Genomic DNA, 57671 nt, shown 5'->3' on the forward strand with positions numbered 1-57671 from the left:
ACGCCGTTGTATTCTGTTGCAACAGTTGGTAAATCAGTAGAAGGCCGAGTTTCTTGAGTTGCCATTTGTTTCTCCAAAATTTAGTAGTTTTTTAGGTGTTTAATTTCTATCTAGTAGCCAATCAGATGTAAAACGTCACGCAGGACGCTATAACCGGCTAAGTCCCACAGTAAATAGGCAAGAAAGCCAATAGCTGCTAAGCGACCATTCCAAATTTCGGCTTGAGGAGTAAAGCCAAACAGAAAAGCATTACGATCTACGCCGTTGTATGATGCTGCAACAGATGGTAAATCAGTAGAAGGACGAGTTTCTTTAGTTGCCATTTGTTTCTCCAAAATTTAGTAGCTTTTCAGGTGTTTAATTTCTATCTAGTAGCCAATCAGATATAAAACGTCACGCAGGACGCTATAGGCGGCTAAATCCCAAAGTAAATAGGCAAGGAAGCCAATGATTCCTAAACGACAGTTCTAGATTTCGGCTTGAGTGTCCAGCCAAACAGAAAATAATTGCGATCGCAACCATTACCTGCTGTTGCAATTACTGACAAATCTCTGTCTGGAAGAACAAGTTGCCATCTCTATTATCCTTAACAATTCGTTTGTTAACTTTAATGTACCTTTTAATTACTAAACTGCTTTCTGCCTGTAGGCACAAACTACAGGCACATAATCAACAACATATTGTAGATAAATCCACCCTAAGAGGGTGATAAAAATCAAAATGTAAAGAAATGTAAAATTTTAGCAATTAAACTATAATTGCAGAAAAATCAATCGTTGTGATTAAGCAATTAAAATTAAAAAGTGGCAGCCAAAAATTAGCCAGCTTTTTAACTTCATATTGAACATTTTCACAGTTAGCTAATAAAATTTATATCTTTTGCTGGATATAATTTTCAGCCTTTGGAGAGATGCTTGAAACAGCTAAAGTCTACGATTCTGAGCTAAACAGAGTTAGGTATTGCAATAGATACAGACATAATCGATACTAAGAGTTGCTTCTCAAGAAAATCTTAATTCCCCAAATTTCAACTTAGTAGAAGGAAATACAATGTTCCAAAGTACGGAAATAATGGTGGGACTCTACAAACCACTATTGTGGTTAGCACAGGTTCCAGTAGAATCCTCAAACGTCACGCCAGCACAGGCATCGGTTCTCACTTCTGGGCCGCGCTTTTTTGTGGCTTTAATCTCCGGCGTGATTTTAGCCTTTGCTTTCCAATTAGTTCTAACTAATCTCTCCCTTGCAGCCGGTATTTCCTACCTGGGGCACTCATCTGACTCGGATTCCGATTCTGGGGAAGTCGGAAGTTTGGGCGGCAGCATTCGCAAAATCGGCACCGCAGTGGGGATTTGGACATTAGTCACTGTGACGATCGCCTTATTAATCGCTTCTTTTCTGGCGGTGAAATTGAGCTTAGTAATCTTAGACCCAGCATTAGGAGCGATTCTCGGCTTGGTAATTTGGGGTGCTTACTTTTTGATCCTGGTTTGGGTAAGTTCCACCACCGTAGGTTCCTTAATTGGCTCAGTCGTCAATACGGCAACTTCTGGTTTTCAGGCGATAATGGGGACTGCTACTGCCGCACTAGGCGCAAAAGCTGTCAATAACCAAGTTGTAGCGACGGCTGAAGCTGCGGCTAGCGCTATCCGTCGGGAACTAGGAAGCGCCATCGACCCTACAAGTATCCGGGAAAACGTTGAAGATTACTTAGACAAGCTGCGTCCCCCAGAGCTAGATTTGTCGAAAATTCGGAGCGACTTTGAAAATTTACTCAACGATCCGCAATTAAAAGCGCTCGCTGGGACTCCAGACATTCGCAACATCAACCGCGATAAGTTTATCGAGTTAGTCAGCAGTCGCACCGACCTTTCCAAAAAAGACGTTAGCCGCATTGCTGATACGTTGTATAAAGTTTGGCAGCAAGTGGTAAGTCAGCAATCACCTACTCCAGACGGTCTGGCTGAGTTAATGGATTATCTCAAATCAGTTCCAGCAGGACAAAGCAAGACAGATGAACTTAACGCCAAACTGGATCGGTTAGTAGCAGAAAAGGGTGATTCCAAACAAGCTGACCAAAAGGCGGCTCCAGGGCTAATTCAAAGTACACTCCAGCAAGGACTATCTGCCTTAAGCGCCACTGTGTTGGGACGGTCAGATTTGCCTGATTTGGATGTGGAGAAAATCTTGCGTAGCCTCACCACTGCTAAAGATAAAGTCACTCAACAAGCAGATAAGCTAGGGTTGCCAACACCTTCAGAACCCTATAGCCCAATTCGGGCTGATGTCGAAAATTACCTGCACAACACTTATGCTTGGCAACTAAGTCAGGAAAAAATTGCCCAAGAATTTCGTGATGTCATCTACGATCCAGCAGCTGACCCAGGAATAGTCCGCAGGGAATTAGAACGACTATCCCGCAACGATTTTGCCAACATCCTGCAACAACGGGGACTACTTACCCAAGCCCAAATTCAGCGGATTGCAAATCAGCTAGAAGCTGTCCGCCAAGAGGTGCTAATAACAGTGAGAGCTGTCGAAGAAAGAGACATAGTTCAAGACTTGCAACGCGCAGTGGAAAGTTATCTGCTCGTTACCCCGAAAGCAGATTTGACAGCCGAAGGCATTGAGCAGAATTTTAAACCACTGTTGCAAGATCCAGAGGCAGATTATGAAACCCTGACATTGCGACTGGCGCTGGTTACACGTCAGGAAATTCGGGAGATATTGCTGCAACGTAATGATGTCCAGCTATATGAAGTAGACAGCATTCTGGATGAGTTTGAAAAACAACGCGATCGCGTCTTGGTAGAATCCAAAGGATTAGCAGAACAGGCACAATATCAAGCAGAAACCCTGTGGCTGAATGTAGAATCATATCTGCGTAATACAGGAAAATCAGAACTCAATCCTGATGCCATCCGCGCGGAGTTCAAAAAGCTACTGGAAGATCCTCAAGCTGGAATTACCTCAATTCGGGCCCGCTTGTCTCGCTTTGACCGCGATACCTTGGTGCAATTGTTGAGTCAGCGGCAAGATTTGAGTGAAGATCAAGTTAATCAAGCCATCAATGCTGCTGAGGAGTCTTGGCATAGTATTCGCCACACACCGCAAGCTGTTGTGGAAAAAGCTAAAGAGCAATACGACTCTGTTACTACCACGATCGCAGATTATCTGCGGAATACTGGTAAACAAGAACTCAACCCTGAAGGTATTGGGCGAGATTTGACCAGATTGTTTGAAAATCCCAAGGAGGGAGCTGTCGCACTGCGCCGTCGGTTGTCGCAGGTAGACCGAGATACATTAGTGAAGTTGCTCAGTCAACGCCAAGATTTAAGTGAAGAACAAGTCAATGAAATCATTGATTCTACACAAAATTCGATTCGCAACTTTGTGCGTGCGCCTCGTCGCCTAGCTACCCGCACACAGCAAAGAATGGAAACATTCAAAGGTAATCTGGAAGACTATCTACGGCAAACTGGCAAAGAAGAACTTAACCCAGAGGGTATCAAGCGCGACTTGCAACTATTGTTGCACGATCCACGAGTTGGGGTGGAAACTTTTAGCGATCGCCTTTCCCATTTTGACCGTTCTACGATCATCGCCCTGCTGAAAATTCGGGAAGATGTTTCCGATGAGGAAGCGGCACGGATTGCAGACAACATTGTGTCTGTAAGGGATCAATTTGTAGAACAAGTGCGGAACATCCAACGAGGCATTCAAGATGCAATTGATGGGGTTTTCGGCCGTATCCGTAACTATCTTAACTCTCTGGATCGCCCGGAACTTAACTATGATAATATCAAGCGCGATGTTCGCACATTTTTTGACGATCCCCAGGCGGGATTTGATGCCCTGCGCGATCGCCTATCTTCTTTCGACCGTGATACCCTAGTGGCAATTATGAGTTCTCGTGACGACATCTCCGAGGAAGATGCCAACGGCATTATCGACCAAATTGAACGGGCCCGTAACACAGTATTGCAACGTGCAGAACGCATACAGCAAGAAGCGCAACGCCGCCTAGAACAGGTGAAGCTTCAAGCGCAGCGGCAAGCAGAAGAAACCCGCAAAGCCGCAGCTACAGCCGCTTGGTGGCTATTTGCCACCGCATCCGTTTCCGCCGTTTTCTCTGCATTAGGAGGAGCGATCGCTGCAAAGCCGTAGTTTAACAAGTTTTCTCCGCTAAATTTTCAGCCTCCCCTATGGGAGGCTTTTTTTATATTTTGCAGACTTACACGCCATGCTCTTTAAACCATGCCAAAAGACGTTTCCAACCTTCCTTAGCTTCTTTCTCGCGGTAGGAGGGGCGATAATCGGCAAAAAAAGCATGGGGTGCATCGGGGTAGACGATAATTTCAGATTTGCTACTGCTGGACTTCAGGCGATCGCGCATCTGCTCTACTGTATCTAAAGAAATACCCGTATCCTTACCACCATAGAGTCCGAGAATAGGGACTGTCAGTTTTGATGCAATATCAATGGGATACTTCGGCTGAAGTTCGGTAGCATCACCCACCAGTCGCCCATACCACGCCACACCTGCCTTCAGCTTCGGATTGTGTGCTGCATACAACCAGGTAATGCGACCGCCCCAGCAGAAGCCTGTAATCGCCAATTTATTGGCATTACCTTTAGCTGATTTCACAGCCCAATTTACCGTGGCATCGAGATCCGATAACACCTGGGCATCTGGCACTTTTGCTACAATTGGGCGAATTTCGTCTGTGCTGCTTAATTTCGAGACATCCCCCTGACGGATGAATAATTCAGGTGCGATCGCCAAATACCCCAACTGAGCAAAGCGACGAGTGATATCCTGAATATGCTCGTGGACTCCAAAGATTTCCTGGATCACCAGGACAATGGGGAAATTTTCACCAGTGGCAGGTTCTGCTCTATAGGCAGGAATTTCCCCATCTTTAACAGGAATTTTCACCGCACCAGCTACCAACCCGTTAGCATCAGTGGTGATGACTTCGGCAGAAATGGGTTGCACAGCCAAGGCAAAACCCGTCGCCACGCTGGCTGTTGTAATAAATTTGCGGCGTGTTATTTCTTTCATCAGAATTGGCGAAAACTTTATTGTTGGTTATCCGTACAGTACTATAATGTAAATACTACGGTTTAGCAATCAGTTTACCGTAATATTGACTTTGTTCGCTACCTCATCGTTTTGTGTAGTTCATTTTATTGCTTTGCCTGTATACAAATAGCGATCGCCTTATTTTTACCGATTTATCCAATCTTCTCCACCGGGTAGCTGAGTTAAAGTTTCAGCCACAATAGTAGGTAACTGCTTAGGTGAATAGGAATAAGTTAGCACCAGAAACTTCAAAGCAGTCTGAATTAGCTGGTTTCTATCCACCATTTCAGCCAGATGAAACTGACTATATTTCCCACTCATCACTTCCTCACTAGCATCAGCGATCGCATCTTCAATAACTTCCTCTTCTATCAAATTTTCCCATTCATCTAAATTAATATAGTAAGATGTTTTATTATCTTTGATATTCAGTTTTTTAATTTCTCTGATGGAATTACGAATAGGATTTGCCCATGAACTAATTAATCGTTGTTCTAGTTGGTTCTTAATCAAATGAATCAGCAGAATCCTTAAATAAGCTTGGATATTCCGCAGAATAGCTTGTTTACTCATGCCTTCTAATTCATCTACAATTGCCAAGGCATCTGCGTAACGTCCTTCCTGAATACAAGTTCTGAGGTCTATTAATTCCTGTGTCATTTTTATTAACCTCAAAATTTCATCATGCTAATTTAAATATAACAATTACCCCTGTTTCATTGATCAGGTAGATATCTTAACCATTAATAAACTCACAACTTGCACTAGTAGGTCACGGCGGAAATAAACCTACCATCTCAAATGGGTAAAAAGCCCGGAATACAATTCTTTTGACTTTTGACTTCCGCCTTGCGGTACTAGTCCCCAAAACCGCCTCAAAATTCATTTTGAGGCTTATAGCTCAAGTTTTCTAGAGAAGATTGGGTAAAGGTTGTAGTCAACTTGAGTAGACTTGCGCTATAAGAGAAGAAATTTATTTATTGACGGAATATGGGGCAGGTGCAAGATATAACTAAAGCGTATCCTTCACTTCTTCGCCTGTATCACTTGCAAACTACCACCAGAATATAAAGTGGGTTCACCCACTTCAAACCCTGTCTCTGCCAATAATCTAGCCAAATCAGTTTTTAACAATTCCCAAGCTGTCTCCGTTTCAAATAACAGCAAAAACACTGACACACCGGGCCAAAATATCGGATTCGTAGGAGCATGAAAATCCACCAGCGTAAACACCCCTCCTGGTTTCAGCACCCGATAAACTTCACTAATAATTTTTCGCAATTGCTGAGGCTGCATCTCGTGTAATGCAACGCTGGTATGCACCACATCAAAGAGATTATCTGCAAATGGCATCTTTTCGGCAAAAGCTTCGATATAGGAAGCTAATGGTACATTTTGCCGCGCCCGTTGCAAAGACTTGGGTGAGGCGTCCAATCCTTTTACATTTTGTGAAAATTTTACCAAAAATTGCGTCGTTTGACCACTGCCGCAACATAAATCTAAGACGTGAGTTTCTGAGTGAATTGTTAAGCCTTGCAAAGCAAGTTGCCGAAAACGGGCTTCACCACCTACACTTAAGGCTGCTAAACGAGAGATACTATCATATAGCCACTGATAGCGGTAACTCCAATCCCTTAAAATTGTTGCCATTGCATATTTCCTTGCTATTAAGCTTTATTATTTAATAAAGATATATATTGTTAACATTAGTAAAAAACCTGAAAAGATTGGGGGAAAGTAACTGCTATGGGTCGTGTAGGCGTCTTATTACTCAATCTCGGTGGCCCTGATAAGCTAGAGGATGTCGGTCCGTTTTTATACAACCTATTTTCCGATCCGGAAATTATTCGCCTACCATTTCGCTGGTTGCAAAAGCCCCTAGCCTGGTTTATTGCCTCGCGGCGACTCAAAACCTCTCAAGAAAATTATAAGCAAATCGGTGGTGGTTCCCCACTGCGGCGAATTACAGAAGCGCAAGGGGAAGCTTTAAAAGAACAGTTGGGTTATTTGGGGCAAGAAGCCAATATCTACGTGGGAATGCGTTATTGGCATCCCTATACAGAAGAGGCGATCGCACAGCTTACCCAAGATAATATAGAAAACCTGGTAATCTTACCACTATATCCGCAGTTTTCTATCAGCACCAGTGGTTCTAGCTTCCGGCTTTTAGAAAAGCTTTGGCAAGAAGACCCAAAGCTTCAACACATTGATTATACCGTCATTCCTTCCTGGTACAAACAACCAGGCTACCTCCAAGCAATGGCGGAACTTATAGCCCAAGAACTCGATCAGTTTCCTAATCCAGACGACGTTCATATATTCTTCAGTGCTCACGGTGTTCCTAAAAGCTACGTTGAGGAGGCTGGCGACCCTTACCAGCAGGAAATTGAGGAATGTAGTGCCCTGATGATGCAGACCCTCAATCGGCCCAATGTCCACACCTTAGCTTACCAAAGTCGCGTCGGCCCAGTAGAATGGCTCCAACCCTATACTGAAGATGCCCTCAAAGAACTAGGTGCACAAGGTGTGAAGGATTTGGTTGTCGTGCCGATCAGTTTTGTCTCAGAACACATCGAGACACTGCAAGAAATTGATATTGAGTATCGGGAAGTAGCAGAAGAATCAGGAATTCATAACTTCCGTCGTGTTCCTGCTCCCAATACCCATCCAGTGTTTATTAATGCACTTGCAGACCTGGTGATTGATGCGCTGAAAAACCCCAGTTTCAAGCTTTCGCAAGCTGCCCAAATGAAAAAAAGGGTGAAAATGTACCCTCAAGAGCGTTGGGAATGGGGTCTGACTACTAGCGCTGAAGTCTGGAATGGTCGGATTGCTATGCTGGGCTTCATTGCCTTAATTATCGAGCTGATTACCGGTCACGGCTTCTTGCATATGATTGGACTTTTGCAGTAAATGAAACGAGTTAGGAGTTAACGCGATGTGCAATTTAATATTTTGACCTCACTTCCATTCCTCTCTCCTAAAAGGAGGAGCCACTGCGCTTTTGCGCTCTGCCGACTTGTTCGCTCTTAGCGTTCCCGCTCTTTAGCACGTGGCGTCAGAGGCTTTGAATTTTCCCCCTTCCCTCATAGGAAAGGGGGCTGGGGGTTAGGTTTGAGTAAAAGTTGCACACGGGCGGAGTTAGGAGTTAAGAGTTTTAAGTTTTTCTCCCTAACTTTTCATTCCTAACTTCTGACTTTGAACTCCTAACTTTTCTGCCAATACCAGTCATACCACTGCTTCGCGCTACGAACTGCAAACCAGAGCAATATTAAAGCAATTAATCCTCCTTGCGAGGGAGCACCAAAGGCAAAAACTACTAGAGCAACACACAAGGTATCTTGAAGAAAGACTGCCCACAAGGGTAAGCCACGTAACCGATAGAACCAACCAACTTGAACTAGCTGGAGTACTAAAGCTAACAAACCCCCAATTAGGGCAATCAGCCAGTTTGGCGTTGCTGTTGCAGAAGCTACTCCTAATCCCATAATTGCTCCCACGAGGGGAGACATGAATAACTCAACCAGTTGTAGCAATCTTTGCCCCCATAGCTTTTTTGAGGCTAATAATTCAATTAAAGACCAACAGCTGAGGCAGCCTAATAAGATTGGTGGAGAAATGTGAGATAAAATTGGAAATTGTGACCATAAGTTACTACCCTGCAACAGTCCCATAATCAGCAGAGGTGTACCTATTCTCATTCCTGCTGCCGCAGAGGCAGAAAGTGTGGCTAGGATTTCAATCATTAGGGCACTCAAAGTGCTAGGTGAGTAAGTATTTGTTGTTTATACTACCCACTGCTAGTAATAATTCCAGCACTGAACTAAAATTTGTAGGACTTACGCAATACGGTAGTGCTCAAGATGTAATGATGGAGAAGTAGAGTTTCTTGGTGTTCTCCTTCCCATGCTGTAGCACTACCAAGTTGTAGACTTTATCAAATTAAAATTCGCTGTATTCCATGCAAAAGCTCCATTTACGAGTATCAAAGACTCATCAGCAAGTCTAATTAATCGCTTTGTAACCCGCGTATTGCTCTGCATAAGCCAAATGCTATGCGGGTAAAGTCTCATGTAGATGAGCCAAGGCTGTGTGTATTTTGTAGGACTTACGCAATAACTCTCTGAAACCTTATTCCTTCGTGTCCTTTGCGTACTTTGCGGTTCGTTTTTTCATGATTTTGCGTAAGTCCTGTTTTGCCTGCTTTGAGGCGACTGGCGTGCGGTTTTTTACCATCAATTTTAAGTAAATAGGAGTTAAACCTCATATATGTTGAGAACCGTAGTTTTTGCCCTCACCCTAAATCCCTCTCCCAAGTAGGGAGAGGGACTTATTTTTGGCTCCGCTTCTGGCAATATTGGGAGAAGGGGCTGGGGGATGAGGGTTTTTTCTTTTCATACCGAAAGAACTACAGTTTTCAAGGTGGACGCAGTTTATACCAATTCGTAATCCCCTATGAACCCATGCCAATTACCAATTAAAGCTAAATACCCAACCTTTGGTAAACCTCTTCTAAATGCAGGAGATGCTGTTGGGGGTCAAAACTCACCTCAATTTCTGCTGGGGACAACTTTTGAGTAACACGAGAGTCTTTGCTAATTAAGTCGTGAAAATTGCCTTCTGGCTTATTCCAAGCAGCATGAGCGTTTTCTTGAACGATCGCATAAGCCTCTTCACGGCTGCTTCCCTTGTCTATTAAGGCAAGTAGCACTTTTTGGCTGAACACAACGCCACCATAGGAGTTGAGATTCCGTTCCATGTTCTCAGGATAGACCAATAGGTTTTTTACCAAGTCGGTTATTTCTATCAACATAAAATGCGTCAAAGTACAAGCATCTGGCAAAATTACCCGTTCTACAGAACTGTGGGAAATATCCCTTTCATGCCAGAGAGCCACGTTTTCCAAGGCTGCACCTGCATGACTTCTGACGAGTCGTGCCATTCCCGTTAGCCGTTCCGAACGGATGGGATTACGCTTGTGTGGCATCGCTGAGGAACCTTTTTGACCTTTGGCGAAGAATTCTTCAACTTCCAGAACGTCTGTTTTTTGCAGATTGCGAATTTCTACAGCAAAACGTTCGATGGATGCCGCTACCAAAGCTAATTGTTGCACATAGTCAGCGTGGCGATCGCGGGAAATAACTTGCGTTGAGGCCGTATCAGGTTTGAGTCCGAGTTTTTGGCAAGCGATCGCTTCTACACGCGGTTCAACGTTAGCATAGGTTCCTACCGCACCAGAAATCTTACCCACAGCAATAGTTTGGTGAAGAATTCTCAAGCGTTCTTGGTGTCGCAACACCTCTGCTAACCAGCCAGCTAGCTTGAAACCAAAAGTAATCGGTTCAGCGTGGATACCATGCGATCGACCAGCCATCACTGTATGACGATGTTCTTGGGCTTTTTGGCGAATTACCTGAATCAAATCTTCCAGACGTTGCAATAATATATCTAGGCTGGCAACTAATTGCAATGCTAAAGCTGTATCTAAAACATCCGAACTGGTTAAACCCAGGTGAATGTAACGTCCGGCATCCCCAACATATTCGTTGACATTTGTCAAGAAAGCGATGACATCGTGGCGGACTACAGCCTCAATTTCCAACACCCGCTTCGGGTCAAAATCTGCCTTGGCCTTAATTTCCTCAACCGCCTGAGATGGAATGTAACCCAGTTCGGCTTGAGCTTCACAAACAGCAATTTCGACTTGCAGCCAAGTTTTTAGCTTATAGGTTTCACTCCACAGATTAGCCATTTCGGGCAAAGTATAGCGCTCAATCACGGTTCGGCACAGAATACAACCGTCATATTTTACAGTCTAATTAATGTACATCACTTTTTAGTGCTGCTTTTTGCTCAGGGACAGAACGAGTTTTTGAATCAAAGGTGATGATACTAATCCTACCGTCAGCCTCTATATATGCAAACTTCACATCTGCTAAAAATTCCACACCTTGCTGACGTAACTTGCTCATCAACTCATCGTCTGTAATTAACTCTCGTTGCAAATGACGCTGAATCATCCGACCATTTTTCACCAGTAGCAGCGGTGGCTGATTCATAAAACGTTGGAACTGGGGTATTTTGTAGCCTAACCAATTCAGCAAATAGCTTCAAAAAATCACAGTTCCTACCAGAATAGCACCCTCGGTAATCGATGTATAATTACTCGCCATAGCGTTTTAGGCAGCTTCAGCAAATAGCACAACTACTAGTAAATCACTTATTCCTAATGTTCCTAGTTGTCGACTAGGAAGAAAACGTAGCACTGAAAATAGCGCTAAATATACCAGCGAACCACGGATAATCAACTCCAAGACGCTAATGCTAGGAACAAAGATTGACTGCCAATTGATAAAAAACTATTTTTCTATTAGCACTGATTTTCTTCCTTTCTCAATAGATTTCTGGAAAAAATCCAGTATCAGGTTATTTATCTGTGGTCTTATTTCATAAACCTGACTTTTATTAAAGGTTAAATCCTTCAATATTTATCAGATTTACAAATATAAAATACCAGTATTTCGACATTAAAATCGCTAATTTTTTCTTTTATTTTTTAAGCGTTTGGGCTTTTTAAAAGATTGGAAGAAGCGATTAATCAAGTTAGAAGATGGCTTTTTATTAGTCGACGATCGCCCCGTTGGATTTGTGCCATTATCTTTGGTGTTATCAGACAGAGGTATGGCATCCTTTGTTGGGGTTATGCCACTTCCGTACCTTTTGGCATAAACTTGGGTAAACTCTGCACCGAAGAAAAGAATCTGTGCGGCATAGTTAACCCAAGCTAAAAGCACTACCAGTGAACCAGCTGCACCGTAGGTTGAACCAAAACTGCCATTACCTAGATATTGTCCTAATAAAAACCTACCAATAGAGAACAAAAATGAGGTAATAACAGATCCAATAAAAACATCATTCCAAGTAATTTTAACATCTGGCAGAACTTTGAAAATTAACCCAAATAGTGCTGTAGTGATCGAAAAAGATAAAACAAAGTTAACTATTCGCCAGAGGAAATCAATACCGGGTAGGATGTTGCCAAAGTATGCTACTACTGCTGCTAACCCCGTACTAATTACCAGAGAAACTAAAAGTAAAAAGCCAATCCCGATCACCATTGCAAAGGACAAAAAGCGTAGGCGAATCATGTTATTTACGCCGCGTCCGGGTTTCGCTTTCACTTCCCAAATCGTGTTGAGGGAATCTTGCAACTCGGTAAATAAACCAGTAGCACCCACTAGCAGAACTACAACACTAATAATGGAAGCCATCGCTCCTGTTTGTGGTTTGTTAGCATTCTGAATGGCTGTTTGGATAAACTGTGCCCCATCTTTACCGACTAAACCTTGAATTTGTCCAACGATTTGACCCCTTGCTGCATCTTCTCCAAATACTACCCCTGCGATCGCAATTACAATAATTAACAACGGTGCGATGGAAAAAATGGTGTAATAAGCTAACGCTGCCGCTAACCGTGAAGCTTTATCCTCACTCCATTCTTTGAATGTCTCTTGTAATAACTTCCAAATCGCCTGTAAATTCATCCAATCAGTCTCCTTAAGGAATGTCGCTTACTTCCTGATATATTTGATACTTATTTCTTAAGTAACGACATCCACCCAAGGGAGTTTGTGCAGCGTCCTGGAGGAGGAATTTAGTAGAGTCGATAATTTCCTTGACGGCAATATCTATAAATAATTTGCTTTTTGGTGACAATAGGTAGTGCGATCGCTTTAGTATATAAAATGCAGTGAAAGCAATCGCATAATTGCTTAATTGATTAGTCATTAGTAAGAGCGCTTTTGAAGTGCATACCCCGCCTCTTGTAGCGCGGAAAAACTTTCTTATATCAGACTAATTCAAACCACGTTCAAGAGTGAGCGTGGTATCTCAAGGACTAATGACCAAGGACTAAGCGCAAAGTTCTGAGCAGAGGAAACCTCTGCTCAGACTTTGTAAGAATTACTAATGACTCCACGCAACGGTTTGATTCCCCTAATATCGTTTCGCTAAAATTCGGGATTTCTTCATCGGTTAGCTATCTATTGCATCGGACTGAAAATTTATACTTACTCATATAACGGTTCCGATTGAATAACCGATTCTCCTGCCTCTTCTAAATTACGTAGGGTGTTTAATGATAGAAAACCAAACCCGACTTTAGAGGCAATATCTAGTAGCGTATAACCCATTGTTTCCCCACCTTGACCAAGAGCGTTAAACCCTTCTGGACTAAGAATCCACACAATTGGATAGAGTGTCCACAGTACCAGATGCACAGTCACCAGCTTACGGAATGCTTGCTTGGATCTGGGATGTTTGCGTTCTGCCTCAATCCGGTAGGGCTTCACTAATAAATAGAAAACCGCGACGTAAGCACCACAACTCACAATATACCAGATGTAGCTGATCGGCTTAGGTGTGACTGTGGCAAGGAAGCCAGTGGCAAGCATATAGGCGTTTGCTCCTAATAAGCTACTTGTAATCAGCAGGCTCGTTCTTCCCAAGAAAGTCAGATCCAACAACAACAGCGGCGTTGAGCAAAACCAAGTGACAAATCGCACCCAATAAGTTGGACGATCATTGATGATGTTAACTCCTTGACCGAATGCCATTGCTAAGTACAGCCCACTGGCAATCAAGCAAATGAAAAAATTAAGTGTATACAGTATTTTCCAGCGTTCATTTTTACCATTGTGTGCGCCTACTCCGAAAAAAGCACAACCTAGTGCCATACTGATGACACCAATCCACAGCCAAGTTTGAACCATAAGTATTTTCCAGCTTTTTGATAACTATTAATAACAAATGGTTAAGTATAACTTTCACTAGTTAACCTTATTTGTTTTTGCTTGCCTATAAACTATTATTTATACTTCTTATTATGCCAGTTTTAATAATAAACAAAATGTTTCTTAATGGGGATTTTAGATTAATAAAAAATCTGTAAAAATCTGATTTAAGTACAATCAAAAATTCAACTTTAGTAGTTTGCACTTTAGTACACCACAAGCAGTCTTCTCTCTAGGGTAAGACTCATATAGAATATGAACTGAAAATTTGGTATTGCTGAATCTAAGTATGAAATTCAAAAATTCTATAGGACTCATAAGGGAGACGCTCTTGCTAGCTAGCTTCTCCGTAGGAGTACAAGTCGGGAAACCCGCTGTTAGCACCTGGCTCAACTTTTCGCTGCGTCTGGAGAGTGAGGCTAATTCATACTTTGATTCAGCAATGCCGAAAATTTTTACTGCATCCTATCTATCGTGCGATATTGAATCGCTTCCGCTACATGATTGGTTTTTAGCTCATCGTCTCCCGCTAAATCTGCAATAGTCCGTCCTACTTTGAGAATGCGATCGCTTGCTCTTGCCGATAAACCTAATTTTCTAATTGCTACTTCTAATAAACTGCGGCTAGCATCATCTAGCTTGCACCATTTCTGAAGATGACGACTTTGCATGTGGGCATTGCAACGCAGATTTGGTTCTTCTTGGAAGCGGGTAATTGCGCGATCGCTTGCTTGTTGAACCCGTTCCCGTACTGATGTTGATGCTTCTCCCGTAAGTTGTTGGGTAATTTCTTCTGGTTTTAAGCGATTCACTGCAACTTGTAAATCAATTCGATCCATCAACGGTCCAGAAAGTTTTGCCCAATATTGCTCGCGCTGGCGGGGAGAACAAGTACATTGTTGGATGGTATCGCCATAATAACCGCATGGACAGGGATTAGTACTCGCTACCAAAGTAAACTGCGCGGGAAACGTTACCGATAGTTTGGTGCGGGAAATCGTGACATAGCCATCTTCCAAAGGTTGACGCAGAAATTCTAAAACATCACGTTTAAACTCCGTAAGTTCATCAAGAAAAAGTACACCTCTGTGAGATAATGAGATTTCCCCAGGACGAGGGAAGCTCCCACCACCCACAAGAGAAGGCCCGGATGCTGAGTGGTGGGGGCTGCGAAAAGGGCGATCGCGTACCAACGAACCGCGATTTTTCAATAAACCAGCCACCGAATGGATGCGAGTCACTTCTAAAGATTCGGCAAAACTCAGGGGTGGCAAAATTCCTGGTAAGCGCCTTGCTAACATAGTTTTCCCACTACCAGGCGGGCCGACAAAGATTAAATTATGCCCGCCAGCAGCAGCAATTTCTAAAGCACGACGCGCATGAGCCTGTCCTTTCACATCATGCAAATCTGCGCCAGGGTAGGATACTGTTGCTATCTCCGTTGTGCCATCTATCTGCACAGGTTTGTAACGCCCCGGATTATTTAAAAAATCCACCACATCAGACAGATGTTTGCAGCCGTAAACAGCCAAATCTTGAACCACTGCGGCTTCTTGGGCATTATCAGCAGGGATAACTAAACCTGCAATTCCCATTTTTTGGGCAGCTGCTGCGATCGGTAAGACACCAGCCACCGGACGCAAACTGCCATCTAGAGAGACTTCGCCCAAGAATAGATAATCCCCCAACAAATCAGCGCTAACTTGCTCAGAAGCCGCCAAAATTCCCACACTAATAGGCAAATCGAAACAGGGGCCTTCTTTCCGTAAATCAGCCGGAGTTAAATTGATTACAATTTTTCGCATGGGAAAGGCGAAACCTGCATTCTTCAACGTTGCTTTGACTCTTTCTCTTGATTCTTGAATCGCTGAATCTGGCAGTCCCAAGACAACAATTCCCGGTAATCCCCCTGACACATCGACTTCCACCCCTACTTTGACGGCATCGATGCCCACAATTGATGCACTCCAGACTCTGGCAAGCATTTATTATATAACAGTAAACCTTTCAAATCTCTAGCAGATGAGTTGCTAGATTGGCATTAGTGAAACTACAGAGACGATTTTCCGATCAAAATAGTTAACATAGCACTTTCTGGCTATTTTCTTGTTAATAAAACATCTTGAAAAGAACCAGCCTAACTAACTGCAACAACAGCACCGTCATTTACTAACTTCCCATCTTCCATGTAGACGATGCGATCGGCAATATCTAGAATCCGATTGTCATGAGTAACTAAGAGAATAGTACAATCCTGTTCTTTAGCTAGTGTTTGCATCAAGTTGACTACATCTCGTCCCGATTTACTGTCAAGGGCGGCGGTGGGTTCATCCGCTAAGACAATTTTAGGACGACCAACTAGAGCACGAGCGATCGCAACTCTTTGTTTTTGTCCCCCAGATAAATCATCAGGATAATAATTGAGGCGCTCTCCTAATCCTACCTCCTCTAACATTAGGGCTGACCGGATTTTCATTTCTGCCGGCGAAATATTATTATGCACTTCCAAGCCCATTCTGACGTTCTGGAGTGCTGTCAGGCTACCGTGCAAATTGTGAGCTTGGAAAATATAACCGTTATTGCGTCGCGCTTGGGTAAGTTGTGTTTTTTTAGCGCCACACAGTTCTTGTTCCAATATCTGCAAACTGCCAGATTGGGCAGAACGCAAGCCGCCGACTAAGGTGAGAAGTGTAGTTTTACCGGAACCAGAAGGGCCAGTCATGATAATAATTTCGCCGGCGTTAATATCCAGGTTGATATCAAAGAGAACTTGCTTGCGAAGTTGACCATGACCAAAATAGTGGTCAAGATTTTTAACAGAGATTACAGGAGGCATAGCAATTTTAGATTTTAGATTTTAAATTTTAGATTTGGAATTATTAATTATCCCTATGCCCCATGCCCATTTTTAAAACATATCTGCGGGGTCGGCGGACTGTAATTTACGAGTAGCGATCGCACCTGAAATTAAACACATAATCATAGTCAGCACTAACACTGTCAAGGCTCGTGCTAAGGTCATATATACAGGTAAATTCGTAGCATTACGAGTCAGATGGTAGAGTCCTAAAGGCACAATTGCTCCTGGGATAAAGCCCAGTACTGCCAGAATTACTGCCTCTTCAAACACCACACTTAGTAGGTAAAGATTGTTATAACCCATTGCTTTGAAGGTGGCATATTCCTTGATATGGGCATTTACATCAGTAGAAAGAACTTGATAGACGATAATTACCCCTACCAAAAACCCCATTGTTACACCTAGACTGAAAATAAACCCGATGGCAGTGTTTTTTTGCCAATAGTCTCTCTCAAAGGCGATAAATTCATCGTGGGTAAAAACTTTGACATCTTTACCCAGGTAAGATTTCAAGGTGTTTGCCACTTGCTTTGGGTCATAGCCTGGTTGTAGCTGAATCAAACCTAAACTTACACTGCTTGCCTGTTGTCTGGGAAATAATCGCAAAAAGTTTTGATCGCTGGTAATCAAGCTACCATCTGCGATAAAAGAAGCTCCAACCTTAAATAAGCCATTAATAGTAATTGTGCGTCGTTCTATTTCGGTTGTAACGGGTTTACCCTGTTCAATTTGGGCGATTACCTCTGTATAGTCTCCTCTAGAAGCACTATCGAACAAGACGCTATCTGGTAACTTAATCACGTCCAAGTTGCGGTTAACTTCTGGTAAGTCAAAAAGTTGCTTGTCAGGATTGAACCCTATAACTAGTACCGCTGTTTCCTGGTGCGTTTGGGGATTTTTCCAATCGATAAAGTTGAGATACATTGCTTCGGTTGACTTCACCCCCGGCATATCCATTGCCTGGTACAGTCGCCGCCGAGGAAATGTAGACATATTTGCCAGGTTACGAGCTTGGGGACTAACTAACATGATGTCTCCCTGCATACTGGCATGTAGCCTGGTGTTACTGTCAAACAGGGCATTCTGAAACCCTAGCTGCATGAACATGAGAACATCGGCAAAGGCAATGCCTGACAATGCCACCAAAAAACGCCCTTTTTCATGACTCAATTGCAGCCATCCTAAAGGCGTCCGCCGCCGCAGTTGCTGGATAAATCCAATCACAGTTCAATCACCGCCTTGACTTGCAGATTAGTTAAGCTAGTAGCTTCTTGGCTGGATAGTCGATTTAGTTGCACATGGACTTCCACTACTCTGGCATCAATATTGCTAGAGGGGTCAGCATTAATGACATTCTGCCGCTTTATCTGCATACCAATCCAATCTACCCTTCCCAATAATTCATGAGGTAGGGAATCGCTACTGATCCGCACTCGTTGCCCCGGACGCACTTTCTTGATATCAGTTTGGTAAACTTCTGCTACTGTATACATTTGGTCGGTTTGACCTAAATCCACAATTCCTTCATTACCAACAGTTTCTCCTGATCGCGTATTAATCTCCAAAATTCGACCAGGTTTAGGAGCCAGAACGTATGCCTGTGCGAGTTCTGCTTTAATTTTCTCAGCGGTGGCTTGAGCGCTGTCTATTTCTGCTTGTGCGGTTGCTACATCTGTTGGACGCACTTCAGCAGTTTGGTTCAGGGTAGCTTTTGCCTCATTAATTTGCTGTTGCAGGGTGGCTGAAGTTTTGTTCTGGTTGGCTTTTGCCTCATTAATTTGCTGTTCTAGAGTGGCGATAGTTGTTCTCTGGGTAGCTTGGCTTTCCAGCAACTGCTGAGTGGAAGTTTCTGCACTCAAGCGTCTCCTGTCAACTTCCTGATTGGAAATTGCTCCTTGTTGGTATAAAGTCTCGTAGCGTTGGGCGTCAGCTTGGGCATTACCTTTCTCGGCTGTTAAGCGAGCCACTGTTGCTTTTAACTGCTGTTTTTGACCCTCTAGTTCCGCTTCTAGGCGATTAATTGTGGCTTGCTGAGTTTTGATATCTCCCTCTAGTTCAGCTTGTATACGGCTCACAGAGGCTTGCCGCGCCCCAATTTCTCCCTGTTTTGCTCCCGCTCTTACTTGGGCAAGACGGAATTTGGCTACTTGGACTTGTTTTTCTGCTTCACGCAAACTTCCTTGTAAGCGATCGCGACTGTCCATAACCGCAATTACCTGCCCAAATCTCACCCTATCCCCTTCTTTAACCAAGACTTGTTCAACGCGATTCCCTTCATTGGAGGTAGGTGCAGAAAGTTTTATTACCTCTCCTTTCGGTTCCAACCGCCCCAGTGCTGTTACTGTTTTTACCACTAACTTTGGTGATACTGATGTCTCTTGCGGCTTCTTAGCTGTATTCTGAAACTTTTGTATCGTATAAACACTTAACATTCCTAGCAAAAAAGATGTCAGCATTGCTAACAAAACAGGCAATCTGAAGATATTTTGGGAAGACCGCGATTCATTTAGCTTTAAGTTTCGCTCCATAGCACCCATCTTAACTAGTGGACAATAAAACTAAACCGTATAGTTTTACTATACTAAACTAAATGGAGTAGTTTAGTCAATATCGCGTAGCTAAAGTTGTTACTAATTTGTCCTACATACCAAATTTATATAAACAATGCATATAATTAGCCTGCAAAGGCAGGCTTGCTAAGTCTAGTCCAAAGCTTCTAGGCTATGGGCATAATATGTAGGCTCACAGAGAATTGGTATAAGCCAATGAAAGGATGAAGCCTAAGGAAAAAAAGACTTATTTTAGAGCAATTCTCTTATTGAGATTGATTGCAAAGGCGAGAGGATTTTGAATTTTAATTTGAATTCTTTTTAAGATGGTTCCACAGCACAGGATGATTAAAAAATGACCCACATAAAAATCAACGAAGTTGAGCGGGAGGGTTCAAGCGATAAAGTCGAAAAAATTTTACAAGGGGCGATGCAAGAGTTTTTGGCACATGGCTATGCTGGTGCAAGCATGGATCGGGTAGCGGTAGGAGCAGGCGTTTCTAAAGCGACAGTTTACAGCCACTTTCACGATAAAGAAGGACTTTTTAAAGTATTAATGGAGCAACTAGCACGAAAGCGGTTTGAGTCAGTTTTTGGCACACAACCTCTTGAGGGAGAACCTCATATCGTCCTGCGGGAGTTGTTAACAAAAGCCTTGACACAGATGCTCAATGATAAGGAATTTCAGGGATTTCAGCGAGTGCTGATTGGGGAGTCTGCTCGTTTTCCGGAGTTATCTCAGGTTTTCCTCAGTTGTATCGCTAAACCTGGGAGCGAGATTATCAGTCAATACCTGGCTTCTCGCCAGGAACTCAATATTCCTGATCCAGAGGCAATGGTATGGATTTTAATGGGGTCAATAGTGCATTTAGTGATTGCTCAGGAGATTATGCATGGCAAAGATATTATTCCGATGGAAAGCGATCGCTTGATTGATGCCTTGACACACTTAATCACTAAATGCGCCGATTGAATTAGCTATCCTCCGGCGCTTATTCGGTCGGAAGGTCAAATTCACCTTGAGTAACAGTTGACTGTTTTGTTCATAAAAGCTACAGTATTGCCTCCGGTTTTTTTCGTTCCTTACCATTGAGCCTAGAATCCCACGGCTTTACGTGAAAACCAGCTAACACCGTGTTTTCATAGCCGTGGGAGTGTTAATTAGAGGCAGGAGGCAGGGGAGAAAGAAGACTGCCCACAAGGGGGCGGGGCAGAACAGCGCTCAAATATCAGAAGATTCCGCCCCTAATGGTGGCGGCTCGTACCGAAAATCCTTTTTCTCCCTTGCCTCTTGTTGTCAAAGGCTAGCTACAAATACATCCTCCAGCCATTGCAAGATTAACTAGGCAGGAATCACTTGAACAATTAATGAGCGTTTATCCAGCGACTGGATTTTACCTACTTGACTGAGATCATTTGCAATTCTGTCTAGCAGTTCTCCAGCTTGGTCACGATATTGATGTTCTCGGCCTCGTAAACGAATGGCAAACTTCACTGAATCGCCTTTACTCAACCACTCAACTGCTTTCTGAATGCGTAAATTGTAATCAGCCACACCCACGTTTAGACCGAACCGAACTTCTTTTACCGTGGGTCTAGCACTCTGGCTTTGACGTTTTTTCTTTTGATATTGAAGCTTGCCATAGTTAAGAATCTTGGCGATTGGAGCCTCTTTGCCTTGAGAGACTACAACCAAGTCAAGCTCTAAGCTCTCGGCTAACTGTAGCGCCTCATTGGTGTCGATCAGACCACGATTGTTATTCTCATGGTCAATCAAGAAGACATGAGGTGACTTGATTTGCGAATTAATCAGTTGCTTTTGGATTGCGATAATGAATTTCTCCCAATTGTTTAACACATTATTTTGCAAGTAATGCTAATTTAACACACCACTGAGTTAGAGCAACTTTAAGGACACAATGGACTGTAATCTGTTAGAATGCACAGCTGCGGCACTCGCTCTCAGTCTTTGCGCTACTGCCCATCCAGCCTTTCAATGATTTTTTATCCGTCCGCCTAAGACTGACGCCGCCATTGGCGACAGGCCGATGTTATTTTTGGAGTTTTATGTCTTTTTCTACTCTCGGCTTGTCCAATGAAATTATCCGTGCCGTTACTGAACGAGGGTACACCGAACCCACGCCAATTCAGATCCAGGCGATTCCTGCCGTCTTGTCGGGTAGCGATTTGCTAGCTGGGGCCCAAACTGGCACTGGAAAGACCGCTAGTTTTACCCTGCCGCTTCTACATCGGTTGTCGTCTGACAAGAGCATCAAAGGTACATCTAATGGCTACCGGCCGATCCGGGCGCTGATTCTCACCCCAACTCGTGAACTCGCCGCACAGGTGGAAGAAAGCGTACGCGAGTACGGCAAATACTTGCAGCTAAACTCGATGGTGATGTTCGGCGGAGTCGGTATTAATCTGCAAAAACAGCGTTTGAAGAACCGAGTGGATATTCTAGTCGCTACTCCAGGGCGACTGCTAGACCACGTACAGCAGGGCACGCTGAACCTGTCGCAGATTGAGGTTTTGGTGCTAGATGAAGCAGATCGGATGCTGGATATGGGCTTTATTCATGATATCCGCCGCATCCTCTCACTCCTGCCCAAACAGCGACAAAATTTGTTATTCTTCGCTACTTTCTCCGACAAAATCAAGACACTGGCCGCCGGACTGCTCAATCATCCAACGATGATTGAGGTCGCACGCCGCAACGTTACTGCCGAAACGATCGCCCAGAAAGTTTACCAGGTAGACCGTGACAAGAAACGCCAATTACTTGCTCACCTGATTCGGCGAGATAATTGGTATCAAGTGTTAGTGTTCACTCGCACTAAGTATGGCGCTGACCGTTTGGTTAAGCAGCTGGCTGAAGACCGCATTCAAGCCTTGGCAATCCACGGTAACAAGAGCCAGCCGGTGCGTACCAATGCTCTGGCAAAGTTCAAGAATGGCAGCTTACAGGTATTGGTGGCGACGGACATTGCTGCTAGGGGTCTTGATATCAGCGAACTGCCCCATGTAGTCAACTTCGATCTGCCCAATGTACCGGAAGATTATGTTCATCGGATTGGGCGCACTGGTCGCGCTGGCGCGTCAGGTGAAGCCGTATCGCTGGTGTGCGTTGATGAATACCCTCTATTGGCAGATATTGAAAAACTGATCGAGCAGCGCTTGCCGAAGGAAGTGGTCGCTGGCTTTGGCCCCAACTCTGATACCAAGCCTGAACCAATCCCAAATGGACGCCAACACAGACCGAAACCCCAAGGTGACAAGCGTCCGGCCCGTACTGCTAAACCGTCACCACAGACATCGGTTAAACGTAAGGTAGCGCCACCTGCTACGAATGGCGATAAGTCTGGTGCTCGTTCGTCTGCATCGCGCCGTTCTGCTAAACGCGATCGCTAATTTTCTTTAGCTGTTCAACTGGAAAACCTCGCTTCCATTCCTCTCTCCTAAGAGGAGAGAGGCTTTGAATTTCCCCCCATTGCCTTGTAGGGAAGGGGACTAGGGGGTTAGGTTTCGCTCTCTTCTTTTCCACATAACGTCAAAAGTCATTTCTAATGCAATACGCTTGGGTTAAGGCTAAAATCCTTTGTGAAAGTCAATTTTTTTAATTTAACCACAGAGGCGCAGAGAAGCCAGTGCGCCCTTGCGGTTCCCCGACTTGTACCCCTACGGGGAAGCTACGCGCAGCGTCTCCCTTAGGAGAAGCAACTGGCGCGACACAGAGAGAAGAAAAATGCTTAACTCAATTGTATTGATTTCTAATCAAAAGTTAGGTTGGGCGTGAGTACAAGGCTACAACAACTCTGTGATGGAAAATAATCGTTGTCGGTCTATTTTTTGAAGCTTGATTTTTTCGGCGTAGAAAGCCTGATAATAAGATTGATACCGCTCTGGTTCAGCTTCTGGATCAGTTTGTTGCCATAGTTCCAAAAAGTGACGGTAGCGTTTTTCAAGCATTACCAGATCCATACAAGCGATCGCAGCTTGAACCACTTGGGGAGTCCGAAGTATTTCTTTCTGGTTTTTTTCATTTACATGAAACAAATGGGAAATTAACCCCATCTCGCTGCCAAATTCTAAGAACTGGTTTTGCAGGCGGGAAATTAAATCTGGTGGAAACGAAAAATTTTTCGTCTCTCCATCACCAGATGAAATTTCTAAAATCTGTTGCCATAAAAATCGGTGGTGGGAAAGACTAAATTGCAAATCTCGTTCTTCTAGTTCGTCACTAATCGCTTGACGCTGTTCAGGACAATGCAAGTAAATCCGCAGTAATAAGGCTTCTGCGTGTTCTAAAAGACTGCGTTCACTAGGAAGTGGGGAGTGGGATTTGCTACCTCCCCATGCTTTCTTCGCTGATACAGGCTTAGTGTATGTAGCCGCAGGGGGAGCAATTTGAGTTAGCAGATTTTCGACTCGTAGAGGTATAAGTCTGGTTTCTCCCAAGCTGAGTATTTCTGCACAGTAAGAAACATAATAGTTACGTGTATCGCTATTAGCTATATTTTTAAGTAATTTGACTAGTTGCTGAGTTACTTGCTGAAAATCAGTAGCCTGTCTCAAGTCGCGGTCTTGAATAATTTGCTGAATCTGCCAGTCTAGCCAAAGTGGCGCATTTTTTAGCAATTCTCCATAATCTTCTGAAGTATGGCTATACAAGTATTCATCAGCATCTTTGCCATCGGGTAGATTGAGAATCTTTAGCTGAACTTCACCTTTGTATGCTAGTTCGGCAATTTCACCGATCGCCCGTTCGGCGGCATTAGTTCCAGCTTTATCAGCATCAAAGTTGAGTACTAATTGTTTTGATTCGGTGTAGCGTAATACTAACCGCACTTGTTCTAAACTTAAGGCAGTACCGAGAGAGGCGACGGCGTTATTAATACCAGCGGCGTGGAGAGCGATCGCATCAAAATATCCCTCTACCACCACCGCTTGATCCTGTTGGGAAATCCCAGCTTTGGCTTGATCGAGGGCAAATAATGTTTTACCTTTACTAAAAAGTTCCGTTTCTGGTGAATTCAGATATTTAGGTTGCTCATCCGTCAGGGTTCTACCACCAAAGGCAATGACGCGCCCTTGGACATCACGAATGGGAATCATCAAGCGATCGCGAAATACATCATAATAACCGCCCCCGGAAGTGCGTGGCTTTATCAATCCCGCTTTTTCCAGTATCTGCGCGGGCAAACGTTTATCTTCTACTAGATAGCGATAGAGAGTTTCCCAACCTGCCGGAGCATAACCTAAACCAAATTGCTGTATTGTTTCTTCTTTAAGTTGACGGTTAGATTGTAAATATTGAATTGCCTTTTGCCCTTGTGATTGTCTAAGGGCGTGTTGATAAAACTGTGCAGACGTTGCCAGAACTTCATACAACTGCTCACGCAAAGAAAGCTGACGCTGTAATTCTTGGCGTTGTTCGGGTAAGAGTGTTTGCACAGGTACTTGGTAACGCCGTGCTAAATCCAGCACCACGTCAGCAAAAGAACGCTTTTCCAACTCCATGACAAACTTAATGGCATTTCCCCCAGCTTGACAGCCGAAGCAATAGTACATTTGCTTGGTCTGGCTGACCGTGAAACTGGGAGATTTCTCATCATGAAAGGGGCACAAACCGACAAAATCTTTTCCACGTTTGCGTAAAACTACGTACTCCGAGACGACATCTACAATATCAGCCCGGAGTTTAACTTCCTCAATTGTGTCTGGGTGCAAGCGGGGAATTTGCATTCTAGTCTATTTATGAAGTCATGGGTTGGTAATTAACACTGCGGTACATTTCCCAACTGATAGCTATTATATTCTTGTTGTTAGACCAAAAATAATGTATAGAATTGTTTACACTTAATTGGATCAGAGGAAATACTGAAAATGGGACGTATTTTTATATCAGCGGCTCATGGAGGCAAAGAAGCTAGAGGAATCGATCCAGGTGCGATCGCAGGTGGTACAACTGAAGCTAAAGAAATGATTCTGCTCCGGGATTTGATTGTCACGGAACTAAGAGCGCGGAATTTGGAAATTTTAGCAGTCCCTGATGACTTGAGTGCCGCCCAAACTATCACCTGGATCAATTCCCGTGGTCGCCGGGGTGATATCGCCCTAGAAATTGAATCTGATGCGGCTAACAGCCCTTCTGTGCGTGGAGCTAGCGTCTTCTACATTGTTAATAATAGCGATCGCAGAAGCAATGCTGAACAGTTGCTAGTGGGGTTATTGCGCCGTGTACCCCAATTACCGAATCGGGGAGTCAAGCCAGATACAGATAGTGGATTGGGTCGTTTAACATTCTGTCGCCAGACAACGCTTCCAGCTTTGGTGATGCAAGTGGGGTTTCTCAGCAATCCAGAGGATCGGGCTTTGTTGCAAACTCGCCGCCGCGATTTTGCTTTGGGAATTGCCGATGGACTAGTAACTTGGAGTCGTGTGATTGACCCCACTCCTGGAACTCCGGCGGAACCAAATTATCCAGCAATTAATATCAATATTAATGGTCAAAATTACTCAGAGCAAGGAGTTTTAGTTAATGGTAATGCTTACATTCCCATTGATTTAGTAGACCTTCTGCGGATTGACCTTTCAAAAGCAGCTAATGTCAATCGGATTACCTATCACAAAGTAGTTTATGTCAAAGCGGTCGAACTGCGAGATTTTAATGTTGCAGTCAGTTGGGATGTTGCAACTCGTACTGTCAGCTTGCGCTCAAATTTGGTGGTTTGCCCTGGTCAATTTTCGCGGGTGATGTCGAACGGTAATACTTCCGAAGTCCAGTTACAATTATTTCTTAGAAACAATAATGAAAATGCTTTGGTAAAGTTTCCTGACATCCCAAAACTTTATCGGGAAGAAGCAGGTATAGAGGGAGTAAACTATGATATTGCCTTTTGCCAAATGTGTGTAGAAACTGGATTTTTACGGTTTGGTGGTGATATTAAACCTGAGCAAAATAACTTTGCCGGCTTAGGTGCGATCGGTGGTGGTTCGGAGGCTGCATCTTTTGCAAGTGCCAGAATTGGGGTGAGGGCACACATCCAACATTTGAAAGCTTATGCTAGTTTAGAACCTTTGGTACAAGAAGTAGTAGATCCACGGTTTCGCTTTGTCACACGCGGGATTGCGCCATTAATTGATCAGCTAGCAGGACGGTGGTCAGCAGATTTAGATTATGGTACAAAAATTTCAGCAATGCTCAAACGATTATATGAGTCAGCAGGACTTCTTTGAGTATTGAGTAACTTGTTATAGCAATTTTTAGGGTGTTAGCTTTCACCTCTGGTTTAGCATATTCTGAGGATGCAGCACAGATTGCTTATGCAATTTACCAAAGTTTAAGTAAGTTAGTGAAAAAAATTCTAATGTTAATAAATAATTTATGGCTTACTTTGCGCGATCGCGCTATACAAAATACCTAAAATTTTCTTAATATCCTTAATATAATATTCACTCAAATCAATGGAAACTACATTACCTTCAAGTTTGAGAAATTGCCAGATAGTACCGATAGTAACAGCACCATATATAACTTTGATTTTATTTCCACCTCTCTCGTTAAATAACTGAGCAGCTACCATTTCGGCAATACATTGCGCTAAACCAGACCTCAAATTCTCATTTTTACTTTCTACTAAGACAATCACCGGACTACGTACAAGCAACTGCTCCGAAGAAAGACTCAAAATAAAATCACAAAAACCATTTAGTCCACGTTGGCTATCAACAGTAAAATCAACTCCAGAAAACAAACTTATTTGATAATTAAATTTTCGTCTAATTTCTAATAAGATTGGACTAATTATCATTTCACTCCGAGCTTTCTCTGTACTTATCGCTACCGCTAAATCAACATTTTCCTTAAGAAGAATAGATAATAAATCACTACATTCTTGCTCCTGTACACTTGCAAATAATCCAGATGACTCGTGGATAACTAAACCAAAAGAATCAATAATTTCAATAAGTTTAAAATCACTATAAGCCATGAAACTTACTCCTTTATCTTATGACTGAATCATATATAGCAGTCCTAAGTCATTTGTAAAAATAAATTAACCGCAGAGGCGCAGAGAAGCCAGTGCGCCCTTCTCCCTTGGCGCTAGCCTCTCCCTTTGGGAGAAGCTAGCGCCAAGGGCGATGCGGTTCCCCGACTTGTTCGCTTTTAGCGTTCCCGCTTTCTTAGCAACTGGCGCGGCGCAGAGAGAGGAATCGGAGATTTTCACGACTCATTTAGGATTGCTATATTATTCATATGACAAAGTTTAGATCATCCAGTGTGAAGCGTTTAGCCTGAGCAATACTCATAAATCTTCCTCCCAAGGGAAATAGCGTAGACGCGTAGCGGTTTGTCGTTAGACATCGCTCTTATATTCTAAATGTGCCAGAAATTGGTATGCTAAAGGCCGAGACTCGCTATGAAAGCAAACAATGCCTGCGCCTACTATCAATCCCACGATCACTGCCTTTCCCTTGAGTGCCGTAGTTGGTCAAGAAGCAATTAAATTAGCCTTGTTGTTAGCAGCCGTTGATCCTGGTTTGGGGGGAGTAGCGATCGCAGGTCGTCGCGGTACGGCAAAATCTGTGATGGCTCGTGCTATCCACGCTCTACTACCGCCCATTGAAGTTGTCAAAGGTTCAATCAGCAACTGTGACCCCAATCACCCAGAAGAATGGGATGATCAACTATTGGCAGAGTTCGCAGGCAAAGACATTCAAGATGTTCCCGTCGAAATTATCCCAGCGCCTTTTTTGCAAATTCCTCTAGGTATCACAGAAGACCGACTATTAGGTTCAGTGGATGTTGAAAAGTCGGTAAAACAAGGTGATACTATTTTTCAGCCTGGGTTACTCGCTACAGCAAACCGAGGTGTCTTGTACGTAGACGAAATTAATTTATTAGATGACCAAATATCAAATCAGCTGTTAACAGTATTATCTGAGGGACGCAACCAGATTGAACGCGAGGGAATTAGTTTTCAGCATCCGTGTAAATCCCTGTTTATTACTACCTACAACCCAGAAGAAGGCGGATTACGGGAGCATTTGCTAGATAGAATTGCGATCGCCCTCTCTGCTGATGGTGTACTTGGCCTAGATCAAAGAGTAGCAGCAGTTGAGGTTGCGATCGCCTATTCTAAATCTCCCCAAGATTTTCTTCAGCAGTACAACGAAGATTTAGACTCCCTCAAAACCCAAATCATCTTGGCACGGGAATGGTTGAAAGAAGTAACCATCACCCATGAACAAATTGCCTACTTAGTGGATGAGTCTATTCGCGGAGGAGTTCAGGGACATCGCGCCGAGTTATTCGCCACGCGGGTAGCCAAAGCTGCTGCGGCTTTGGAGGGACGGACAACAGTTAATGCCGAAGATTTGCGCCGTGCTGTAGAACTGGTGATTGTACCACGAGCCACAATTGTGCAGACACCGCCACCTGAGCAACCACCACCACCTCCACCCCCACCACAAAATCAAGAAGAACCCCCAGACGAATCAGAAGAGGAAGAACAAGAAGAACAAGAACAAGAAGAAAATCAAGAGCAAGAACCCCCTAGTATCCCGGAAGAATTCATTTTTGATCCGGAAGGGGTAATCCTTGATGACAGCGTGCTGTATTTTACTCAAATGGCGAAGCGACAAGGTAAATCTGGTAGTCGCAGTGTCATCTTTTCCGATGACAGGGGACGCTATATTAAGCCAATGTTGCCCAAGGGGAAAGCACGACGCATTGCAGTAGATGCTACCCTGAGAGCTGCGGCTCCTTATCAAAAAGCACGAAGAGAAAGACACCCAGATAGAAAAGTTATTGTCGAACAGGCTGATATTCGCTCGAAACGCCTGGTACGCAAAGCAGGGGCGTTGGTAGTGTTTGTGGTAGATGCTTCTGGCTCAATGGCCCTGAACCGAATGCAATCGGCTAAAGGTGCGGTGATGCAACTGTTAACAGAAGCTTATCAAAACCGTGACCAAATAGCATTGATTCCCTTCCGGGGAGAACAGGCGGAGGTGTTATTACCTCCAACACGTTCCATTGCTTTGGCGCGTAACCGCTTAGAAAGGTTGCCCTGTGGTGGGGGTTCACCCTTAGCGCATGGTTTAACCCAAGCTGTGCGCGTCGGCTTAAATGCCCAGATGAGTGGAGATATTGGGCAAGTTGTGCTTGTAGCGATCACTGATGGGCGGGGTAATATTCCCTTAGCGCGTTCTTTAGGTGAACAACTAGAACCAGGAGAAAAGCCGGATATCAAAGGGGAATTATTAGAAATTGCTGCCAGAATCCGTGCTTTGGGGATGCAACTATTAGTAATTGATACGGAAAGTAAATTTGTGTCCACTGGCTTTGCTAAGGAATTATCCCAAACAGCAGGTGGTAAATATTATCATTTGCCAAAAGCGACAGATCAAGCTATTGCTGCCATGACCAAAGGTGCGATCGCTGATTTAAAATCTCGATAATTAGTTATTAGTCATTTGTCAGCTGCTTTTTTACTAACCACTGACCATTGACTAATGAAATCAAGATCCAGTGGGCATTACCTGTGGTTGCAAATAGCAAATCAAATCCTGAATTCCCTTTTGCAGATACCGCGTTACCGTCATTGGACTGGTGCCAATATTCTTAGCAGCATCCTTGCGAGAAAGTTCCTTCAAAAATACCATTTCAACTGCCATGCGGGGCTTTTCTTCTAACATATTTATTGCACCTTGGAGTTGTTGCCGTTCTTCTTCTTCTTGCAGGAGAACATGAGAACGAGGACAAGGAAGTGCCTCACCCAAGGTTATTTGGCAATCAATATAATTAACTGCGGTCGCATCTAAACTTAAAGGCATACGGTTTTGAGCAGCTAACTTGGTTTCTTGCCATTCTTGCAGAGATACCCGAAGTTGGCTGGCAATTTCAGCATCCTTAGGCGCACGACCCAAAGACATTGACAAGTCCTTACGAATCTTTTGCCCTTCATTGTATAGTTCTTGCCAACGACGGGGAATTTTTAATAAAGTACTGCGATCGCGCAAAAAGTGCAGCATCTCACCGCGAATATACGGCACAGCAAAGGAACTAAAAGCATATCCTTGGCTAGGGTCGAAGCGCTCAATTGCCCTAATCAAACCAAAATAACCGATTTGTTCTAAATCTTCATAAGGTTCATTACATTGATGGCTGAATTTATGAGCCATCTTCCGCACTAAGCCAGTATGTAACTGTACAAGTTGATTACGAAGTTTAATAGAAGGATTCTGGTGGTACAAGTGTAATAATTCTATACCATCAGTTCGTAAAGAGGACTCACTTGTTGCCATATACATTCCTTTGTTATGACTCCTATTCTTGAGAAAAGGGAGCTGCGTATATTTTCTTCTAAGCTGTTATTATTTTGCTTAGTTAGGGCAGAATAAGCCATCGTCGTTTCACTGAACTTGTGAAGGGTCGTACTCCAGAATTCAGTATTTGTACGCATGATTTTTTTAACCTCTCTGTTGCAGGTTATTTTTGTTTTTTACATAACTCTTGAATGACACATAATCTTTAGCTTTTGCAACAAAAACTAGCTATTTCTGCTGAATAATGCATAACTGACCTAATAGCCATCTGTCGTACTGAGAGCAACGTAAATCAGTAGTGAATTAATCGCAAAAGAGACTGGGAAATTTTATCTCTTAGTACGCACCGTCATTAATAAAGGTTGAAAATCCAAATTGAAAGTCGGGTTGATGAACAAAACCTAAGCTACAAAAAACAGAATTCCGACTCATTTTTATGGGGATTTGTACTTAGTTGGGTCTTGAGGGACATTTCCATTCAATATTGGTACGATGGAAACTTTGGAAACTTAGTGGAAACATAGAAACAGGTGATTGACATGCCAGTTTGGGGGGTGTCAGACTTCTGCTAAACAGGAGGGTGAACAATGAAAATCACTAAACACCGACAAAAAATTCTGGATACACTTCAGCAATGGTTCAGCATTCATAAACAGGGGCCAACCCTAGAAGAGTTGTGTCAAGAACTCGGAATGCAACCACGTCAGAAAGCGACAGTTCAGCGCTGGCTACAAACTATGCGTGGTATTGATGTGGAATGGGATAACCATAGCGCCCGCAGTCTTCACCTCCTCACATCTGAGCCAGAAGCACTCTCTCTAGATATATCTGTGACGGACACTCTGCGGTATCTGGCTACTGGCGTGGTGCAGTGGGAAAAACTGGAGCTAGAAAAGCGAAGTCAAGTACCAGAAGCCCTTCACATTGGTATGTCCCGTATGTACTTAACTTCTTTACTGCGGGGAGAACAAGCCCCAGAGAACCTGCAACTTCTGTAGAAGCTTTGCTCAAAGGATATCGCTTTCCAGTTGAACAACTACAAAGCGATCGCAACTGGCAACTTATACAAAATGCTCGTTTCTATTTGATTAAGCGTAAAGGCAGACAATGGCTGCGAGTTCTTCAGGAATACATCAACTTACCTGAAATTATCAGAATCTACAGCCTTGAAGAGGCAAGGAATGTTCCTCAAATTATTCCATCCAGTACCTACCCAACTCGTTTACAGAATATATATGTCCCAACTTTATTAAAAACACCACAGCACAAACCACGAAAAGTTAACTTAGCAACTGAAGGACGGTGGTATGCCAAGATTTCCCAAAAAGGTAATTCTCCAATTGAGGTTCCTATTGACATTCCCAAGGAAGTTGCTAACATAGCACCTTCGCCTGTAGTATCCCTTCATCGCACACGGACTAAGCAGAATTCACCGTGTAGTGTCACCCGTGAAGAATTAATAGTAGCTGCCCAAGAAATGGACGATAAATTGTCCCAGTTTGGGCAACAAGAAAATTATCGTAACCGCTTGGAAAACATTCTCTTCCAACTCTACGATCCTGAATCCAATAATTTCCATCAAGGTAATCAGCTGAATGTTGAAAGGTTGCTCCATATTGTTGGACTTTTGAATGTGGGCAAGTCTACCCTCTTGGAAATTCTGATTTACCTCTTGGCTAAACAAGGATATCGCTGTGGGTTGATGGTGAATGATGTAGCTACATCTGTGCGCCTGGCTTCTTTGTTTTGCCACAAGTTAGAAATTCCTGCTGCACCAGTGCTGGGTAGTAAGCGCCAAGAACAATTGACAAAAGTCTACGAACCAATTCTCAAAAGTGAGGGTCAGGAAGTTACTAAGGGAGGGATGCATCCAGCTTGGCGTTGGTTTATTCCAGTCTGCCCACTTTTAGCTTTAGTGCAATCAGAAGATAAGTGGGAATTTGGCAATGAACCGTGTCACAAGCTTTATGAAAAAGTTCCTGTAGTTGAAAATGATAATTCTGATGATGAAGACTTGCAAGAAAGCGATTATAAACAATACACTTGTCCCTTTTATTACAAATGTCCACGTCACCATTTAGAACACGATATTGCTACAGCCTTAGTCTGGATTTTCACTCCTGCTAGTTTCATTCATACTCGTGTACCCCGCCAAGGGTTTGAACAAGACTTGACTTTTGCTGAAGCTGTTTATCGAGAATGTAAATTTTTATTTGTTGACGAAACCGATCGCGTGCAGATTCAGTTTGATGAAGAGTTTGCCCCTGATGAAGTCTTAGTTGATGCTTCTAGAAACTCTTTTTTAAATAAACTCGGACTTAATTTGGCGACAATTTACAATTCTGATCGCGGTGATATGGCAGGCGATCGCTTTGTTGCATGGACAAGCGCACATTACCACACCCAAAATGCTACTAACCGCATCTATCATTTACTCCTCACCCATTCTAAACTGGTTGCGTGGTTGGGGCCTCTTCCGTTTACAGGTCGTTCTCTATTTGCTCGGATTATCCGTGACCTCGTTGATCCCCCCAACATTACTGTTTCAGCGAAACCAAAGCTAACTCGCCAACAAATCATGGAAGAACGGCGTAAACGCATCATTGAAGCAGATCATGGCAGAAGCACAAAATGCCCGCAAAATGCTGAACTGGCTACAAAACCAAAATCTACTAACTAATGACCCACTACAAACGCTGAGACAGCATCTTTCACAAGAACAAATCAATCGTCTGTGGGTTGTGCGTTTACGAGTTGCAGATAATGGTGAAGTACCATTTGCTATTGTTAAAGATTCTCCTGGGAGTCGAACCAGTGGTGTTTACCGATGGCAGGGTGTGTGTGATGATGGAGAGCGATCGCTCTACCTAAGCGTTAGGAAAGCGTTGTACACCGAACGAGGCACAACAATTTTACAAAAGAAACTGTCTCGCCTTGATGATGGCAGCAGGCAAGCTGGAAGAGCCAAAATTTTAGAAATTGCCCTGATTTATCACCCAGAAATTAAGAACGACAAGCTAGCCCACTTTGTTCATTCTCTCAGGAGTCGCTGGCCTTATTTTGCAAATGACGTTATTCTACCATTGCCTTTTCCCTTTGCAATCAAGGCTAAAGAGTATGCTGTCAGTACTAAAGATCCTGTGGAATCCTCGGAGACTGACGACTCTGATCTTTAACAACAAAGCCGCCCTTCAGATTTTGCAACGATCTAAATCCTTGGCTGTTAACCGCAAAGATTGGTAAGAATAGGAATAAGCAGAATGTTTTCCTAAAAAACAGTTTTTCAATATGAGCAATACCAGTAATTTTCGTGAAGCTATCCGTGAGGCTAAATCTCACGCCCTCGTTGGCCCAAATGTGATTGCCAACGCCCTCCCCTACGTCGGCGGTGGATTAGTGCTAACGGCATTAGGAACCTACGGCGGTTTGGGAGTTATCCGTAGTAACCCCGGAATATTCTTTCCCACCTTCATTGGTGCGGTGATTTTGGAGTTAATTTTGTTCTTTGTTGCCCAAAATGTTGCCCAAAAAGGTAATAAGGGTCTTGCACTACCCCTGTTGGCAACCTATAGCCTATTATCTGGATATACCCTCAGTGGCTTAATATTTGTCGCCTTGAGATCCCAAGGTGTTGGCATTCAAGGCATTGGGTTAGCTGCCCTGGGTTGTGGCGTCACCTTTATTGCCGCCCGTCAAATTGGTTCAAATCTCTCTGAACAAGACGGCATGGCTTTGACGAAAACCATCAATCTCGGCGTCATTGCCTTGGTGGTTGTGTGTCTAGCCCAATTTGGGTTTGCCATGTTTGATGTTTACACGCCAAATTGGTTAGAAATCGCCATCTCCGGTTTGGGGGTGTTTCTGTTTGTTGGGGTTTCTGTTGTCGATTTCTACATTTTGCCCCGCACTTACAGCGATGACCAGTATCTACCTGCTGCTTTGTCGATGTACCTCACTTACATCAACTTGTTCGTCTTTATCTTGCGGTTGCTAATTGCCATTAATGGTCGCGATTAATTGTCTGTAGGCACTAACAATAGTAAAGTTTTATAAAGCAAAAACCGTGGTGAAATTTTCAACAACCACGGTTTTTTTTATCTGTTTACCAGTAGAAATTGATTTGTTTATCAAAGCCTATCTGCAACAGCAAAATAAAACTACTTCAGTGGGCAAAGAAGTGCTTGATAATTCCAAGTAATTTTTGTAACTTACATAAGTAGTGCGGATAGAATTTGCCCAACTACAGCTAAAATCAAGAAAGATAAGTAGAATAAAGAGCAATTTTCAATTCCATTACGCTCTATCTATCATTCAGTAAGTATTATGGATGTCCTAGAACTCAAACGCGAAATCGAAACGTTGTCTGGCCGCCTGGGTAAAACCCAGGACTATCTTTGACGTACCTGCACTGACAGCCAAAATTCAAGACCTCGAAAAAATATCAGCACAACCAGAATTTTGGAATGATCAAACCCAAGCCCAACAAACGCTACAAGAACTCAACGATATTAAAGCCCACCTCCAGCAGTATGATCAGTGGCAAGCCAATCTGGAAGATACTAAGGCAGTTGTTGAGTTGTTGGAGTTAGAAACTGATGAGGCACTACTGCAAGAAGCAGAATCTACGATCACCAAGCTGAATCGTGACCTTGACCAGTGGGAGTTACAACAGTTACTTTCTGGGCCCTATGATGCTGAAGGTGCTGTACTGACAATCAGTGCTGGCGCTGGTGGCACAGATGCTCAAGACTGGGCATTTATGCTAATGCGGATGTACACCCGTTGGGGCGAAGCTCATGGTTATAAGGTAACTTTAGCTGAAGAGTCGGAGGGTGATGAAGCCGGAATTAAATCGGCAACCCTAGAAATTACTGGTCGCTATGCCTATGGTTACTTGCGATCGGAGATGGGTACACATCGTTTAGTGCGGATTTCACCTTTTAATGCCAACGGCAAGCGACAAACCAGTTTTGCAGGGGTGGAAGTGATGCCACAGATTGATAACTCTGTGCAGCTGGACATTCCAGATAAGGATTTGGAAATCACCACAACTCGCTCTGGTGGTAAAGGTGGGCAAAACGTCAACAAAGTAGAAACGGCGGTACGGGTTGTTCACCTTCCCACGGGTCTTGCCGTGCGCTGTACAGAAGAACGATCGCAACTGCAAAATAAAGAGAAAGCTTTAAATCGCCTGAAAGCAAAGCTGTTAGTCATAGCCAAGGAGCAACGGGCCCAAGAAATTGCCGAAATTCGTGGCGATATGGTGGAAGCCTCCTGGGGTAATCAAATCCGTAACTATGTGTTTCACCCTTACCAGATGGTGAAAGATTTACGTACAAATACAGAAACGAATACGATTATAGATGTGATGAATGGTGAACTTGATACATTCATCCAAGCTTATCTGCGCCAAGAAAATAAATTAGTAGAAAACACTCCGGTATAATTTGGATTTGGCAACAAGTACTAGTACAGTGGGCGTGTAAATCAAGTTACCATCTCAATTAACAAGATTTGGGGCAAAATCCCCTTGTTAAAGGTAAGTAAACTTCCGCAACAGTATACTAAGTGATTTTTTTACTATTATTTAGTACCGATGATTTATTTTCTCGTATTTTAGATTAGCGCGTAGCCCGTCCTAGACATCGCATAGCACCCTCTATTATTGGGGCGGTCTCAGAGAAATTCCTCAGCAATATACAGGCGATCGCGATTCTATCCTAGACCAACTGTTACAGTTATAAATGAGTCTGTAGGCAAATAACTATGAGCAACTCTCCTTCAACAGAACCTCAACCTAGCTACGTAAAACTTGCCATGCGAAACATGGTGCGGAAAGGTGGAACTTCCCTGAAGCATTTTGCGTTGACTGCCGTAGGGCTTTTAGCTCTCCTTGTTGGTCTTGCTTACCTAACTCACTAACGACAAACTGTAAACCTCAGACTAGGAGACTGTGTGCCTCTGAGAGTTGAACTATACGTGGAAGAGTATTTTTACGAGTTGTCCCCGACAACATCTGTAAAGATTGGGGACACTTATGCCCGAATTCCTCCTGAAACTTGGGAAAATTGGTTTAATCGCTGGGTAGAAATACTTCACCTTCATATTCCGCCAGCGCCAAGTTATGAAATTGGGCTGCGTTTGACAGATGACTCGCAAATACAAGAACTGAATGCCCAGTATCGACAACAAAATAAGCCGACAGACGTTTTAGCCTTTGCTGCTTTGGAGGTGGATTTTCCTCAAAGCAAAGAAATGCTTGCCTCTGTACCATTGTATTTAGGTGATATTATTGTGTCTGTAGATACAGCACAACGTCAAGCTCAACAGCAGGAACATAGCTTACCAACTGAGTTAGCATGGTTAGCTACTCACGGCTTATTGCACCTGTTAGGCTGGGATCATCCTGATGAAGAAAGTTTGGGGCGAATGTTAGAACAGCAAGTGAGATTGCTGAACGCAATAGGTATTGCTATTGACATGGGATAGCAGAAGCTTGTGTATCCCTTAGTGTTAATTTTGGGTAATACTTTTATAATACTTCTGTGCAAAATTGCTTAAAAATTGTCTCAAAGTTAATTGCACCATTAAGATCGGCGAAGATTCCCACTGTAGCAACTCTGTTTTTGTGTTTTTAAGTGTATGTCCCAAAAAATTTCTCCATCACCAACGCCCACCTCGTTACAAACACTGGTGTCTAACGAACGGGAATTCTCCTGGAAAGTAGCCTCTAATTTATTTGTTAGTTTTAAATATGCCTGGGCCGGAATCAGCTATAGTTTTCAAACTCAACGTAATTTTCGTATCCACGTAAGTGTTTGTGCTTTAGCGATCGCTTTGAGCGTTTTTCTACATCTGCAAGCGGTGGAAATAGCGGTAATTGGTGTAACTAGTGGTTTAGTTTTGGCATTAGAGTTATTAAATACAGCGATCGAGTCTCTTGTGGACTTAACCGTTAAGCAGACATACCATGATTTGGCAAAAATCGCTAAAGATTGTGCGGCTGGTGCAGTCCTTGTCTCTGCTTTGGTAGCGGTGCTGGTAGCTGGTACGCTATTACTCCCTCCTCTGGTAAGGTTAATTATATCGGCTTTGTAGACATCATTTGCGACGCCGATAGCGAAGCGTTAGCGAGTCTTCTCCCAAGGGGAGACGCCAAAGGCGAACGAGCGTCATAGCCCGCACTGTGCTCACCAGGCGCTTAGTGAGTCGGTAAGAGGATCACCCTCTGTCCGATCCCCTTTGGAGAACACATTATCAGCAATTTAAAATTGAAGTAATGCGATGTCTACGACGGGCTACGCCTACGTGCCAACCATCCTAGCTAAAGGGTTACTTGGTAATACTTTAGCAAGTGGCTTGTCCCAGAGTAGCCGCTTCATATTTACGCGTCCACGTTAGCGTTATTTTTACACCTAGCAAACAAATAGCATGAGATATTTGTCTATGCTTTTTGCAATTGATCAGTGGTAAAAACCAGGAGTGATGAGCTTTGATTATAGTTATCGACAATTATGATAGTTTTACATATAATTTAGTGCAGTATCTGGGAGAATTGGCAGCAGAATTCTCAGTGGCAGATGATATTAAAGTTTTTCGTAACGACAAGATATCCATAGATGAGATTCGGGCATTAAAGCCCGAAGCCGTGGTTATTTCTCCTGGGCCTGGTCGCCCGGAAGATGCCGGCATTTCCCTAGAATTGATTGAACAGCTAGGCCAAGAGTTGCCAATTTTGGGTGTCTGTTTGGGACATCAAAGCATCGGTCAAGTATTCGGTGGTAAAATAATTTATGCTCCAGAGTTGATGCATGGCAAAACCTCTCAGGTGTCTCATACTGGGGTGGGGGTTTTCCGGGGATTAGAAAATCCTCTAACCGCCACCAGGTATCATAGTTTGGTGATAGAACGTGAGACTTGCCCAGATGTGTTAGAAATCACCGCTTGGGTTGAAGATAACACCATTATGGGAGTACGACACCGGAACTATCCTCACATTCAGGGCGTCCAGTTTCACCCAGAGAGTGTCCTGACATCTTCAGGAAAACAGTTATTGCGAAATTTTTTGGAACAGTTACAGTCAAGAGCATAATTAATGAAACGACGACAGTTGATGGGCTATGCTGGGGCGGGGTTGGTCACAGCTTTAGTTACTAGCTTGAGTTATGAATCTCAAGCTGACGCACAATCTAGCGGTTTATCAGTTCAGTGGTTGGGTCATACTTGCTTTCTTTTTACTGGTGGCGGTGCGAAAATTCTCGTCAATCCATTTCGGGCGGTCGGCTGTACTGCTAAATATCGTCCACCAAAAGTTGCAGCAGATTTGGTACTGATTAGCAGCCAACTACTGGATGAAGGGGCTGTGGACGTACTACCGGGAAATGCAAAACTTATTTACGAACCAGGAGTTTACGAGTTCAAAGGCATTAAGTTCCAAGGAATTGCTATAGACCACGATCGCAAAGGTGGTAGGCAGTTTGGCTCAAATACTGCTTGGAGTTGGAAGCAAGGCGGAATTAATATCCTACACTTAGGGGGAGCTGCTGCACCCATTTCCATTGAGCAAAAAATCCTCCTGGGACGTCCTGATGTGGCATTCATTCCAGTGGGAGGCAGTGCAAAAGCCTACAATGCTGAGGAAGCAAAGCAGGCTGTTCAAGTGTTAAATCCCAAGCTGATTATTCCCACCCATTACCGGACACAAGCAGCTGATGCTGCTAAGTGCGATATTTCGCCACTCGATAATTTTCTCACCTTAATGCAAGGTATAACAGTACGGCGTAGCAACACAGATACTATTTCCATTAATCCTAAAGATTTGCCGGAAAATAGCGTGATTCAAGTTTTGAGTTACAAGTTTTGAGGAGCAGAGGATAAGTGGATGAGGGAGAATAATCAATGATTCCTGTCCCCTACCTCTTAATATGCCATCTAATTGCCGATCATAAAAGCACCCCCTCCCCAATGCTTTGGGGAGCAAAAGTGTAGCTTTGCCGGGGTGGGGTTAGCACGGCTATTATGGGTATTTAACCGGACATGATATAACTCCTGACTCTGCCAATTTTAGATTTTGGGTCGTACCTTTGGTGCGCTGACAGCGCAACTTGGATTTGAGATTGAAGGAAAAATCTAAAATCTAAAATCGAATGACTCTTGTTTCTAGGTTTTAGAACGTATACCACTCTCCACCAAGCTTATCTGCGTCGCTGATGGGAGTCTCAACCGCTGTCGTCCCATCTATAGTCCAAATTTTGTCTGCACCTCCTGTCTGATCGCGCCAGTAGATGTCGGTTTTACCATCGCCGTTGAAGTCGCCAAGGGATGGTGTTAAGGCCGCGTCATTAGTGGGTAAGAAAGCTTCAGTAGCAACTGTTGTACCATCCATCAACCAAGCGGTGTTCTCGCCAGTGGTGCCATTGTGCCAGAAGATGTCGGTCTTGCCATCGCCGTTGAAATCGCCAATTTTAGAAGTCCAGGCTGAGTCAAGTGTCTTCATAGCACCCTCTGTAACTATGATCCCATTCATTGTCCAAACCTTGTTTTCACCTGTTTGACCGTTTCTCCACAGAATGTCAGTTTTATAGTCGCCGTTAAAATCACCAAGGGTAGGAGTCCAGGCGGCGTCTTGTGATTGTAGTGCAAGTTCAGTCTTTTGCGTACCATCCATAAACCAAGCGGTGTTATCGCCGGTTGTCGGATTGCGCCAGAAGATATCACTCTTGCCATTGCCATCGAAATCAACAATGGTAGGAGTTAGTGCTGCATCTGTAGTGTCTAAAACAGTTGCATTCAGAACTGTTGTACCATCCATCTGCCAAATAGCGTTCTCACCGGTTGTATTGTTATGCCAGAAGATATCTGTTTTGCGATCGCCATTGAAATCGCCAATCTGAGGAGTCCAAGCTGGGTCAACACTGGTTAAAGCGGCCGAATTAGCAACTTTGGTTCCATCCATCAGCGCAATGGCATTCTCACCAGTTGACTTATTGCGTAATAAGAAGTCGGTTTTGCCATCACCATTGAAGTCAGCAATTTTGTAATCATAGGCGGATAGGTCGAATTTACCTAGAGAACCCTGGTCGATAACTTTTGTTCCATCCATCAACCGAATGATAATCTCACCGGTTGTAGAATCGACCCAAACTTTGTCCGTTTTGCCATCACCGTTAAAGTCAGGAGTAATCGCCGCACTAGTTAAGTAAGGATTAGGATTGGGATTTGCTGACGTTTTGACAAGCTTGGTCGATGGTTCATCTTGTAGTGCATATGAGGAACTCTTACTCTCAAATCCCAAATCATAATTCAAATCCTCAAAAGAAGATGTTAAGATTTTTGATTTTGCTAAAGAGTCTGATACCCATTTAGATGTATTCAAAGATAAGGGTGAGGAATTTGAATTTCCAAACATGGTGTATTTTTATGATTGGTTGTCATATTGTTTTAACTTTTTTTGACAAGCTCTTTCTGTAACCCAATAACATTTACTAGGTTTTCAATATTTCTTTATAACTATTTTTTCTTTATTAATGTTATTAATTGAAGATAAATATATGTTTGTTTTAAACGATTATTCTAAAATTATCAAGTTCTATACAAGCAATTGCAAAAGATTTTTCGTGTTTTATATAGCAGTCCTAAATCATTCGTGAAAATTGTAAATTGTTGCGACCTCCTTGTAGTCCCACGCCAGATACAACAAGAGTGGCTCGCCGGACGCCAGTCGCAAGATAATTGATTATTCATCAATAGTTTATGACTTGAGTTGAAACAAATATTGGTTAGAATAACTTAGATTAGCAACTACTGAGAAGCATAATCTGTGCATCCGCTGGTTGCCAAAAGTGTAAAATAACACAATAGTTTAATACATACATCAGCTATGCAAGCAGAATATCGGCAGCGTCGCGAGCAGTTAATGGCAAAAATTGGTGATGGCACAGCCATCTTTCGCAGTGCGCCAATGGCAGTGATGCACAACGATGTCGAGTATGTTTATCGCCAAGACAGTGATTTCTTCTACCTGACTGGTTTTAACGAACCACAGGCAGTTGCAGTGTTAGCGCCGCATCATTCAGAACATCGGTTTGTGCTATTTGTCCAACCGAAGGATCGGGAAAGGGAAGTATGGACTGGTTATCTTTGTGGGGTAGATGCAGCCAAGGAAATTTATGGTGCTGATGAAGCCTACCCGATTAGCGAGTTAGATGAAAAGTTGCCACAGTATTTGGAAAAAGCTAACCGCATTTACTATCACTTAGGACGCGATCGCACCTTCAATGACCAAATTCTGGGACATTATCAGAGTTTACTGCGGACTTATCCCAAACGTGGTACAGGGCCGATCGCCATTGAAGATACTGGCCCAGTCCTCAACAGCATGAGACTAATCAAAAGTGAAGCTGAGTTGGGATTGATGCGTCAAGCAGTAGCGATCGCCACTGAGGCACACAATTACGCACAAGAAATTGCTGCACCCGGACGTTATGAGTACGAAATTCAGGCGGAGATGGAACGCATCTTTCGAGTCCGGGGTGGAATGGGGCCGGCTTATCCTTCGATTGTGGCTTCTGGCGTAAATGCTTGCGTACTGCACTACATTGAAAATAATCGTCAAATGCAGGATGGAGAATTACTGCTAATTGATGCCGGTTGTGCCTACGGTTATTACAACTCTGATATTACCCGGACATTTCCTGTCGGGGGTAAATTTACCCCAGAACAAAAGACGCTGTATGAGATTGTTTTGTCAGCGCAAAAACAAGCGATCGCTCAAGTGCAACCAGGTAATCCCTTCAAATTAGTTCACGATACAGCAGTGCGCGTCCTCACTGAAGGTTTAGTCGAACTTGGCATTCTCAAAGGTGAAATTGACAAGTTAATTGAGGAAGAGAAATATAAGCCATATTATATGCATCGCACCAGTCATTGGTTAGGGTTGGATGTCCATGATGTGGGTGTTTACCAGCACGGTGAAGATAAACCGCAGATTTTGCAACCAGGTCAAATTCTAACAGTGGAACCAGGATTATATATTGTGCCTGACACCAAACTAGCAGAAGACCAACCAGAGACTGATCCTCAATGGATTGGTATTGGTATTCGTATTGAGGATGATGTGTTAGTTACACCTGATGGACATGAGGTGTTAACTGCGGGAGTTCCCAAGGCAGTGGATGAAGTAGAACGATAAAAAATGGGGATGGGCTGTACCATCCCCAAGCTAAAATTGGGGACAAGCGATCAGAGTCATTGTCAGAATTCCTAAGATTTTATCTATTTCTTTAATAAAGTAATCGTTCTTATCGATAAAGATGGTATTGTCACAAAGTTTCAGAAATTTCCAATCTGTTCCTGTTGTGACTACACCATAAATTTCATTTATAATATTTCCTTGTTGCTGGTTAAACAATTGAGATGCAATCATTGTCGCAATGCATTGTCCTAAACCAGATTTAATACTCTCATTTTTAGCTTCCACAATAGTCACGACAGGGCTAGTAATATCATATTGTTCTGGTGAACAACTGAGAATAAAATCACAGCATCCTTCTAAGCCTTTAGAAGCATCTACATTAAACTCTGAACCAGAAAATATGCTAATTTGGTATTTAAAGAAGCGTTTAACTTCAATTAAAACAGGCATAATAATTAGTTCAGAACGAGCTTTTTCTGTATTTATTGCTGTTACTAATGGTAGATGCTCAGAGAAAATCAAATTTAAATATTCGCTAGGAGAAACTGTCTGCACATCCCCAAATAAATCTTGATTTTCAACAAAGATTAATTTAAAGTCGGTTTTTACTTTGCTAAGATTAAAGGCGCTGTACGGCATTGGATCATCTCGGTAATAAAGTGCAGCAATGCCAACTCTACCAGACGCTCCGCGTAGCAAGATCCCCATAGGGGTACGGCAGGCATAGCCAACGTAAGCTGCGGAAGCTAAGGAAGTAAGTTTGATGATATCTCAGATCAAGAACAGCCTTCAACAAATTCAACTTCTGGCAGTTTACCTGACCGAAACTGAGTGACACGCTTCCCGTCAGTCTCGAATACCACACGATAGTTCTGGTTAGCAGGGTCTTTCGGGATAAATGTCAAGTAGTGTCCGCCTTGGACGTATTTATGAGGTGTGACTTTAATTTGTCCTGGATAGAGAGACTTGATTTGCGCTTCGGTGTCGCCAATTTTTGCACCTTTGAGGGTAGTAATCTGGGTATTCTGCCGCACATCTACTCTAGAAATACGACCTTTTGTAACCATAAACAAAAGATTTTTGGGTTCGTTTTGTGGCTTAACGTAGTAGCAACTGTTACTCGGAGAATCACCCACTAGCTGAGTAGCAGCAGCCTTTGCCGCTTGGGAAACAGTCATCCCAACTTGTACTGTGCCGATTCCATTGATGAACAATTTTGATTGATTTGTCAGTTTTGTCTGTGCTATGACTGTGCTGACAATTAAAGAAGAAAGAGCAAGCGTTACGATGCCAAAAGTCAATAATTTAGCTTTGCTATTCATTTTCTGTAAATAAAAAGGGGTAGATATTTATATACAATAGCCATGTTGCCAGTTTCGGATTTTTCTTTGCTAGATTGGTAAAACAAGGCTACAGACTACTACTTTAACCAAGTGGATGAGGCGAACATAGTTGTTAATTAATATAATAATCCAATTCGTTTTACAGCGAGAGAATACTGAATTTAACGCAAGTTGTGATCCTCTCGGTACAGATGGGAACAATAACTAACAAGCATTTCCCTTAGCCAAGACTAGGAGTTTTGTAATACTTATGCCACAAAGATCAACAGACTACACCCACTTGCAGGACTTACTCACTAAGGATCATACTTATGTATAACTGTTCATTGATTTTTTGCATAAAATTTACGGTAGAGCTAAAAAAATGAGGATGGCACATACCATCCTCATTTGATTTCTATTTGCTCATTCCCAGACATTAGCCCAGAAAAGATTCATCTACTACAGTTGCGGAACGTACTGCTGCTTCTCAGGTACATCAGCGTACTCAGCCACAATCTGGCGGAATTCTTCGCCGTCAATGGTTTCCTTTTCGATCAGCAGATCGACTAAGCGATCGGTGACAGTGCGATTATCACGGATGAGCTTTTTCGAGTTTTCGTAGCATTCTTCCACGATCGTTCGCACTTGTCCATCAATGCGGGAGGCGATAGATTCGGAATACTCAGATCGGGTTGTCCAGTCACGACCTAAAAATACTTCTCCCTGCTGGCTTTCCAGTGACAACGGCCCTAAATCTGACATCCCAAACCGCGTCACCATTTGCCGCGCCATTCCCGACAACTGTTGTAAGTCTCCACCGGCACCAGTGGTAACTTCCGCAGCCCCAAAAATCACCTCTTCAGCAGCGCGACCGCCTAAAGCACCAGTAATTCTGGCTTTGAGTTGAGAACGGGAAATTAACCCCTGTTCTTCGTCGGGAGTAAACCATGTCAAACCCTGTGCTTGTCCCCGTGGGATTAAGGTGACTTTCTGCACTGGGTCATGGTCTTTTAACAAAGTCCCAACTAAGGCGTGTCCAATTTCGTGGTAGGCAATTAAGCGCTTGCTCTTGCTGTCTACCAAAGGAGTACCTTCCATCCCAGCGACTACCCGATCCACTGCGTCATCAATCTCACGCAAGGTGATCGCTTCTTTGCGTCTTCTAGCGGTAAGAATAGCCGCTTCGTTGAGTAAGTTGGCTAAGTCAGCACCAGTGAATCCAGGAGTGCGGCGAGCGATCGCATCCAAAGATACGCTAGTGTCTAGTTTCTTGTTACGCGCGTGGACTTGCAATATTTCCAAACGCCCTTTGATATCAGGTGCATCGACTGTTACTTGTCGGTCAAAGCGGCCGGGACGCAATAAGGCTGAGTCTAGTACGTCGGGACGGTTGGTGGCAGCAATAATAATGATGCCTGTATTACCTTCAAACCCATCCATTTCGGTAAGGAGTTGGTTGAGGGTTTGTTCTCTCTCGTCGTTACCGCCACCGATACCAGCACCCCGTTGGCGTCCAACGGCGTCGATTTCATCGATGAAGATGATACAGGGGGCGTTGTCTTTAGCTTTCTTGAACAAATCGCGGACGCGGGATGCACCGACACCGACGAACATTTCCACGAATTCCGAACCAGAAATACTGAAGAATGGTACGCCTGCTTCGCCAGCGATCGCTTTTGCTAGTAAAGTTTTACCAGTTCCAGGAGGCCCAACTAACAGGACTCCCTTGGGAATCCGTGCGCCTACAGCGGTAAATCTTTCTGGCTGCTTGAGGAAGGTGACAACTTCTTGCAATTCTTCCTTAGCTTCTTCGATCCCGGCTACGTCATCAAACTTGACCCCGGTTTTCGCCTCCATTTGGAAACGCGCCTTGGATTTGCCGAAGTTCATCGCTTGACCTGGCCCGCCGGGGAGGTTGCTAGAACGCCGGAACAAAAAGAACAGCCCGGTAATCAATAAAACTGGAAATATGAGATTGCCCAACAATCCCCAAATTGCGCCATCATTCCGCATGGGGTGAGCATCAAAACTAATGTCTTTTTCTTTGAGCTTGCTAATTAACTCAGGAGCGTTAACAGGCAAATCCACCCGCCACCTTTGGACACGATTTTCGATGTCTGGATCGCGGGCTTCTATAATTGCTGTCCTACCGCCTTCGTACAGATCCACACTGCTGACGCGATCGCCGTCCAAGTATTCTAGAAAGCGACCATAGGTCATGCGGGTATTGGCTGCATTCTTACTCATGTCAGCAGGAGCGCCTGCAAAGGCCCCTTGCCAAAAGAAAAAGCCAATTACCAAAGCCGGCAATGTCCAGAGTGCTAGGACTTTCCAAGAGAATTTCATGTTAATTTGCCTCTAGATACCTATACAAGTCATCAGCCTTAGCAACCGAATGTTCATCACTCTGTCACTTTAAGCTGTTAAACGGATGTCTATAAATCCATTTTGTTTAATTTGATCTCTTATATGCACTGCCATAAGCCAATCAGGGCATTATGGCGATGCCAACAAGAATCTTAATCAAAGTTAACTTAATTTTAATACAATATCGCACGAGAAAAGGGAGCGCCAACAAGGGAGAGACGCCAAAAAATTTTCTCGTCTCTGGTGTGTCTCTTCAATCAAGGACTTTACCTACTTAACTTCTGTAATTTGTAGAGTGTAAGGAAGATACTTACCTTTTTCGTAGGAACCAACCCAAATTTGGTAATTTCCAGCCAGCCATTCACCAACAATGCCGGCATTTTTACCGTCAACATCGTCATTACACCAAGTACCACCGGGTCCCTTGATAATCAAGGTGGTGTCCTCAGGACTTTGCACTTGCAGCTTTAGGTAGTCAAATTTATTTGTTAGCACTAATGTGTGGTCTGGTGTTTCATCAACAAATCCGGTACAAGGGCCAGTGGCTGTTTCGCTCCTGGCGGCTACTTGAATCCCAGATATTGAACCACCACTCATCCCGCGAACTGTCAGGGGGTCTGGCGAAAACTGGGGGCTAATGGTGACATCTCCAAATATCGTTGGCGCTTCCTGAGCATCAGTCACAGTATTAACTGTCAATGTAATCAAGAGCGTAACTATCATCAACGATAATCTCATCCCTCTGTTAAGCACTTTTGTCAGCATTGTAATTACGTTCGCTTCTAAGTGTTTTTGAAGACATTAATTTTACACACAAAGTTCCCAACCTGAGGAGAATTGACTACCTATTTTAGATTTAAAATTGGGGATAATTCATTAGTAATTAGTTAATGATTTCTTGTTCCGATAGTTGCTCTACCTTATGGATAGGGGCGCACGTTTGTTTGTGCGCCCCTAAAATCTCAAATATTTCTAAAATCTGGAAGTAATCACTAATTAGCTTCTGTTATCACCCTACTCAAGCGCGACTTATCTAAACCAATCTGATTTAGTAGTAACCAAGATTGGATCAGGTCCGGGCCATGAACATCTCCAGTTAAGGCTGCTCTGAGCGATCGCATCACCAAGCCTTTTTTGACTTTTTGCTCTTTCACCACTTGTTTAATAATGTCCTGGGCGGCGGCTTCCGATAGTTGCGGCTGATTTTCTAAAGCTGTGACAATCCCCTCAAGCACAGCAGTAGAACCTTCTTGCTTGAGTTGTGTACTGGCTTCGTCACTAAACTCAACTGTGTCGCTAAAAAACAGTTGGCTTTGAGCTACTGCATCTACTAAACGAGTCAAGCTTTGGCTAATTAAAGTTACTAGCTGTTCTAACCAGGGGCGTTCTCTTCCACCATCAAATTTATACCCAGCCGCTTGCCAATAGGGTATGAGTAAATCTGTGAGTTTATCTACTGGCATATGGTGGATATACTGACTGTTCAACCAATCTAGTTTTGCCCAGTCAAACTTTGCACCTGCTTTATTTACACGTTCAAAGCCAAATTCTTTGGCTGCTGCTTCTAAGGTAAATATTTCTTGCGTCGAGTCTGGTGGCGACCAACCCAGCAATGTCATATAATTCACCAAGCCTTCAGCAGTAAAGCCCATTTGCTGAAATTCAGAAATGGAAGTAACACCATCTCGCTTAGAAAGCTTGCGCCCTTCGTTGTTCAAAATCAGCGGCGTGTGGGCAAACTCTGGAATTTTTGCACCCATTGCTTCATACAGCAGAATTTGCTTGGCAGTATTAGCGATGTGGTCTTCTCCCCGAATGACATGGGTGATTTGCATATCGATGTCATCCACTACAACTGCAAAGTTGTATAAAGGTTGACCACTACCTTCTTCTGAAGCGCGGGCGATGACCATATCACCACCTAAATCGCTACCTCGCCAAGACATATTTCCCCTTACTAAGTCATTCCAGACAATTTCCCGCCCATCTTCGATTTTGAAGCGAATCACAGAGGAGCGACCTTCTGCTTCAAATGCGGCGCGTTGTTCTGGCGTGAGGTTGCGATGACGGTTGTCATAGCGAGGAGCTTCGCCTCTAGCTTTTTGGGCTTCTCTTAAAGCCTCTAGTTCTTCGGAAGTGGTGTAGCAGCGATAGGCTAATCCTTGATCTAGCAGTTTTTCTACTGCTTCTTTGTAGAGATCCAGGCGTTGGGATTGAAAAAATGGTCCTTCATCCCAGTTAAGTCCTAGCCAGCGCAGTCCTTCAAGAACATTGTCGGTGTATTCGGGACGCGATCGCTCTAGGTCTGTGTCTTCTATTCGCAGTATAAATTTACCACCTTGGTGGCGGGCAAATAGCCAGTTAAATACAGCCGTTCTAGCTGTACCAATATGTAAATTTCCAGTTGGACTCGGCGCAATTCGGACTCTGACAGTCACAGTTAATTCTCTCTTTCGCAAAGCTTGATAAATGTAGCTTATATTTAAACCCTGAATCCTGAGTCAAGGAAATGTACGCTTAGGAACTAGTAAATAACAAATGCCCAATTCCTAATATTACTCAAGATTCACTACTGATAACTTTATAACGGGACTGACGGGGCTCGAACCCGCAACTTCCGCCGTGACAGGGCGGTGCTCTAACCAATTGAACTACAGTCCCTTGTTTGGCAACTTTGCTATTATCGCTATTTATTTTCTACTTGTCAAGTGTTTTGCAGTTAGGAATTATTTTTGCCCCGTCTGCCTAGCGGGCGATCGCTGCTTGGGAGAACTTTTTCGTTAAATAGACCCTGATAATACAACCTGTGGCTCTGATTCTAGATGCTGTAATATCCGGGATTGCATTTGTTTATACTGCTGCTTTAATAGCTGTTTGCTCAACTGGGGTTGAGAAGCGGGTGGTAGACTATGACTCTGTTGCACCCAGGTTTTCAACATTTGCCGCTGAGTTGGCTCGATGCGACTGCTGAGAACGTTGGTGCAGGAATGTGGTGCTTCTAGAGTAAAGAAAATCAAAGGACAGTGTTCATTTTCAGCCAGGAAACTTACCACCCTAAGATTTTGGGGATTTTGCATATCTAGGTAGGAGGGTAGCCACTTAGGAGCTAATTGCCGATTGTAGAGTATACTCACCCACAACAGCATTGGGTGAGGGGATGTTATGAAGATAAATTGATTATAACGGATAGAAACCGCATAGTTTTTAATTTCTTGTTTAGGCAACATCAACCATAGCGCTGTCATAGATCCTTGTGCAGTGTCTAGAAGCTGGGGAAAAACAATTTCTTGAATTGGTTTATTTTCAGGCCATAAAAGTTGCCGACACTTTTGTTCTACTGTGATTGGTAATCCAGAATCTAAAGGACAGTTAAGAATGGAACTAGAGGCTAATGTTGTAGGTAAACGGGGACTATCGGGCTGTTCTAAACTGTTTAATACTTGCAGAATTTGAGCGATATTTTGTGGGCGATCGCTTGCTTTTTTAGCAAGACAAGCCATGATTAAATTATTTAGCTTCTGAGGTAATTTAAGAGTGGGTTTAACATCTGCGATCGCTTTTGGGTCTTCAAACTGATGTGCTTTATACCAAGCACCAAAGTAATCAGTTTCTGGTTGCCAGGGTTTTTTGCCTGTGAGCATTTCAAACATCATCACACCCAGGCTATAAATATCAGAGCGACTATCTAATTTTTCCCCATCTAACTGTTCTGGAGAACAGTAGGGTAAAGTGCCATTAAATCCACTGCTTGTACTAGCTGTTGATGCATAATTTAAAAATCTAGCAATCCCGAAATCAAGAATTTTAACTAACTGACCCAATATCGGATCAGGAATAACTAATATATTGGCAGGCTTGATATCTCTATGAACTAATGGACAAATTTTGCCGTCAACGTTAATGCCTTGATGGGCGCACTGTAAGCCCAAACAAATTTGGCGGGAGAGAGTCAAAAACATAGATAGAGGCAGTGGAATTAAATCCTTTAAACTCTTTCCACATAGATATTCCATGACGTAGTATGGTTTTCCTTTCTCATTCACGCCATAATCATACGCCCGCACTATATGTAAGCTCTTTTGACTCAAAGCTGCACTCATTAAAGCTTCACGAACAAAGTCTTGTTGCATCTTGGTATCGACAACAGTTTTAGTCAAAAACTTGACAGCAACGGGTGTACCTCCTAACAAAATATCATTTGCTAAGAAAACTTCACCCATACCACCGCTACCAATTAATTGCTTGAGTTGATAACGATTGGCAAGCAAGCCCGTACTACTTGGAGATATAAATCGGCTTTGATTCACTTTGTTCACCTCTGCTGCTGAGTCGATTTAAAGTTAGCAGTAGACACATAAGAATATCATTGGGTAATGGTAGTAAGCATTTTGATTTTGATAGCAGACTTTCAAGGACGTGATAAAAGTTTAAAAAAAGTCTCCAAAAATTTATTCATCCAATTTTTTAAACCTTCTTTCTCAGCTTTGTGATGTACAGCTAACTTTTGTAAAATGTCTAACTTCAGCTTTTCATAATCTGTTTTTAGAAGATTTTTAGCTTCATTAGGCAAAATTAATTCATTTGATTGTTGACTCATATCTAAGCAATCTACAAGTTGCTGGCGCTGATTAGCCGTAAGCCTTAAAGTCGTTACATGAGAACAACGGTTTGGATCTTCTAGGGGAAAAAATAGTAGATGATAGTAGCCTACTTCCGCTAAACTACGTGCTATCTTCTCCCCTTTATTATCTTTCAAATCCAGAAAATAAGGTAGCCACTTAGTCAGAGAAGGTTGGGCATTATATAGTACTGTTACCCATAATAGCATCGGGTATACATTCATTTTACTAATAAATTCAGTTCCATGTATTTTATCCAAATATTTTGTAATCTCTTGTTTGGGCAACATTGACCAAAAAGTTGGTATAAGTCTTTGATGACTATGTAGTAAATGGGGAAAACCAATTGATGCAATTGGTTTATTTTTAGGCCAATTTTTCTGCAAACAATCTTTTTCTGATAATAAAGTTGCAGGGACTAATTGAACTGGATACGAGAGTTGAATATTCTCACTGCTATTGCTAGGAATAACATCATTAAGCTGAAGATTAACCTTTTCTAAATATTCTAATATTTGGTTGATATTTTGAGGGCGATCGCTTATTTCTTTCGCTAAACAACTCATCAGTAATTTTTCTAATACCTGCGGTATTTTGACTTGTGGATTTACTTCTTCAACTGTAGGTGGCAATTGAAAGCGATGCGCTTGATACCAAGTACCAAAGGAGTTACTTTTTGTCTGAAATGGATGTTTTCCTGTCAGCATCTCAAACATTAATACTCCCAAACTGTAAATGTCAGAGCGGACATCTAGCAATTTGCGTCCTTCCATATGTTCTGGAGAACAGTAAGGCAAACTCCCAATAAAAGAATCTGTCAGGGTCATCCCGCTTCGCTCTGTTAAAAATTTGGCAATACCAAAATCTAATATTTTAACAATTTCTCCTTGTTTACTATCTTCACTAATGAATATATTTTCTGGTTTAATATCCCTATGAACAATGGGATAAATTTCTCCTTTGAGGCTGATACCTTGGTGGGCACATTGTAAACCTAAACAAATTTGATTACAAATCTCCAAAAACTTTGATATTGTTAAAGGCTGAACTTTGATAATTTGTTTTAGATTTTTTCCTTGGAGGTATTCCATTACATAAAAGGGAGTCTTATCCTCAGTGACGCCATAACTTAAAATACGAACAATATGTTTACTTTTGCGACCCAATTGAGCGCCAATAAAAATCTCTCTGGCAAAGCGTTGGGACATTTGCTGGTTCACCAAACTGAGTGATAAAATTTTGACTGCGATCGGCATACCACCTTTAGCAGTATCTTCTGCTAAATAAACTTTACCCATCCCTCCTTTACCAATTAAATCTATGATTAAATAGCGATTATTTAAAAATTGTCCAATGTAATCATCTAATTCTGCTTTTTGCCCTACCATACTCTCAATTTGATTTTGTGACATAAAAATCATTTATGAAAAAGATTTTTGGAAAAATACTTTAATAAGTCTAGCTAATTTTTAAACTTAAATCTAAAAAATATCATAATTTTTAGAATATTAATTCTCTGCTGTAATCATGGTTAATCTTTCTGCAAAATTCCCTAATCATTGGATAACATATTTATTAATGAATACGGTTGAGAAATTACACGTAAACTACAAATAGGCAAGATAAAATTGCCTAGCAAATTCCGTGAATACACAGGAATAAGCTTAAAACAAGTGAATAGTAGTAAAGGTACGATACCTCTGTACAGTTAACGGTTGAGATTCGGGAGTAAACGTCGCAATAATCTGATTAGTGGTGTTTCAATTTTAATTTTAAAGGCTAGTATCTGGGTGCGTTGCAGGGAGTTAAAATTGTTATCACTGATGAGAATTAATGATTGCTGTCCATCGGGTAGTTTAGGCCCAAGAGTTAAGCCTTCGATGTTATCTAGCAGTACATTTAAGGTTCTTAAATCTAACAGCAGTTTTTTCGTAACTGGTTTAATATTCTTGGAATTAATTGCTAAAAGGCTATCAATCTTATGAATATCATTGGCTCCTTCTAAAGAAACCTGAAACAGGAAAATAGCAAATCCTAAACCAGTAAAAGACCGTTCTAAACTTAGGAAGTGTCCTTGATTATCGAGAGCAAGTAAATCAGGTAATCCACTAATGAATTTGCCAGTAAAATTCAAAAAGGGTGAAACTGGTTCAGTTTGGTAAAGAAATTCCTTTTCTGGCTGGTTGTTGAGCAAGTTGTATTGCAAAATCCGGCAAGGACTACCGATGTTAGGTTTAGCTGCGACACCATCTTGAATTAGAGCATTTTCGGTAGCTGTAAATAGATGCTTTTTATCAGGTGTGATAGTGAGGCTTTCAAAAGCCAAATTGTTACGGATGCCTTTTTGACTACTTTTATCTGGCAAAAATTTGTTTGGTATGGAAAGTGTTTTAATTTCTCTGCCAGAAGAGAGCGAGAACTCTTTAATAAAAGGATTAATTAATTTTCCAGCATCGCCTTCAGAAGAAATAAACACAGTTGCTTTATTAGTTACTGCAATACCTTCTGTATCACTTTCAGCAGGGCGAAATGTTTGAGCATTTTCATTTAATAATGTAGTAACACTGACAGGAAGAACTTTACCTTTTTGTAGCTTACCCTTGCTTAAGTCAATTTTAAGAGTGTAGAAACGGGCGGCAGCTTTCTTTCCGTGGTCATCGGAAATAGCATAATAAAGGTTGTTTTTTGCATCATATGTAATTCCAGATAAACCTCCAACTTCAGTGTTTTTAAAGATTAAACCTTTCGGTAAAGTGGCTTCTCCGATAAACTCTATGCTACTGACTTCAACGGCATTTGTATATAAGTTTGTGAATAAAAAAACGATAATTATAATCGTGACTAAGAAATAAATAATTCGTGGGATTGCGAAGATTTTTTTAATCAGCTGCATAGAATTTTTTTGTTCAAGTCTGAAAATTACAAATAAGATATCATCCTGAAGGATGCAACATGTGTTAGGGCTGCACATCTGTGCGCCACTACAAATAACATGTATTCCAACCAATTGAAAATCTTTAGAAAATCCGAAATTACTTAAGCTAGTCGCAAACCGTATTCATCCTGAAAAAAGTTGACAAGCCAATCTTTCACTCTGCGGGTAGCGCGGCAATCATCTTCGTTGTAGCTTTGGATAATTTCTAATAAGGTGCGATCGCCTGTTTCTAGCCACTGATCATACCAGTAAATACATTTAGCGCCACTAGCTTCTTTTTCCCGCCACTCAAATCCTAACCAACGAGCGATCGCTTTCAGGGCATAGCTTTCTACAGGCAATGTTACACTTTGGGTTAATTGTTCATACACATCCACAAATCGATTCAGTACAGGACGCACTGAAGCGTAGGGAGTGTTGTAAAGCTTTGCCAACCGTTTGACTGTATCAAACTCGTAGACACAAAAATGATAAATTGGCGCTTCGGGATATTGCCAAACTAAATCCAAAAATTGCTGCCAAACTAATTCTTCGTCTTCTGGTTTATCTGCTAAAAACGAATAAAACTGTTCTGTATTGGCAAGTCTATCAACGACCAAAACCCCCAAAAGATAATCTAAATCCAAGTCTGGCTGTGCCTCAATATCAAAGTAAAGCTCTATGGGTGCTGTGAATGTAATATCTTTAATTGGTAGCGGATAGGGCAATATTATGGGTCGTCTTTCCAGTGCAGATTGAGCTTGCACTACTAGCTTGGGCGCTACTTCCCTGTCGAAACCAAGTAGGTTTTCTAAGGTGCTGGGACTGGTGTTGGCGAGAGATTCCAGTGTAGTGATGGCTAGGGCTTGCAGTTGAGTGTAGCGAATGGGTGTTACGCCTGGTAACAGTGAGAGATGTTTTTCAGATTGAGCAACGGCATAACATTGACTATACCAATGGCAAAGATTGCACTTTTGCCGAGAAATAAACACCTCTGGCGGATTCGGTAACTCTAAAACTTGAATAAACTCCTCCAGAATCTGCTGCATCCGTGGTATCCATTTGAAAAGATCCACCGCATAACTTCTGTCATTGGTTCGCCGCAATAAAAGCCAAGCTATTTCTGGTACAACTCCCTGCACTGTTGCCAACACTTGGGCATGAAATGCGGCGACAACTTGATATTCTTGCTTAGGGCGCTTACCCAGTTCAATACCAGCCGGGACGTACATCCAGTCTCCAAAACGGGACTGTCCTGGCTGTTTGACGAGTAAATTTGGACGACTCAGTAAGGTGTATCCTTCAGAATAAGTTGCTAACAGTACTCCTTTATAAATGTAGTCCACCCCACGCTGCATCAATTCTAAAGTTGCCGCCTCTCCCCTCTCCCAGTTTCCGTATGGATAATCTGGTTGGTGATAGGTCAGATGTGCTAGAAAACTCAGCTGATGGGCGATTTTGTCCTGTTGTAGTTTTTGCAGCAACTCATTGACATCATCGCGTTGACTTTTGTCACCGTGGATATCTAGAAAAGGCCGGCGTTTACAGCGTTGGTATTGCAGTAGGAGTTCAGCATTAATTAGCATCCTTTTAAGTTAACAAGAATTAGCACACTCTGGGAGTAACTCAGACAATTAATAATGGAGTGGGCGAGACAAGAGAGATCAGGGAGATGAAAAATTAATGACCAATGACTAATGGCTTTTGACTAATCCAAAATCCAAAATCCAAAATCCAAAATCTAAAATTGGTATGACCAATACTTCTGTCGCACAAACCAGGTTGCATAGCCATCGAGAGCAATTTCCCGCTTTAGCGAATAAGGCTTATTTCAATTATGGGGGACAAGGGCCGATGCCCCAAAGGGCAATGGATGCTATGACCCAAACTCAAGCTCATGTTCAGCACATAGGCCCCTTTGGCAATGAGGCATATCGCTGGATAGCGCCCCAGACTCAAGCCGCAAGAGAAGCGATCGCTTCGGAGTTACATGCACCAAGTCAAACAATTACCCTCACCCAGAATGTCACTGTTGGCTGTAATATCGCCATGTGGGGCATCGAGTGGCGTGCTGGCGACCATATGCTCCTCTCGGACTGCGAACATCCAGGTGTGATTGCCACAGCACAAGAAATCGCGCGGAGATTTGCTGTGGAAGTTACTACCTGTCCTCTCAAGGCGACTTTAAATGAGGGTGACCCCGTAAAAGTTATTATCCAGCACTTACGCCTTAATACTCGTCTTGTGATATTAAGTCATGTTTTCTGGAATACTGGTCAAGTTTTACCTCTTGACAAAATTGCTGAAATATGCGACAAGAATCATTCTTTACTACTGATAGATGCTGCCCAATCTGCTGGCTTGTTGCCTTTAAACTTGACTGAATTGGGAGTAGATTTTTATGCTTTCACTGGTCACAAATGGTTATGTGGCCCAGCGGGTGCGGGTGGTTTGTATGTCCGACCAGAAGCACGAGAAAGCCTGAAACCTACGTTTATTGGCTTAAATGGAATTGTTGTGGATAGCCAATCTCAGCCTGTGGATTGGCTTCCAGATGGGCGACGATACGAAGTGTCTACATTAGCTTATCCGTTGTATGTTGGGTTACGGGAGGCGATCGCAATCCATCAGCAATGGGGAACCTCACAGGAACGTTATGAGCAAATTTGCCATAACAGTGAGTACCTCTGGCAGCAGTTAGTAGCGTTACTCGATGTCAAATGTCTACGAACTTCCCCACCTGAAAGCGGTATAGTCTCTTTTCAACTCACCCAGAATCAGCCCCAAGCTCATTTGAAGTTGGTGCAATTTTTAGACTCGCAAAAAATATTAACTCGGACAATTGCTGACCCTAGCTGTATACGCACCAGTGTTCATTACTTTACTTTAGAATCGGAAATCGACCAATTGATTGAGGCAATTCAAAGTTTTTGCCAAATGTAGGATCAGTAGGGTGTGTTGTAACGCACTTTTACTAGTGCGTTATGCTATCTCAAGCTCAGAGGCTGTACTTAACTCTGCTGAACTAAATGAAAACCCTTTATTTACTTTGTGGCTTGGCGTTTTCTGGTAAAAGTACCTTGGCTAAAGCAATAGTCGATTACCTAAACTGTGCTTATGTAAGTCTGGATGATATCAATAAAGAGCGAGGACTTGGTTTTGGTGGAGATGGTATTTCTGTTGAAGAGTGGGAAAATACTCACCAGATCACAATTGGTATTTTGGATAATTTAATGCAGCTAGAACAAGATATCATTCTTGATGATACAAACTGTTTTCGTTGGTTGCGTGACAGATTTAGAGAGGTCGCCAAACGACATGATTATAAAAGCAAAGTAATTTACCTCGATGTTCCGCTAGAGGAAATTTACATAAGAATGCAAATGAATGAACAGACTAAAAAACGCCAAGGAATCAAAAAGGGGATTTTTGCAGAACTAATACAAAATTTTCAGCCTCCTGAAGTAGATGAAAATATTTTGCTATTCAATAATGAATCCACTATTAAAGATTGGCTAGAAACTCAATTACATTCTAGATTTAATAAGTTATAAATTTTCCCTATAAAATGGAACGCCCAATTTTATACTTAGCCATAACTAACCACGGCTTTGGTCATGCTACCCGCACGGCTT

At 42.8% G+C, this 57671-nt stretch carries 48 protein-coding genes, 1 tRNA gene and 2 pseudogenes (1 of these 51 running past the window's edge); 21 read left to right on the forward strand and 30 right to left on the reverse strand.

Annotation, left to right across the window (positions count from 1 at the left end):
* Positions 1–110: 110 nt before the first annotated feature.
* Together Q0541_RS11125 and Q0541_RS11130 are read right to left on the reverse strand one after the other, a co-directional pair.
* Positions 111–323, reverse strand: coding sequence for a high light inducible protein (locus Q0541_RS11125; RefSeq protein WP_298909640.1), 213 nt, complete (start codon positions 321–323; stop codon positions 111–113).
* Positions 324–368: 45 nt separating this feature from the next.
* A pseudogene (locus Q0541_RS11130) lies at positions 369–547 on the reverse strand (high light inducible protein).
* A 503-nt stretch (positions 548–1050) separates the two neighbouring features.
* Here Q0541_RS11130 and Q0541_RS11135 point away from each other — a divergent pair.
* Positions 1051–4167 carry an MFS transporter gene (locus tag Q0541_RS11135; RefSeq protein ID WP_298909642.1) on the forward strand — a complete coding sequence of 1039 codons (3117 nt, stop codon included), beginning with the start codon at positions 1051–1053 and terminating at the stop codon, positions 4165–4167.
* A 67-nt stretch (positions 4168–4234) separates the two neighbouring features.
* On the opposite strand, the gene Q0541_RS11140 is transcribed toward Q0541_RS11135, so the two are convergent.
* The 3 genes from Q0541_RS11140 to Q0541_RS11150 form a co-directional block, all read right to left on the reverse strand.
* Positions 4235–5065, reverse strand: coding sequence for a dienelactone hydrolase family protein (locus Q0541_RS11140; RefSeq protein ID WP_298909644.1), 831 nt, complete (start codon positions 5063–5065; stop codon positions 4235–4237).
* 165 nt (positions 5066–5230) lie between these two features.
* The gene (locus tag Q0541_RS11145) at positions 5231–5746 is read right to left on the reverse strand and encodes a hypothetical protein (protein ID WP_298909646.1); all 516 of its coding nucleotides are present in this window, start codon (positions 5744–5746) and stop codon (positions 5231–5233) included.
* Between the two features lie 366 nt (positions 5747–6112).
* Positions 6113–6736 carry a class I SAM-dependent methyltransferase gene (locus Q0541_RS11150; protein WP_298909648.1) on the reverse strand — a complete coding sequence of 208 codons (624 nt, stop codon included), beginning with the start codon at positions 6734–6736 and terminating at the stop codon, positions 6113–6115.
* 96 nt (positions 6737–6832) lie between these two features.
* Here Q0541_RS11150 and hemH point away from each other — a divergent pair, with 96 nt between their 5' ends.
* Positions 6833–7999, forward strand: coding sequence for a ferrochelatase (gene hemH / locus Q0541_RS11155; RefSeq protein WP_298909650.1), 1167 nt, complete (start codon positions 6833–6835; stop codon positions 7997–7999).
* 293 nt (positions 8000–8292) lie between these two features.
* Here the strand turns inward: hemH and Q0541_RS11160 are convergent, their stop codons facing one another.
* The 10 genes and pseudogenes from Q0541_RS11160 to Q0541_RS11205 form a co-directional block, all read right to left on the reverse strand.
* Positions 8293–8832 (reverse strand): DUF4126 domain-containing protein, encoded by a 540-nt coding sequence (locus Q0541_RS11160; RefSeq protein WP_298909652.1) that lies wholly within the window; start codon positions 8830–8832, stop codon positions 8293–8295.
* 737 nt (positions 8833–9569) lie between these two features.
* Positions 9570–10865, reverse strand: a complete 1296-nt coding sequence (gene purB, locus Q0541_RS11165) for an adenylosuccinate lyase (protein WP_298909657.1) — start codon at positions 10863–10865, stop codon at positions 9570–9572.
* 40 nt (positions 10866–10905) lie between these two features.
* A pseudogene (locus tag Q0541_RS11170) lies at positions 10906–11439 on the reverse strand (YetF domain-containing protein).
* A gap of 183 nt (positions 11440–11622) precedes the next feature.
* Positions 11623–12630, reverse strand: a complete 1008-nt coding sequence (locus Q0541_RS11175) for a YihY/virulence factor BrkB family protein (protein WP_298909662.1) — start codon at positions 12628–12630, stop codon at positions 11623–11625.
* Between the two features lie 13 nt (positions 12631–12643).
* Positions 12644–12874, reverse strand: coding sequence for a hypothetical protein (locus tag Q0541_RS11180; protein WP_298909665.1), 231 nt, complete (start codon positions 12872–12874; stop codon positions 12644–12646).
* A 281-nt stretch (positions 12875–13155) separates the two neighbouring features.
* Entirely contained in the window at positions 13156–13857 is a 702-nt protein-coding gene (locus Q0541_RS11185) for a microbial rhodopsin family protein (RefSeq protein WP_298909668.1), read from the reverse strand.
* 476 nt (positions 13858–14333) lie between these two features.
* Positions 14334–15863 (reverse strand): YifB family Mg chelatase-like AAA ATPase, encoded by a 1530-nt coding sequence (locus Q0541_RS11190; protein ID WP_298909671.1) that lies wholly within the window; start codon positions 15861–15863, stop codon positions 14334–14336.
* 152 nt (positions 15864–16015) lie between these two features.
* Positions 16016–16714 carry a DevA family ABC transporter ATP-binding protein gene (locus Q0541_RS11195; RefSeq protein WP_298909673.1) on the reverse strand — a complete coding sequence of 233 codons (699 nt, stop codon included), beginning with the start codon at positions 16712–16714 and terminating at the stop codon, positions 16016–16018.
* 72 nt (positions 16715–16786) lie between these two features.
* Positions 16787–17962, reverse strand: a complete 1176-nt coding sequence (gene devC / locus Q0541_RS11200; protein WP_298909676.1) for an ABC transporter permease DevC — start codon at positions 17960–17962, stop codon at positions 16787–16789.
* Positions 17959–19266 carry an ABC exporter membrane fusion protein gene (locus Q0541_RS11205; RefSeq protein WP_298909679.1) on the reverse strand — a complete coding sequence of 436 codons (1308 nt, stop codon included), beginning with the start codon at positions 19264–19266 and terminating at the stop codon, positions 17959–17961. Before Q0541_RS11205 ends, devC begins: the two co-directional genes overlap by 4 nt.
* A 376-nt stretch (positions 19267–19642) precedes the next feature.
* Here Q0541_RS11205 and Q0541_RS11210 point away from each other — a divergent pair, with 376 nt between their 5' ends.
* The gene (locus Q0541_RS11210) at positions 19643–20260 is read left to right on the forward strand and encodes a TetR/AcrR family transcriptional regulator (protein WP_298909682.1); all 618 of its coding nucleotides are present in this window, start codon (positions 19643–19645) and stop codon (positions 20258–20260) included.
* 369 nt (positions 20261–20629) lie between these two features.
* Here the strand turns inward: Q0541_RS11210 and infC are convergent, their stop codons facing one another.
* Positions 20630–21145, reverse strand: a complete 516-nt coding sequence (infC, locus tag Q0541_RS11215; RefSeq protein ID WP_273763311.1) for a translation initiation factor IF-3 — start codon at positions 21143–21145, stop codon at positions 20630–20632.
* A 209-nt stretch (positions 21146–21354) separates the two neighbouring features.
* Between infC and Q0541_RS11220 the strand changes: the two genes are divergently transcribed.
* A complete protein-coding gene (locus tag Q0541_RS11220; RefSeq protein WP_298909888.1) occupies positions 21355–22698 on the forward strand; it encodes a DEAD/DEAH box helicase in 1344 nt (447 codons plus the stop codon).
* A 393-nt stretch (positions 22699–23091) separates the two neighbouring features.
* Here Q0541_RS11220 and dnaG read toward each other — a convergent pair whose 3' ends face one another.
* Entirely contained in the window at positions 23092–25032 is a 1941-nt protein-coding gene (dnaG, locus tag Q0541_RS11225; RefSeq protein WP_298909690.1) for a DNA primase, read from the reverse strand.
* A gap of 141 nt (positions 25033–25173) precedes the next feature.
* Here dnaG and Q0541_RS11230 point away from each other — a divergent pair, with 141 nt between their 5' ends.
* The gene (locus Q0541_RS11230; RefSeq protein ID WP_298909693.1) at positions 25174–26526 is read left to right on the forward strand and encodes an N-acetylmuramoyl-L-alanine amidase; all 1353 of its coding nucleotides are present in this window, start codon (positions 25174–25176) and stop codon (positions 26524–26526) included.
* Positions 26527–26672: 146 nt separating this feature from the next.
* Here the strand turns inward: Q0541_RS11230 and Q0541_RS11235 are convergent, their stop codons facing one another.
* Positions 26673–27281 carry a hypothetical protein gene (locus Q0541_RS11235; protein WP_298909696.1) on the reverse strand — a complete coding sequence of 203 codons (609 nt, stop codon included), beginning with the start codon at positions 27279–27281 and terminating at the stop codon, positions 26673–26675.
* Between the two features lie 442 nt (positions 27282–27723).
* Here Q0541_RS11235 and bchD point away from each other — a divergent pair, with 442 nt between their 5' ends.
* The gene (gene bchD, locus Q0541_RS11240) at positions 27724–29751 is read left to right on the forward strand and encodes a magnesium chelatase ATPase subunit D (protein WP_298909701.1); all 2028 of its coding nucleotides are present in this window, start codon (positions 27724–27726) and stop codon (positions 29749–29751) included.
* 60 nt (positions 29752–29811) lie between these two features.
* On the opposite strand, the gene Q0541_RS11245 is transcribed toward bchD, so the two are convergent.
* The gene (locus Q0541_RS11245; protein WP_273763321.1) at positions 29812–30597 is read right to left on the reverse strand and encodes an RNA polymerase sigma factor SigF; all 786 of its coding nucleotides are present in this window, start codon (positions 30595–30597) and stop codon (positions 29812–29814) included.
* Positions 30598–31205: 608 nt separating this feature from the next.
* On the opposite strand from Q0541_RS11245, the gene Q0541_RS11250 reads away from it, so the two are divergent.
* The 11 genes from Q0541_RS11250 (at position 31206) to Q0541_RS11300 (ending at position 39481) form a co-directional block, all read left to right on the forward strand.
* A complete protein-coding gene (locus Q0541_RS11250) occupies positions 31206–31616 on the forward strand; it encodes a hypothetical protein (RefSeq protein ID WP_298909707.1) in 411 nt (136 codons plus the stop codon).
* 5 nt (positions 31617–31621) lie between these two features.
* The gene (locus Q0541_RS11255) at positions 31622–33298 is read left to right on the forward strand and encodes a hypothetical protein (protein ID WP_298909709.1); all 1677 of its coding nucleotides are present in this window, start codon (positions 31622–31624) and stop codon (positions 33296–33298) included.
* Positions 33234–33794, forward strand: coding sequence for an RNaseH domain-containing protein (locus tag Q0541_RS11260; protein ID WP_298909710.1), 561 nt, complete (start codon positions 33234–33236; stop codon positions 33792–33794). Before Q0541_RS11255 ends, Q0541_RS11260 begins: the two co-directional genes overlap by 65 nt.
* Before the next feature lie 112 nt (positions 33795–33906).
* A complete protein-coding gene (locus tag Q0541_RS11265) occupies positions 33907–34635 on the forward strand; it encodes a Bax inhibitor-1 family protein (RefSeq protein WP_298909712.1) in 729 nt (242 codons plus the stop codon).
* A 49-nt stretch (positions 34636–34684) separates the two neighbouring features.
* The gene (locus Q0541_RS11270) at positions 34685–34816 is read left to right on the forward strand and encodes a hypothetical protein (protein ID WP_298909714.1); all 132 of its coding nucleotides are present in this window, start codon (positions 34685–34687) and stop codon (positions 34814–34816) included.
* A gap of 125 nt (positions 34817–34941) precedes the next feature.
* Positions 34942–36064, forward strand: a protein-coding gene (gene prfB, locus Q0541_RS11275; protein ID WP_298909717.1) for a peptide chain release factor 2 whose coding sequence is annotated in 2 segments (ribosomal slippage) — positions 34942–35013 and positions 35015–36064 — 1122 coding nt in all. Because the reading frame shifts where the segments join, the coding sequence is not laid out codon by codon here.
* A gap of 320 nt (positions 36065–36384) precedes the next feature.
* Positions 36385–36540: a DUF3285 domain-containing protein gene (locus Q0541_RS11280; RefSeq protein ID WP_104904774.1), complete on the forward strand. Its 156-nt coding sequence runs from the start codon at positions 36385–36387 to the stop codon at positions 36538–36540.
* Positions 36541–36579: 39 nt separating this feature from the next.
* A complete protein-coding gene (ybeY, locus tag Q0541_RS11285; RefSeq protein ID WP_298909892.1) occupies positions 36580–37107 on the forward strand; it encodes an rRNA maturation RNase YbeY in 528 nt (175 codons plus the stop codon).
* Positions 37108–37260: 153 nt separating this feature from the next.
* Positions 37261–37716, forward strand: a complete 456-nt coding sequence (locus tag Q0541_RS11290; protein WP_273763329.1) for a diacylglycerol kinase family protein — start codon at positions 37261–37263, stop codon at positions 37714–37716.
* 394 nt (positions 37717–38110) lie between these two features.
* Entirely contained in the window at positions 38111–38710 is a 600-nt protein-coding gene (locus Q0541_RS11295) for an aminodeoxychorismate/anthranilate synthase component II (protein WP_298909728.1), read from the forward strand.
* A gap of 3 nt (positions 38711–38713) precedes the next feature.
* Positions 38714–39481 carry an MBL fold metallo-hydrolase gene (locus Q0541_RS11300; protein ID WP_298909730.1) on the forward strand — a complete coding sequence of 256 codons (768 nt, stop codon included), beginning with the start codon at positions 38714–38716 and terminating at the stop codon, positions 39479–39481.
* A gap of 303 nt (positions 39482–39784) precedes the next feature.
* Here Q0541_RS11300 and Q0541_RS11305 read toward each other — a convergent pair whose 3' ends face one another.
* On the reverse strand, positions 39785–41026 hold the full coding sequence (locus Q0541_RS11305; protein ID WP_298909732.1) for a VCBS repeat-containing protein: 1242 nt from the start codon (positions 41024–41026) through the stop codon (positions 39785–39787).
* A gap of 471 nt (positions 41027–41497) precedes the next feature.
* Between Q0541_RS11305 and Q0541_RS11310 the strand changes: the two genes are divergently transcribed.
* Positions 41498–42808: an aminopeptidase P N-terminal domain-containing protein gene (locus Q0541_RS11310; protein ID WP_298909733.1), complete on the forward strand. Its 1311-nt coding sequence runs from the start codon at positions 41498–41500 to the stop codon at positions 42806–42808.
* A 30-nt stretch (positions 42809–42838) separates the two neighbouring features.
* On the opposite strand, the gene Q0541_RS11315 is transcribed toward Q0541_RS11310, so the two are convergent.
* The 10 genes from Q0541_RS11315 to Q0541_RS11360 form a co-directional block, all read right to left on the reverse strand.
* Positions 42839–43450 (reverse strand): hypothetical protein, encoded by a 612-nt coding sequence (locus Q0541_RS11315; protein WP_298909895.1) that lies wholly within the window; start codon positions 43448–43450, stop codon positions 42839–42841.
* 137 nt (positions 43451–43587) lie between these two features.
* Positions 43588–44133, reverse strand: coding sequence for a hypothetical protein (locus Q0541_RS11320; RefSeq protein WP_298909735.1), 546 nt, complete (start codon positions 44131–44133; stop codon positions 43588–43590).
* A 462-nt stretch (positions 44134–44595) separates the two neighbouring features.
* Positions 44596–46482, reverse strand: coding sequence for an ATP-dependent zinc metalloprotease FtsH2 (gene ftsH2, locus Q0541_RS11325; RefSeq protein ID WP_298909736.1), 1887 nt, complete (start codon positions 46480–46482; stop codon positions 44596–44598).
* A gap of 291 nt (positions 46483–46773) precedes the next feature.
* Positions 46774–47268: a hypothetical protein gene (locus Q0541_RS11330; protein WP_298909738.1), complete on the reverse strand. Its 495-nt coding sequence runs from the start codon at positions 47266–47268 to the stop codon at positions 46774–46776.
* Between the two features lie 227 nt (positions 47269–47495).
* Complete coding sequence (gene gltX, locus Q0541_RS11335; protein ID WP_298909741.1) at positions 47496–48941, reverse strand: glutamate--tRNA ligase; 1446 nt, start codon at positions 48939–48941, stop codon at positions 47496–47498.
* A gap of 149 nt (positions 48942–49090) precedes the next feature.
* Positions 49091–49164: transfer RNA gene (locus tag Q0541_RS11340), tRNA-Asp, on the reverse strand.
* A gap of 119 nt (positions 49165–49283) precedes the next feature.
* A complete protein-coding gene (locus Q0541_RS11345) occupies positions 49284–50810 on the reverse strand; it encodes a serine/threonine-protein kinase (protein WP_298909746.1) in 1527 nt (508 codons plus the stop codon).
* Positions 50811–50911: 101 nt separating this feature from the next.
* Positions 50912–52534, reverse strand: a complete 1623-nt coding sequence (locus Q0541_RS11350; RefSeq protein ID WP_298909749.1) for a serine/threonine-protein kinase — start codon at positions 52532–52534, stop codon at positions 50912–50914.
* Between the two features lie 296 nt (positions 52535–52830).
* Positions 52831–54015, reverse strand: a complete 1185-nt coding sequence (locus Q0541_RS11355; protein ID WP_298909752.1) for an esterase-like activity of phytase family protein — start codon at positions 54013–54015, stop codon at positions 52831–52833.
* A 143-nt stretch (positions 54016–54158) separates the two neighbouring features.
* Positions 54159–55622: a TM0106 family RecB-like putative nuclease gene (locus tag Q0541_RS11360; protein WP_298909755.1), complete on the reverse strand. Its 1464-nt coding sequence runs from the start codon at positions 55620–55622 to the stop codon at positions 54159–54161.
* A gap of 166 nt (positions 55623–55788) precedes the next feature.
* Between Q0541_RS11360 and Q0541_RS11365 the strand changes: the two genes are divergently transcribed.
* The 3 genes from Q0541_RS11365 to Q0541_RS11375 form a co-directional block, all read left to right on the forward strand.
* Positions 55789–56979, forward strand: a complete 1191-nt coding sequence (locus Q0541_RS11365) for an aminotransferase class V-fold PLP-dependent enzyme (protein ID WP_298909758.1) — start codon at positions 55789–55791, stop codon at positions 56977–56979.
* 86 nt (positions 56980–57065) lie between these two features.
* On the forward strand, positions 57066–57590 hold the full coding sequence (locus Q0541_RS11370) for an ATP-binding protein (RefSeq protein ID WP_298909760.1): 525 nt from the start codon (positions 57066–57068) through the stop codon (positions 57588–57590).
* 14 nt (positions 57591–57604) lie between these two features.
* Positions 57605–57671, forward strand: the start of a protein-coding gene (locus tag Q0541_RS11375) for a glycosyl transferase (RefSeq protein ID WP_298909771.1). 1016 nt of this gene lie beyond the right edge of the window; the window shows 67 of its 1083 coding nt (coding positions 1–67); the start codon lies at positions 57605–57607; the stop codon falls past the right edge of the window.

The organism is uncultured Nostoc sp. (assembly GCF_937863485.1).
Taxonomy (GTDB): domain Bacteria; phylum Cyanobacteriota; class Cyanobacteriia; order Cyanobacteriales; family Nostocaceae; genus Nostoc.

Bases quoted from the DNA above. Each gene is read 5' to 3' on its own strand.
- hemH (WP_298909650.1), top strand. From the start codon at position 6,833: ATGGGTCGTGTAGGCGTCTTATTACTCAATCTCGGTGGCCCTGATAAG.
- Q0541_RS11320 (WP_298909735.1), bottom strand. From the start codon at position 44,133: ATGAATAGCAAAGCTAAATTATTGACTTTTGGCATCGTAACGCTTGCT.
- Q0541_RS11355 (WP_298909752.1), bottom strand. From the start codon at position 54,015: ATGCAGCTGATTAAAAAAATCTTCGCAATCCCACGAATTATTTATTTC.
- Q0541_RS11370 (WP_298909760.1), top strand. From the start codon at position 57,066: ATGAAAACCCTTTATTTACTTTGTGGCTTGGCGTTTTCTGGTAAAAGT.
- Q0541_RS11245 (WP_273763321.1), bottom strand. From the start codon at position 30,597: ATGGCAACAAGTGAGTCCTCTTTACGAACTGATGGTATAGAATTATTA.
- Q0541_RS11310 (WP_298909733.1), top strand. From the start codon at position 41,498: ATGCAAGCAGAATATCGGCAGCGTCGCGAGCAGTTAATGGCAAAAATT.
- Q0541_RS11250 (WP_298909707.1), top strand. From the start codon at position 31,206: ATGAAAATCACTAAACACCGACAAAAAATTCTGGATACACTTCAGCAA.
- Q0541_RS11315 (WP_298909895.1), bottom strand. From the start codon at position 43,450: ATGCCGTACAGCGCCTTTAATCTTAGCAAAGTAAAAACCGACTTTAAA.
- bchD (WP_298909701.1), top strand. From the start codon at position 27,724: ATGCCTGCGCCTACTATCAATCCCACGATCACTGCCTTTCCCTTGAGT.
- Q0541_RS11160 (WP_298909652.1), bottom strand. From the start codon at position 8,832: ATGATTGAAATCCTAGCCACACTTTCTGCCTCTGCGGCAGCAGGAATG.
- Q0541_RS11140 (WP_298909644.1), bottom strand. From the start codon at position 5,065: ATGAAAGAAATAACACGCCGCAAATTTATTACAACAGCCAGCGTGGCG.
- Q0541_RS11145 (WP_298909646.1), bottom strand. From the start codon at position 5,746: ATGACACAGGAATTAATAGACCTCAGAACTTGTATTCAGGAAGGACGT.
- Q0541_RS11190 (WP_298909671.1), bottom strand. From the start codon at position 15,863: ATGCTTGCCAGAGTCTGGAGTGCATCAATTGTGGGCATCGATGCCGTC.
- Q0541_RS11150 (WP_298909648.1), bottom strand. From the start codon at position 6,736: ATGGCAACAATTTTAAGGGATTGGAGTTACCGCTATCAGTGGCTATAT.
- Q0541_RS11195 (WP_298909673.1), bottom strand. From the start codon at position 16,714: ATGCCTCCTGTAATCTCTGTTAAAAATCTTGACCACTATTTTGGTCAT.
- Q0541_RS11290 (WP_273763329.1), top strand. From the start codon at position 37,261: ATGTCCCAAAAAATTTCTCCATCACCAACGCCCACCTCGTTACAAACA.
- Q0541_RS11330 (WP_298909738.1), bottom strand. From the start codon at position 47,268: ATGCTGACAAAAGTGCTTAACAGAGGGATGAGATTATCGTTGATGATA.
- ftsH2 (WP_298909736.1), bottom strand. From the start codon at position 46,482: ATGAAATTCTCTTGGAAAGTCCTAGCACTCTGGACATTGCCGGCTTTG.
- Q0541_RS11205 (WP_298909679.1), bottom strand. From the start codon at position 19,266: ATGGAGCGAAACTTAAAGCTAAATGAATCGCGGTCTTCCCAAAATATC.
- dnaG (WP_298909690.1), bottom strand. From the start codon at position 25,032: ATGCAAATTCCCCGCTTGCACCCAGACACAATTGAGGAAGTTAAACTC.
- Q0541_RS11125 (WP_298909640.1), bottom strand. From the start codon at position 323: ATGGCAACTAAAGAAACTCGTCCTTCTACTGATTTACCATCTGTTGCA.
- Q0541_RS11235 (WP_298909696.1), bottom strand. From the start codon at position 27,281: ATGGCTTATAGTGATTTTAAACTTATTGAAATTATTGATTCTTTTGGT.
- Q0541_RS11260 (WP_298909710.1), top strand. From the start codon at position 33,234: ATGGCAGAAGCACAAAATGCCCGCAAAATGCTGAACTGGCTACAAAAC.
- Q0541_RS11305 (WP_298909732.1), bottom strand. From the start codon at position 41,026: ATGTTTGGAAATTCAAATTCCTCACCCTTATCTTTGAATACATCTAAA.
- Q0541_RS11230 (WP_298909693.1), top strand. From the start codon at position 25,174: ATGGGACGTATTTTTATATCAGCGGCTCATGGAGGCAAAGAAGCTAGA.
- Q0541_RS11175 (WP_298909662.1), bottom strand. From the start codon at position 12,630: ATGAATTTACAGGCGATTTGGAAGTTATTACAAGAGACATTCAAAGAA.
- Q0541_RS11210 (WP_298909682.1), top strand. From the start codon at position 19,643: ATGACCCACATAAAAATCAACGAAGTTGAGCGGGAGGGTTCAAGCGAT.
- Q0541_RS11265 (WP_298909712.1), top strand. From the start codon at position 33,907: ATGAGCAATACCAGTAATTTTCGTGAAGCTATCCGTGAGGCTAAATCT.
- Q0541_RS11280 (WP_104904774.1), top strand. From the start codon at position 36,385: ATGAGCAACTCTCCTTCAACAGAACCTCAACCTAGCTACGTAAAACTT.
- Q0541_RS11365 (WP_298909758.1), top strand. From the start codon at position 55,789: ATGACCAATACTTCTGTCGCACAAACCAGGTTGCATAGCCATCGAGAG.
- Q0541_RS11300 (WP_298909730.1), top strand. From the start codon at position 38,714: ATGAAACGACGACAGTTGATGGGCTATGCTGGGGCGGGGTTGGTCACA.
- Q0541_RS11135 (WP_298909642.1), top strand. From the start codon at position 1,051: ATGTTCCAAAGTACGGAAATAATGGTGGGACTCTACAAACCACTATTG.
- Q0541_RS11180 (WP_298909665.1), bottom strand. From the start codon at position 12,874: ATGACTAATCAATTAAGCAATTATGCGATTGCTTTCACTGCATTTTAT.
- Q0541_RS11185 (WP_298909668.1), bottom strand. From the start codon at position 13,857: ATGGTTCAAACTTGGCTGTGGATTGGTGTCATCAGTATGGCACTAGGT.
- Q0541_RS11350 (WP_298909749.1), bottom strand. From the start codon at position 52,534: ATGTCACAAAATCAAATTGAGAGTATGGTAGGGCAAAAAGCAGAATTA.
- Q0541_RS11360 (WP_298909755.1), bottom strand. From the start codon at position 55,622: ATGCTAATTAATGCTGAACTCCTACTGCAATACCAACGCTGTAAACGC.
- Q0541_RS11220 (WP_298909888.1), top strand. From the start codon at position 21,355: ATGTCTTTTTCTACTCTCGGCTTGTCCAATGAAATTATCCGTGCCGTT.